At 47.0% G+C, this 57,671-nt stretch carries 40 protein-coding genes (2 of these 40 cut by a window edge); 4 read left to right on the forward strand and 36 right to left on the reverse strand.

The window, feature by feature from the left end:
• From AC6H3C_RS21635 to AC6H3C_RS21680, 10 genes are all read right to left on the reverse strand, one after another.
• Positions 1-31: the 5' portion of a glycoside hydrolase family 27 protein gene (locus tag AC6H3C_RS21635; RefSeq protein WP_497517629.1), read on the reverse strand. 1,340 nt of this gene lie to the left of the window's left edge; 31 of the gene's 1,371 nt are visible here — the first part of the coding sequence; it begins with the start codon at positions 29-31; the stop codon falls past the left edge of the window.
• Positions 32-218: 187 nt separating this feature from the next.
• Positions 219-1,871: a glycoside hydrolase family 43 protein gene (locus tag AC6H3C_RS21640; RefSeq protein ID WP_497517630.1), complete on the reverse strand. Its 1,653-nt coding sequence runs from the start codon at positions 1,869-1,871 to the stop codon at positions 219-221.
• On the reverse strand, positions 1,856-3,253 hold the full coding sequence (locus AC6H3C_RS21645; RefSeq protein WP_497517631.1) for a family 43 glycosylhydrolase: 1,398 nt from the start codon (positions 3,251-3,253) through the stop codon (positions 1,856-1,858). Before AC6H3C_RS21645 ends, AC6H3C_RS21640 begins: the two co-directional genes overlap by 16 nt.
• 98 nt (positions 3,254-3,351) lie before the next feature.
• Entirely contained in the window at positions 3,352-4,902 is a 1,551-nt protein-coding gene (locus AC6H3C_RS21650) for a RagB/SusD family nutrient uptake outer membrane protein (protein WP_497517632.1), read from the reverse strand.
• A gap of 12 nt (positions 4,903-4,914) precedes the next feature.
• Positions 4,915-8,286: a TonB-dependent receptor gene (locus tag AC6H3C_RS21655; RefSeq protein ID WP_497517633.1), complete on the reverse strand. Its 3,372-nt coding sequence runs from the start codon at positions 8,284-8,286 to the stop codon at positions 4,915-4,917.
• A gap of 98 nt (positions 8,287-8,384) precedes the next feature.
• Positions 8,385-9,380, reverse strand: a complete 996-nt coding sequence (locus AC6H3C_RS21660) for a FecR family protein (RefSeq protein ID WP_497517634.1) — start codon at positions 9,378-9,380, stop codon at positions 8,385-8,387.
• A 77-nt stretch (positions 9,381-9,457) separates the two neighbouring features.
• Positions 9,458-10,018, reverse strand: a complete 561-nt coding sequence (locus tag AC6H3C_RS21665) for an RNA polymerase sigma-70 factor (RefSeq protein WP_497517635.1) — start codon at positions 10,016-10,018, stop codon at positions 9,458-9,460.
• Positions 10,019-10,138: 120 nt separating this feature from the next.
• A complete protein-coding gene (gene mtaB, locus AC6H3C_RS21670) occupies positions 10,139-11,521 on the reverse strand; it encodes a tRNA (N(6)-L-threonylcarbamoyladenosine(37)-C(2))-methylthiotransferase MtaB (RefSeq protein WP_497517636.1) in 1,383 nt (460 codons plus the stop codon).
• Between the two features lie 7 nt (positions 11,522-11,528).
• Entirely contained in the window at positions 11,529-12,905 is a 1,377-nt protein-coding gene (gene miaB, locus AC6H3C_RS21675; protein ID WP_497517637.1) for a tRNA (N6-isopentenyl adenosine(37)-C2)-methylthiotransferase MiaB, read from the reverse strand.
• 105 nt (positions 12,906-13,010) lie between these two features.
• Positions 13,011-13,691, reverse strand: a complete 681-nt coding sequence (locus tag AC6H3C_RS21680; protein ID WP_497517638.1) for a ferredoxin--NADP reductase — start codon at positions 13,689-13,691, stop codon at positions 13,011-13,013.
• A gap of 155 nt (positions 13,692-13,846) precedes the next feature.
• On the opposite strand from AC6H3C_RS21680, the gene AC6H3C_RS21685 reads away from it, so the two are divergent.
• Positions 13,847-14,350, forward strand: coding sequence for a flavodoxin domain-containing protein (locus AC6H3C_RS21685; protein ID WP_497517639.1), 504 nt, complete (start codon positions 13,847-13,849; stop codon positions 14,348-14,350).
• 39 nt (positions 14,351-14,389) lie between these two features.
• Here AC6H3C_RS21685 and AC6H3C_RS21690 read toward each other — a convergent pair whose 3' ends face one another.
• Positions 14,390-15,100 (reverse strand): tRNA1(Val) (adenine(37)-N6)-methyltransferase, encoded by a 711-nt coding sequence (locus AC6H3C_RS21690; RefSeq protein WP_497517640.1) that lies wholly within the window; start codon positions 15,098-15,100, stop codon positions 14,390-14,392.
• A 192-nt stretch (positions 15,101-15,292) separates the two neighbouring features.
• Here AC6H3C_RS21690 and AC6H3C_RS21695 point away from each other — a divergent pair, with 192 nt between their 5' ends.
• Entirely contained in the window at positions 15,293-15,493 is a 201-nt protein-coding gene (locus AC6H3C_RS21695; protein WP_497517641.1) for a hypothetical protein, read from the forward strand.
• Positions 15,494-15,631: 138 nt separating this feature from the next.
• Here AC6H3C_RS21695 and AC6H3C_RS21700 read toward each other — a convergent pair whose 3' ends face one another.
• The 7 genes from AC6H3C_RS21700 to AC6H3C_RS21730 all read right to left on the reverse strand — a co-directional run bounded on the left by AC6H3C_RS21700 (position 15,632) and on the right by AC6H3C_RS21730 (position 27,003).
• Positions 15,632-17,335, reverse strand: a complete 1,704-nt coding sequence (locus tag AC6H3C_RS21700) for a pectate lyase family protein (RefSeq protein WP_497517642.1) — start codon at positions 17,333-17,335, stop codon at positions 15,632-15,634.
• Positions 17,336-17,414: 79 nt separating this feature from the next.
• Positions 17,415-18,971 (reverse strand): DUF4957 domain-containing protein, encoded by a 1,557-nt coding sequence (locus tag AC6H3C_RS21705; RefSeq protein ID WP_497517643.1) that lies wholly within the window; start codon positions 18,969-18,971, stop codon positions 17,415-17,417.
• A gap of 29 nt (positions 18,972-19,000) precedes the next feature.
• Positions 19,001-20,785, reverse strand: a complete 1,785-nt coding sequence (locus AC6H3C_RS21710; protein WP_497517644.1) for a RagB/SusD family nutrient uptake outer membrane protein — start codon at positions 20,783-20,785, stop codon at positions 19,001-19,003.
• 20 nt (positions 20,786-20,805) lie between these two features.
• Positions 20,806-24,333 (reverse strand): TonB-dependent receptor, encoded by a 3,528-nt coding sequence (locus tag AC6H3C_RS21715; RefSeq protein WP_497517645.1) that lies wholly within the window; start codon positions 24,331-24,333, stop codon positions 20,806-20,808.
• A 126-nt stretch (positions 24,334-24,459) separates the two neighbouring features.
• Entirely contained in the window at positions 24,460-25,431 is a 972-nt protein-coding gene (locus AC6H3C_RS21720; protein WP_497517646.1) for a FecR family protein, read from the reverse strand.
• Between the two features lie 81 nt (positions 25,432-25,512).
• Positions 25,513-26,091 carry an RNA polymerase sigma-70 factor gene (locus AC6H3C_RS21725; RefSeq protein WP_497521288.1) on the reverse strand — a complete coding sequence of 193 codons (579 nt, stop codon included), beginning with the start codon at positions 26,089-26,091 and terminating at the stop codon, positions 25,513-25,515.
• A gap of 135 nt (positions 26,092-26,226) precedes the next feature.
• Positions 26,227-27,003 carry an NIPSNAP family protein gene (locus AC6H3C_RS21730; RefSeq protein ID WP_497517647.1) on the reverse strand — a complete coding sequence of 259 codons (777 nt, stop codon included), beginning with the start codon at positions 27,001-27,003 and terminating at the stop codon, positions 26,227-26,229.
• Positions 27,004-27,086: 83 nt separating this feature from the next.
• On the opposite strand from AC6H3C_RS21730, the gene AC6H3C_RS21735 reads away from it, so the two are divergent.
• Complete coding sequence (locus tag AC6H3C_RS21735; RefSeq protein WP_497517648.1) at positions 27,087-27,857, forward strand: TIGR02757 family protein; 771 nt, start codon at positions 27,087-27,089, stop codon at positions 27,855-27,857.
• A gap of 33 nt (positions 27,858-27,890) precedes the next feature.
• On the opposite strand, the gene AC6H3C_RS21740 is transcribed toward AC6H3C_RS21735, so the two are convergent.
• The 15 genes from AC6H3C_RS21740 to ald all read right to left on the reverse strand — a co-directional run bounded on the left by AC6H3C_RS21740 (position 27,891) and on the right by ald (position 49,249).
• Positions 27,891-28,544: an ABC transporter ATP-binding protein gene (locus AC6H3C_RS21740; RefSeq protein WP_497517649.1), complete on the reverse strand. Its 654-nt coding sequence runs from the start codon at positions 28,542-28,544 to the stop codon at positions 27,891-27,893.
• Between the two features lie 38 nt (positions 28,545-28,582).
• Positions 28,583-28,852, reverse strand: a complete 270-nt coding sequence (locus AC6H3C_RS21745) for a Sec-independent protein translocase subunit TatA/TatB (protein ID WP_497517650.1) — start codon at positions 28,850-28,852, stop codon at positions 28,583-28,585.
• Positions 28,853-28,969: 117 nt separating this feature from the next.
• Entirely contained in the window at positions 28,970-31,975 is a 3,006-nt protein-coding gene (gene secDF, locus AC6H3C_RS21750) for a protein translocase subunit SecDF (RefSeq protein WP_497517651.1), read from the reverse strand.
• Between the two features lie 112 nt (positions 31,976-32,087).
• Positions 32,088-32,495 carry a hypothetical protein gene (locus tag AC6H3C_RS21755; RefSeq protein ID WP_497517652.1) on the reverse strand — a complete coding sequence of 136 codons (408 nt, stop codon included), beginning with the start codon at positions 32,493-32,495 and terminating at the stop codon, positions 32,088-32,090.
• A gap of 127 nt (positions 32,496-32,622) precedes the next feature.
• Positions 32,623-33,075, reverse strand: coding sequence for a retropepsin-like aspartic protease (locus tag AC6H3C_RS21760; protein WP_497517653.1), 453 nt, complete (start codon positions 33,073-33,075; stop codon positions 32,623-32,625).
• A 143-nt stretch (positions 33,076-33,218) separates the two neighbouring features.
• Positions 33,219-34,154, reverse strand: a complete 936-nt coding sequence (mdh, locus tag AC6H3C_RS21765; protein WP_497517654.1) for a malate dehydrogenase — start codon at positions 34,152-34,154, stop codon at positions 33,219-33,221.
• Between the two features lie 213 nt (positions 34,155-34,367).
• Positions 34,368-36,554: a DUF5916 domain-containing protein gene (locus AC6H3C_RS21770; protein ID WP_497517655.1), complete on the reverse strand. Its 2,187-nt coding sequence runs from the start codon at positions 36,552-36,554 to the stop codon at positions 34,368-34,370.
• Between the two features lie 49 nt (positions 36,555-36,603).
• Positions 36,604-37,842: an efflux RND transporter periplasmic adaptor subunit gene (locus AC6H3C_RS21775; protein ID WP_497517656.1), complete on the reverse strand. Its 1,239-nt coding sequence runs from the start codon at positions 37,840-37,842 to the stop codon at positions 36,604-36,606.
• A 5-nt stretch (positions 37,843-37,847) separates the two neighbouring features.
• On the reverse strand, positions 37,848-39,329 hold the full coding sequence (locus AC6H3C_RS21780; protein ID WP_497517657.1) for a TolC family protein: 1,482 nt from the start codon (positions 39,327-39,329) through the stop codon (positions 37,848-37,850).
• Positions 39,330-39,346: 17 nt separating this feature from the next.
• On the reverse strand, positions 39,347-40,726 hold the full coding sequence (locus AC6H3C_RS21785; protein ID WP_497517658.1) for an ABC transporter permease: 1,380 nt from the start codon (positions 40,724-40,726) through the stop codon (positions 39,347-39,349).
• Between the two features lie 25 nt (positions 40,727-40,751).
• Positions 40,752-42,131: an efflux RND transporter periplasmic adaptor subunit gene (locus tag AC6H3C_RS21790; RefSeq protein WP_497517659.1), complete on the reverse strand. Its 1,380-nt coding sequence runs from the start codon at positions 42,129-42,131 to the stop codon at positions 40,752-40,754.
• Between the two features lie 225 nt (positions 42,132-42,356).
• On the reverse strand, positions 42,357-43,739 hold the full coding sequence (gene glmM / locus AC6H3C_RS21795) for a phosphoglucosamine mutase (RefSeq protein WP_497517660.1): 1,383 nt from the start codon (positions 43,737-43,739) through the stop codon (positions 42,357-42,359).
• An 18-nt stretch (positions 43,740-43,757) separates the two neighbouring features.
• Positions 43,758-45,251, reverse strand: coding sequence for a glutamine synthetase beta-grasp domain-containing protein (locus AC6H3C_RS21800; protein WP_497517661.1), 1,494 nt, complete (start codon positions 45,249-45,251; stop codon positions 43,758-43,760).
• 59 nt (positions 45,252-45,310) lie between these two features.
• On the reverse strand, positions 45,311-47,953 hold the full coding sequence (locus AC6H3C_RS21805) for a valine--tRNA ligase (protein ID WP_497517662.1): 2,643 nt from the start codon (positions 47,951-47,953) through the stop codon (positions 45,311-45,313).
• A gap of 183 nt (positions 47,954-48,136) precedes the next feature.
• On the reverse strand, positions 48,137-49,249 hold the full coding sequence (ald, locus tag AC6H3C_RS21810; protein WP_497517663.1) for an alanine dehydrogenase: 1,113 nt from the start codon (positions 49,247-49,249) through the stop codon (positions 48,137-48,139).
• A gap of 252 nt (positions 49,250-49,501) precedes the next feature.
• Here ald and AC6H3C_RS21815 point away from each other — a divergent pair, with 252 nt between their 5' ends.
• Positions 49,502-50,713: a pyridoxal phosphate-dependent aminotransferase gene (locus tag AC6H3C_RS21815; RefSeq protein ID WP_497517664.1), complete on the forward strand. Its 1,212-nt coding sequence runs from the start codon at positions 49,502-49,504 to the stop codon at positions 50,711-50,713.
• Positions 50,714-50,844: 131 nt separating this feature from the next.
• Here the strand turns inward: AC6H3C_RS21815 and AC6H3C_RS21820 are convergent, their stop codons facing one another.
• The 3 genes from AC6H3C_RS21820 to AC6H3C_RS21830 form a co-directional block, all read right to left on the reverse strand.
• Positions 50,845-51,450 (reverse strand): hypothetical protein, encoded by a 606-nt coding sequence (locus AC6H3C_RS21820; RefSeq protein WP_497517665.1) that lies wholly within the window; start codon positions 51,448-51,450, stop codon positions 50,845-50,847.
• 163 nt (positions 51,451-51,613) lie between these two features.
• Complete coding sequence (locus AC6H3C_RS21825; protein WP_497517666.1) at positions 51,614-52,579, reverse strand: PorP/SprF family type IX secretion system membrane protein; 966 nt, start codon at positions 52,577-52,579, stop codon at positions 51,614-51,616.
• A gap of 24 nt (positions 52,580-52,603) precedes the next feature.
• Positions 52,604-57,671, reverse strand: partial view of an HYR-like domain-containing protein gene (locus AC6H3C_RS21830; protein ID WP_497517667.1) — the final stretch only. Its footprint extends 8,741 nt past the window's final position; only the last 5,068 of its 13,809 coding nucleotides appear in the window; the start codon falls outside the window, past its right edge; its stop codon occupies positions 52,604-52,606.

Consider the following 57,671-nt stretch of genomic DNA (forward strand, 5'->3'; position numbering starts at 1 on the left):
TGACAAATAAGATTAAATTCAGAAGTTTCATTTTATTCGATCGTTTATGTTTAGTTTTTGAGCTTGAAATTTTAAAAGTACAAAATACATTTGTTTTTTACAACCAAGCAATTCTATATTGAATACAAATACTGAAAAACCTCAGAGACAATTAATTTATCGAGAACATCCTAACTGTTACAACAAAAAAACTCGTTACAAAAACATAAGGCCATAGCCTATTTCAAATAATCATACCTAAACCAGTCAACATCTACATAACCTTTTTCTCCTTTGATATTGTAGTTAAAGATTCCGATTCGGTCGCCCCGGTAGCTTCCCCAGGTTAGCTGTGAGCTGTTGCCAAAAAATACATAAGATTTTCCGTTGGTACTGACAAAATATTGATTAATGCCGTTGTAGTCCCATATCGATTTGAACCAAACACATTTTCCGGTGAGTTTGATCCCCCGGCTGGCTTCCCCGTTGTATTCATAAACCAAGCGCTGTTCGCCGTTTTCCTGTTTTACGCCAAAAGTACTGTAACTTCCGGTCGAAAGGTGAGTGATTCCGGCGTACTGCCCATCCTCCATGTTGCTGATATCCATCTTTACGGTAACCACACTCTCCTTCGTGCGCAGGACGCGTTGCGTTAGGGTATTTCCGGCCCTGAGGATGATCCGGTTACTTTCATCCGGCCTAATCGGTTTAAAAGCGTAGAGGCGCAGAAACCCTTTGCGGTCGGTTAATGACCATTTATCTGCACGGGGTTGATAGTTCCATTCCCATTGAACGTTCAGTTCAGATGAACTAAATTCATCGCTGGTTTGAATTGCAAGTTTGCTTTTCTTCTCTATTGGTTTCGGGACAGACCATACCATACGGCCGATTGTGTCTTCGCCAACCTCTCCGATAATGGGCCACCCGTGAACCCAATTCACCGGCAACAGGCTCACAACCCGCCCTTCCCAGCTACCTGTGCCATGATGGGTCAGAAAATGCCACTCGCCGGGGGCAACTTCCAACAACCCGCCCTGGTTAGGTTCCTTGTCTTTTTTCGGTTCAACATGGTTTAACTGTTTGGTTTTCCACGGGCCATAAAGACTTTTCGAGCGTCTCATCATAACCACCCTGCCTTCGTCCTTCACTTCACTGAAATAGTGATAGTACAACCCGTTTATTTTATATAATTTGTTTGCTTCGCTACCAGGTGCCTGATGGAATGTAGTGTCGGATTCCATAATCAGGCTTTTCCCGTCAGGCGTCATTTTGAACAGGTGAATGTTGTACTTTTTATTGTTTTTCGGGTCGAGAGCAAAGTTGGTGGCGATGAAATACAATTGTCCATCGTCGTCGCAGAACGAACAACAATCGTCCCACCCTGAAACATTCCAAACCTGGTGGAGCGGCTCCCAGGGGCCGGCAGGGTCGGTTGCCGAACTCATAAAAAAGCCATCGTCGGGCGTTCCGAAATAAACCCAGAACCTATTTTTATAATACCGGATTGAACCGGCCCAAATACCCCTGCCATAACAATTCATCCGGTCCCAGTTTAGTTCGGGGCTTATGCGGGTAAGATCATCAACCACATGCCCGATGATTTCCCAATTAACCAGGTCTTGAGAATGCAATATCACCATTCCCGGGGAATATTGCATGGTAGATGAAATGGCATAATAGTCATCACCGACACGAATGGCATCGAGATCGCTAAAGTCAGCCGGAATGATAGAATTAACATAGGTTCCGTTTCTTTGGTCGCCCCATTTTTCGAAAGGTTGGGCTTGCAGGACGAAAGTTATTGCCTGAAAAAGAGCAAGTAACAAGGTGAGTTTCATTTTATCCATATTGCTGAGACTTTCTGATTCGCTTCCCTTTAGTAAATATTCCACTCCCAGACACCTTTAACACCTTCCTGAATATTCACTCGCAAATACCGGGCTTTTATATTTAGGTTATCAACATGCGGCGATTGAACTTTAATATCGGGATGTCCACCACACGAATTCCACGTTTCTCCATCAACAGAATGCTCAAGTACATAAGCATGACCGGCAGTTGGGCGCACAAAAAAGAGCTCGTTGCGTTTTATTTTCCTGAGTTTGCCCAGGTCAGCAACAATCCAACAATCGTTATCGTCAGGCGAAGCCATCCAGCGCGAACCATTGGCACCGTCGAAAGCGAATTGTGAAACGAAGGACTCAGTCCGCCGGAACAACGAATCCTTCATGAATTTTATATCCAAATCGGGACAAATGCTCGAAGCCTGCGAACTAACCACTGTTATTTTTTTCTCCTGAGGGATTGGATAAAGGGCGCCGACCCCGTCAAGCGTCAAATCCACCGGGCGAACGGTTCCATCATCATTGAACTCTAGTTTATTGACATAGGTTTGCCGGTTCGTGCTGCGCCTCCCAAATTCCAGATACGCAAAATAGTACTCGTCTGTCCCCGGTAAATTAAACACGCACCCGTGACCGGGGCCATAAACCCCACGCTCATAATTTGTCGTGGAAATAATGTCATTTTCAGGGAACTCGAATGGCCCCAGCGGCGACAGCCGGCTTATGATATAGGCATACTGGTACCTTTCGTCTCCTCCCAGCGTGTACAAATAATAGTATATACCATTTCGCTTAAAGAATCCCGGTCCTTCAGAATACCCCTGACGTGGCGTTGGGATAACGGTGTACGAAGTGTCAACAGTAACCATATCGGCGCCCAGTCTGGCTGCATGCCTGCCTTGCCAGAAAACATACGCCTGGTTGTCGTCGTCGATAAAAATCTCTGCATCGATTCCGTACGGGGGCTTTGAGCCTTTCGGTTTCAGAAATGTTGCCGGGGTGTATGGCAGATAAAACGTATCAGGTTCCTGAATAAGTTTGAAAGGCCCGTCAGGCGAATCGGCAACAGCAGGGTACATAAATTCGTTGATCGTCGGGTAAATGTAGTATTTGCCATTGGCTGCCACCGCTTTGCTGGGAGCCCAGTATTTCTGCCCCACTGCCGAAGGGAAGAAATACCCCGAAAAACTCCAGTTTACAAAATCCTTTGACTTCCAAACAACAGGCGGACCGGAAGTTTCCAATCCTTGATCGTACCCGTCGGTGGTAGCATAGCAATAAAAGACGCTGTCAAATACCTGTATGCTGGCATCGGCAATCATATCAGGAACAAGCGAATGGCCGAACGGATTTTTGGGTTGGGCATTCGTCAAGCCAACAGCAATAAAAAAAGAAAACAAAAGCCAGTTGAACCTAAGCGGACAAGCCATAAATTTCAGTTTTAAAATGTGTTAGTCAGGCAACAGAAATAGAAAAGGTGAAGTCCTTTCTTTTTAATTGGGCTTCACCTCCTTTCAAATCACAGATATTAATAACCCGTATTCTGGGTCAGGTTATCGTTATTTTGAATATCCGTTTGTGGGATGGGCCACAACCATCCTTTAGCCGGATCGAAAACGCGGGTGCCCACTTTCACCTGCTCAAACACCCATAAAGAAGGGGTATTTGGGTTCGATAATTTTGAGGTATTGTACCCGTACACATCGTGTACCAGGCTTTGATCTTTCCAGCGATACATATCCTCGTAACGAAGTCCTTCTATCGGAAATTCAACCCTCCTCTCATGCCTGAGAATATTCCGCAGTTCAGCTTTCGACAGGCCTGTTCCCTCAACATCTTCAACACGGGGCATATTCACCCGGTCCCGGACATCATCGATCAGATCATACACTTCCTGCGTAATGTTATCTGACTCAATCAATGCTTCGGCTCGGATCAACAGAATGTCGGCATAACGCAGTTTGATCGTGTTGATTGCACAATTGTTCCTGTCGGTTGTGTATAAATCGGCATATTTTCTTGGGCGGGCGCCGGTTAACACCTCATCATTCGCAGGGATAAATGTCCGGGGCCCCATCGCTGAACCAGGCAACACCACGGTAGCTGCCAAACGCAGATCGCGATTGGCAAACGGATTTTGAGCATTGTAGCCGGAACCGGGAGTATTAATAGGCAAACCGTTTGTCATGTAATACGAATCGATCAGGCTGGTTGCAATGTTCGGGGTAGGCCACTCGCCAAATGAAAGCGCCGAACTTGGCCAAGGTTGCGGACTAAGGTCTTTCATGTATTGAATATCGAAAATGACTTCCACATTGTTTTCATTTTCTTCCAGAAAAATGCCTTCGTAATTGGGGAACAGATCGTAAACATCCAAATCCATTACCGCTTTGGCAGCAACAGCAGCTTCGACCCATTTCTCATTGTACAGAAGTGTGCGGGCTTTATAGGCCAGCGCTGCTCCTTTGGTTGCCCGGCCGACATCTGAACCTGAATAAGTTAGCGGCAGATTTTGAGCGGCAAAATCGAGGTCTTCAAGTACTTTGGTCAATACCTCGCTTTTGGGACTTCGGCTTACTTTCGATTCGTCCAGGCTTTGGACCGCCATAATCAGTGGAACATCACCGTAAAAATGAATCAAATCGGCATAAATAAAAGCCCTGAGGAAGCGAGTTTCGGCTTCCATTTGCCTTTTAACATCATCGCCTACCGGTGCGTTTTCCAAATTCGCCAGAAAGGTGTTTGCACGAACAATCAACGTATAGGCCCGTGCCCATTTTGCACCTGTTGCCCAACTACTCGAATTATGGGTCCAGGATCCAAATTCCATGGAACCTTGCCATGCATGATGACAAAACGCGTCATCCGACATAAAATCGAACTGAAACCAGTGGATCGGTGTATCGTTTTCACGAAGTCCGTTATAAACCCCCATTAAGCCCATCTTTAATTCATTTTCGTTTTGGTAGAAGGTATCGGGAGACAATCGGTCCAGCGGGGTTTTATCCAGGATACCTTCCTGGCAACCGCCCAGCAATCCAAATAATACAATTAATGTAATGATATGTAGTTTTTTCATTGCCTATCAATTTTAGAAATTAACGTTTAAGCCAAGGGTAATAATACGAACCTGGGGATACGCCTGAGCCCGGGTTTCGTCGGTTGTTTGTTCCGGGTCGAATCCCTTGTAGTTTGTAATGGTGAACGCATTTTGTACGTTTCCGTAAATGCGGACCTTACTGATGCCAAGCTTTGATATATGCCGCTGGTCCAGGGTATATCCCAATTCTATATTTTTCAACCTCAGGTAAGAGGCATCTTCCATATATAATTCCGAATGAATATTGTTTCTTACACCATCCAGGGTCAGTTTAGGCAGTTCGTTGGTCGGATTTTCAGGAGTCCAGCGATTTACCCACCAGGCGCCGTTATTGGATGCTGCTCCGCTATACGGCACTGCAATCTCATAATAGGTGTAACCATCAATACCAGCCAGTCCCTGGAAGAACAAGCCTAAATCGAACTGTTTCCAATCCAGGTTCAGTTGCAGTGAATAAGCCAGATCGGGATATTGTTTTCCGATCACCGTCCGGTCTTTATCCATCGACACCACCCCGTCGCCGCTAATATCGCGGTACTTGACGTCGCCGGGGGTAGCCGTAAAGTTAGCCACGGAAACGACCCCGTCTTTGAGTACATAATTCCGGTCGGCATGAGCAATAGAAGGGTCGCTGTTGTTTTGCCATGTGAAATCGGAGATCTGGTAAATACCATCCATTTTATATCCGTAAAATGAATGAATGGCTGACCCTTCGACCAGTGCCGTTGCACCGTTAATGATCGGGCTGCGGCCATACAGATCGGTGATTTCGTTTTTGATATGGGAGAGACTGAGGGTTGAGTTGAATTTCAGCCCATTCGTGAATGTTTTCCGGTACGTAGCAGACAATTCGAGTCCTCTGTTTTTTACCTCCCCAACGTTTTGATAAGGCGGTGTAAGGTTACCCATCGTTACCGGTATTGGAACCTGAATGAGGATATCACTTGTCTTTTTATAGAAGTAGTCAAGTGTGACATCAAAGCTTCTGTTAAAGCTAAAGTCGATACCGATGTTTGTCTGTTCGGATGTTTCCCAGGTCGTTTGTTTGTTCGACATGCCAGTGACGGCAACGCCCGAGTTCAAACCACCCCCTGTTGTATAGTTTATGCCCGTATTCAGGATATCGCTTGCAGCATAATAGGTGTTGATATTTTGATTACCCAACTGTCCCCACGACCCCCTGACTTTCAGAACATCCAACCAGTCCTGGTTCTTCAAAAAGCTTTCTTCAGAAAGGATCCAGCCTAAAGAGAAGGAAGGGAAAGTTCCCCATTTAAAATCTTCTCCAAAACGGGAGGAACCATCCCGGCGTACATTGGCTTCAAAAAGATATTTGTCTGCAAAAATGTAGTTGATCCTTCCAAAAACAGATTGAAGACCCAGATCATATGCCCCTGCATTGTTCTGCATTGTTGACGGGTCTCCCAAATTAAGAATCCGCTGGGTATTGTTAATAAACTTCGACCGGTAGCCACTACTCCATTTCCAGTTAAATTCTTCCTCGGAATAACCGGCAAGAACACTCAGCTCATGCTTTCCAAATTTCTTCTCATAACGAAGCAACGAAGTCAGCAATGTCTGTGTGTTCAGATCATTACGTTCGGTCAGGTCAGAAGTCAGGTAGCGGGTACTGCCGTCCAAATTGGCCAGAAGTACGTTGGCGTGAAATGAGTTTGAATTTGAGTGAATGACATTATATCCATAAGTGACCTGAGCGCTTAGTCCTTCAGCAATTTTGTATTCACCTTCAATTTGAGAGTTGAAAGCGTAACGATCAATTTTACGGGTACTCCCCTCCATAATCTCACCATAAAAGTTACGTTCTCCGATGACGGCAATCCATTGATCACTGGTATTTTTCAAAGGCCAGTTGGGAGCTGTTGCAGCATACCATTTCGCATTCCATTCATCAGTGGGTTCATTGGTGTTTCCTTTGTTACCCGCCAGGCGGGCAGACAACCTGAGCTTTTTATCTTTCAGAAAATAGGAGTCAAAGTTCGACCTGAAATCGACTTTTTCGTAATTCGTCCCTACCAGAATCCCTTCCTGGTCTAAGTATCCCAGCATAAAGGCATATTGCAAGGTTTCAGTCCCTCCATTGATATTCACGCGGTGGTTCTGTATTTTCGCTTTATCATAATAAACATCAAAATAGTTGATATCCGGATACATGGGATCGGTTCCGGAAGCATATTTCTGGATGTCTTCGGCTGAATACCTGGGCTGCATGCCGCTATTAACAGCTGCTTCGTTGTATAAAGTAGTATATTCTACCGAATTAAACACATCCGGCAATGAAGTAGCTGCCTGAACGCCGTAATATCCGTTGTACGAAACGGTCATTTTACCGACTGATCCTCTTTTGGTGGTAATCAGGATGACACCGTTTGCTGCCCGGTTACCGTAAATAGCAGCCGAAGACGCATCTTTCAATACCGAAATGGATTTGATGTCGCTGGCGCTTACATCATTCATATTTCCGGGAAAACCATCAATCAACACCAACGGATCACTGTTATTCAGGGTCCCTACACCGCGAATATTAATCACGGCATCGTCGCCGCCCGGTTTCCCGGATTTTTGCAGGGCATAAACCCCGGAAACTTTTCCCTGAAGAGCAACACTGGAATTGGTCAACGGACGGCTCTCCAAGTCATCCATCTGAACATTTCCCACAGCACCGGTCAGGTTCGCTTTCTTTTGTGTACCATAACCAACGGCTATCACTTCTTCCAAACCGATTGTTTCTTCCTGCAAAGAAATATTGATTACTGATTGCGTTCCAACAAAAACCTCCTGCGACCTCATTCCAACAAAAGAAAAAATAAGCGTGCCATCAGCGGGAATATTAACAAGAGAATAATTTCCGTCTAAATCGGTAATCGCCCCATTGGTTGTACCTTTCAGAAGAACAGTTACGCCAGGTAACGGAAGACGCGCTGAATCGGTTACTTTCCCGGTAACCGGTTTTTGTTGATTGACAAATACGGAGTTTTCCGCAGCTTCTTTCCGTTTAATCACAATATACCGGTCGATCATTTTGTAGTCGAGTCCGGTATTTTGAAGCAATTGGTTCAATACTTCGTCGATATTTTTGGATTTGGCATCAACCGAAATATCCCGGATTCCGAGCACATCATCGTTGTTGTAGTAGAAATAAAATTCTGATTGGTCTTCAATTTGCTTGAGCGCTTCGACCAGCGATTCGTTTTTCAGGCTGAGATTGAGCTTGGTGGCCTGTGAATAACCGGTGGCATGGACACTCATAATAAGTGTCAGGATTAGTAAAGTAGTCAGCTTCATAATACGCACGATCTTTTTTCGCAACCTGAGGTTGCAGTGAAACTCTCGATGTTTTTTCATAAATTTGGTTGTTTTTAATATGAAACACTTGTGTTTTAATTAAACCGGCGGTGGAATGTTCGCAGCATTTCACCGCCTTTCGTTTTAGAGCATAGGCATTACTTTTTTCGGATGTTTATGATGTCTTTCTGATTGGTTTGCGGAAGATATTCGGCCTGAATAGGGGCCAGCAGTTCAAAAGCCTGAAGCGTTTGATGGACCGGCTTATTTCGCAGGATGGTCCCGGTAATTTTATACTGCTCCAAGCCGGGCGATATAAACCGGACCTCCACATTGTACCAGCGTTCCAGCTTACCGGCAATCTCGGCGAGGGTTTCGGACTGGAATACGATGATCCCGTTTTTCCAGCCGGTGAAATCTTCGGTCCGTACACGTTCCACCACAAATTTTTCAGAAGGGGCATTCCGCCCGGCCCGTTGCCCTGGAAAAAGTTCGAGTAGTTTTTCCCCGTTCGTCCGGTTAATCTGTACTTTCCCTTCTTCCAAAACCACCGATTGGTTAGCTTCGTCGCGATAGGCTGAGATATTGAACGAGGTTCCCAATACCTCCACCTCCATTTGGTTGGTTTTTACTTTAAACGGGAGTTTTTTATTTGGCGTCACCCTGAAATAGCCTTCGCCGTCGAGAAACACATCACGCTGATCGCGGTTAAACTGGTTGGGATACCTGAACCGGCTTCCCGAGTTTAGCCACACCTCCGTCCCGTCAAACAAGGTCATATGGCTCATTTGCCCGTCGGCGACTTCGATTTCGGCATATTGAACCGGCATTTGATGGTCGCCGACTGGACGCAGGAGATGACCAACAAGCAGTGTGATCAAAATCACAGCAGCATACTTCATTGCCATGAGACTATGACTTTTTAGTTTGCCGATCCAAATTTGCCGTTGAATTGATTTCCACGAAGATTCGCTGTTTATTCCACGCACCGTCTTCATTTCATTCAGCCCAAGGCGGATATTCCTGGCTTTTTGAAATAAATTGCGGCTTTCATCGTCCTTCAATTCCGGCAAATCGGGCTGTTCTTTTTCATCCGGTTCATGATGAAGCGCCGATGCAGCTAATTGCCAGAATGATTGATCTTTTTTGTCCATTACTCACGATTTCTGTTTATAAGACGTAAAAAACGAAAAGCGAGGGTGACAGCAAAAGAATCTTTTTTGAAAAATTTTTAATGCCTCGGCTTAAACAGAAAATACAACAGAAAGTTCCGAGGTTCCAACTCGTCTTTCAGGAACTGGTAGGCGCGCCCCATTTGTGTTTTTACCGTGTTGACCGAGATGTCGAGACGCGAGGCGATTTCTTTATAACTAAGTCCGTCGAAAGCTGCCATCTCCAGGATTTTCTTTCGTTGTTCCGGCAGCCGGTTTACTGTCCGGTACAAATCGGCATAAAAATCCTGCTTGTCCATCAGCTCCTCATCCGGAAAATCGGGCAATGCTTCGGTTAGCTGAATCAGGTTCTGTTGTTTTTTCCGGGAATAATCAATGAGCTGATTCTTCACCATAAAATACAAATAGGCTTTTACCGATTTCTGAATAAAAATCCGTTCTTTTTGCGACCACAGTTTCAAAAAACAATCGGACACCAACTCTTCTGAAACGGCTAAATTCTGCAGGTACCGGTTGGCAAAATAACAAAGTTGAAGGTAATAACGATCATGGAGAATCCGCAGCGAATCGACATTCCCGCGATAAATATTCTCCCAAATAACCAGATCGCTGTCCTGCATACTAAATGGCTTTACCGATTCAAAAGTACGTATTACTTTTATATAAGATTCGTCAAGCCGGATGTTATAAAGCGACTATCCCGAAACGCCGACAAGCTCCGCTTTTATCCAGGAAGTTCATTACGAACTGATTAACTCACCGGTTAGCCGGGCCTGTTCGCTTTTTCCTTCGAGTTTTTTCAGGCTTACCTTGTGGAAGGAGTTCTTCTGTAGACCGCTGGCTTTAAACCGAACCGGCACATAATGTTCGCCATAGCCGGTGGCGTATCCGCGCGAATCGATGGTTTCGATCAGCACGGTTTGCTGTTTCCCGATAAAGGAGGAAAGATATTTCTCGCGATTCATTTCCGACGCCAGACGGACATGGGCTGATCGCTCGTTTTTAAGTTTCTCCGGAATTTGATCGTCCATCCGCTCGGCGCGGGTACCTTTGCGTACGGAATATTTGAAGGTATGCACATGCCCGAACCCAAAGTTGTTCACCGCATCGATGCTTTCCTGCAAATCGTCTTCGGTTTCGCCCGGAAAGCCCACAATCAGGTCGGTGGTAAAATTGAAGCCCGGATACATGTCCCGGAAACGCTCAACAATGGTTCTGAAACGGTTGAAATCGTACATCCGGCGCATACGAAGCAGTACCTTGTCGGAGCCGCTCTGCAAACACAGGTGCAGGTGGGGCGCCAGTTTCGGATGGCCGAACAAATCGTAAAAACGATCGCCAAAACCATCGGGTTCGAGTGAGGAAATTCGAATACGAAAATCGCCGGGGACATCGAGAATCGCCTCCAATACATCTTCAATAGATTTACCTTCCCACTCGTAACGACCAATATTTACCCCGGTAATCACCAACTCTTTAAAACCGTTTGCCAGGGTTTGCTCCACGTTTTCAATAATTTGCGGCAACGGACGGCTGACCGCTCTTCCGCGAACGGTTGGTATGATGCAGAATGTGCAGAAATTGTCACAGCCATCCTGGATTTTAATGGCGCTGCGGGTGTGCAGGCTTTTATCGACGGTGTTATAATGAAACACATCGGCTTCCAGTTTTTCGGGATGAAGAATTTCGCCGCTGAAATGGGCGTCCACCAGGTTCAGGATGGAGCCTTTGCGGTTATTTTCGACCACGTAGGTGATTTTATTCTCGCCTTCGAGCTTTTCTTTGTAATGATTGGCCATACAACCGGTAACCACCACCACCGAGCCGCTGTTGTTACGCGCCGCCTGACTGATGATGTTCCGCGATTTCTGGTCGCTCTGATTGGTTACCGTGCAGGTATTTACCACCACCACATCGGCCTGTTCTTTAAAATCGACCACCTCGTACCCGGCTTTATCAAAGTCGGACACCAGCGCATCGGTTTCGTATTGATTCAGGCGGCAGCCCAGTGTTTTGAACGCAATCCGGCGGCCTCCCCCTGGCTCTCCAACCTGAACAGCCTGCCCCCGTCCCTCCAAAGGAGGGTAGGAAAAACCGGTATCCGAATATTTATTTTCAGTCATAACGATCTCATATCTTTTCATTTAATAAAGTCTCCTCTTCGGGGATAGGTTGGAGAGTGGCTAACGCTCCGCTCAACGAAAAATCGGCTGCCGAGGTAATTTTCACGTCAATAATCTTTCCCATCAACTCAGGCGTCTGACGATCCAGGCGAACGGTCAGTTTACCTTCGGTCAAGCCGGTTGAGAAGCCCGTTTTCCGGTCGGTTCCGTTCACCAGCAAACGAAGGGTTTTACCCACCATCTCTTCGTTGTAGGCGCGGGTATGTATCCTCATCACTTCAGACAGACGGTGATAGCGGTCTTTTTTGTCTTCCTGCGATACTTCATCCTCCCAACGGTAACTGGCTGCGCCTGGCCGTGGCGAATACATGGCAATGTAGGCCATATTGAATTTGAACTCGTGAAAAGCCGCCACGGTATTCTGGAATTCGGCTTCGCTTTCGCCCGTAAAACCAACAATGATATCGGTAAACAAGGTGCCCTGAGGAATGAGTTCCCGGATATCGGCCACAATCTTCCGGTATTTATCCATCGAGTGGCGGCGGTTCATTTTAATCAGCACTTTCTCATCGCCACTTTGCATGGGCAGGTGGATTTGTTTGGCCAGACAAGGATATTCTGCAATCACTTCGATCACTTCGCGGGTCATATCCTGCGGGTGCGGCGAGGTAAAATATACCCAAAACTCTTCGCCCGACACCTTGCCGTACTCGCCAATCCGGCGCAGTAACCCGGCAAAACTGATTTCTTCATCGTTTTTATCCAACCCGTACGAGTTCACATTTTGCCCCAACAGGGTGATGGATTTATAACCCTGGCTGACAAGATGCTTCACCTCATCCAAAATATCTCCCGAGGGGCGCGACACTTCGCGTCCTCGGGTGTATGGCACCGCGCAAAAAGTGCAAAACTTATCGCAGCCGTTCTGGATGGGCACAAACGCTTCGTAAGTGGACTGGTATTTGGGTTTGATGTGCCACAGGTCGGCAATGTGTTCATTTTTCGGCATGACCGGTTTGGAAACTTGCAGCGAGGCCGCATTCACCACACCGTAATTGCGGATCATATCCGGGAACTGGCTCAGCTCACTCATCTGGAAAATGAGGTCAAATTGTTTGAGCAATTTTTCCTTATCAGCCGCCAGCACACAACCCGAAAGAAAGGTAATCAGGTTTCGCTTGTTTTTCCACCGGTTCCATTGGGCAATTTTGTTATACACCTTATCGATTGGTTTTTGCCGCACCGAACAGGCCAACATGCCCAGCAGATTTGCTTCTTCTTCATTTTCGGTACGCATATACCCCATCTGTTCCAACACGGCGGCTACCCGCTCGCTGTCAGACAGATTCATCTGGCAACCCAATGTAATTAAGTGGTATTTCATTCAAAAAGTTTCAAATTTCAAGCTCATGAACAACTAAGTACCTGACTACCAAAGCTTCTACGTAAAACTACGACCATCTTTTGTCTTACTACTTACTACTCACTACTAAAAATACACTTCGCACTGAATCTGGTCGCGCTCAAATCCTTTGTTTTTGAGAATTTCAAGCGCATCAAAGATCATGTTGCTGTTTCCGCAAAGGTAAAACTGCGTTTGCTTGTCAAAGTTTGTTTTTTTCAGGTATACGGTCAGCCGGCCGTGCACATGTCCGGTTTTATCGCCCGAAGTACACAGGACATAGCGGTCGGGGGCATATTCATGCCGGTCGTAAGCTTCGTTCCCGTAGCGTACGCCGTGAATCAGCCGATAATCCAGCCCGGGATAAGTTCGCACCATGCTTCTAAAAGGCGCAATGCCGGTGCCGCTGGCAATAAACACAAATTTATGGTCAGCTGCTTTTTTCTCATCCATGCGGAATTTGCCAAAGGGCCCGTTCACTTCAACCAGGTCGCCTGGTTTCAGTTTGCTGAGCTTCGGCGTGAAGTACCCATCTTTCACTTCTTTCACCAGCACTTCCAGGTACTCGTCATTTTCGCCGCTGTAAATGGAATATTCCCTGCTTTGGTAATCGCCCAGGATACCCAGTGAAATGTGTTGCCCGGCCCGGTATTTGAACCGGCTTTTCGGCAAACGCAACGAAAAAGTTTCATCGGTTAGTCTCCTGAGTTCTTTTACCTTGTAAAAGCTTTCATCAATTCTGATTTCCTGTTTCAATTCTATGGACATTGTTCTTGTTTTGGGTTGCAAAGATAATCATTTCTATTTAAAAGATAATTTCATCTTTATTTATCTGATCTTGCCGATTATTTTCCATCCTTAACCGATAAAAAGACCATTTGTTCTGTCACGAGTCTTTAATTTTGATCGAAAATCTCCATGCCATGAAAACGATGATCATCTTTATGTCAACTCACGGATGTACCGAACAGGTTGTTCATGAATTGGCAGGCAAGCTAAGCGGCGAAGTGGTCCTTCATCATCTAAAAGAAGACAAACACCCTGATTTCAGCCGATTCGACCGGGTGATTATCGGCGGCTCTATCCATGCAGGGCAAATACAACGGCGTGTTCGCGAATTTTGTCTGAATAATCTCGAGCAGCTGACGCAAAAAGAAATCGGGCTGTTTATTTGCTGTATGCACGAAGGAGAAGAAGCCATCAGCCAATTGAGTGATGCTTTCCCCGAAAAACTGCATCAATACGCCAAGGCCGAAGCCATCCTGGGAGGTGAGTTCAATTTTGAAAAAATGGGATTCCTGGAAAAAATGGTCGTAAAAAAAATAGCCAAAGTGGATCACACGGTCAATAAAGTGGATCACACGGCCATTGAACGGTTTGCCAAACGCATGGAAAAAACATTTGCCCCGTTTATGCTTTTGATTTGACAGGTCGTGCCAAGTCAACAGTAAACAGTCAGAAGTTTATCAAAAAGCCAGGTAAAAATCCCTGGTCAGTTCGCGGTACTGATCGGTATATTCAGCCGATTCCGAATTTCGGATAGTCACCCGGTGTTCATCCGTTTGCCCCGGCGAGCAGGATAATTCGACCAGAATCCGGTGCGGTTCGCGGGTCTCATCGGGCAAAACCAGACAAAAGCGATGGATATACAGGCCCAGGTCATAGGCTAAAAAACGCAGCCTGCCTTCCTGATCTGCCGAAAGGATCAGGCTGATTTTTCCGTTTTCAGCAAGTATCTTTTGGGCTTTCATCAGTAAATCAGACAGGCTCAGGCTGTCGGAATGACGGGCCTGAGCACGCTTACTGTTTGCTGATTTCGGCGAATTTTCGAAGAACGGCGGATTTGAAATGATGTGGTCGTACTTCTCCTGAGTCTCAAAATTCTGGAATGCGCAAACAACCAGCTTGATCCGGGATTTCCAGGCTGAGTTGTTAAAATTTGCCAGCGCCTCGGCCGCCGCTTCAGGCTCCAACTCAACCGCATCAATTGAGCCGCTGCAACGCTGGGCCGCCATCAGAGCCAGCAAACCGGTGCCTGTACCAACATCGAGCACGCGTTTTTCTCCGTCAAAATTAGCCCAGGCGCCCAATAAAACGCCGTCGATCCCAACTTTCATCGCTGCTCTCTCCTGAACAATCTGAAACTGTTTAAACCGGAAAAAATTATTTCGCCCCATTCTTTCAGTCAATTTTACTGCAAAATAAATGGAAAATCAATAACACGGCCCGGATTGCCATATTAGTTTTGTGTTAAGAAGATGATCTTTCACCCCTCTTCCCGTAAAAAAGCAAAGATGATTCATTGAATTTTATACATTTGCACCGCTTTAAAAAAGTAGAATATACTTTAGTGGAATAAAGAAACAGACATGAAGAAGAGAGATTATTACATTTTGGGTCTGTTGGCCTGCCTGGTGGTTTATGCCTCACTCAACCGAAACGGACGAGTCAACGCGAAACCGGAACCGGCAGGTTCAAAATGGGAACAAAGTGTAAACACACAGGAAAATGCAGCCAAACCCGATTCAATCAGGGAAAACGCAGCACCCGTAATAAAGGCAGGAGTTTAACAAGAACCTCTGCCTTTGTTTTTTACGGATGTTTCTACGCCCGGAATCTGTCATTCAAAAACATAAAAAAGTTCCGGGGACTCTTCCCCGGAACACACCTAAACCAAATTAGCCACCTATACTGGCTGCTTCTTTGTATTAGTTCTCAAGCCGGTTATTCAAATAAACTTCAACGTTGGTATAATCCGGGTGCAAGGTATTCCCGCTATGATCTTCCGGATCATTCGGATCGAGTCCATTGGCCCGTTCCCAGTCATCATCCATTCCGTCGTGATCAAAATCGGTCATTTGCCCGTAAGTTGCCAGTACCGGAAATCCGCCTACCTCGTTCTCCGAATCGATAATGCCGCTGCCTGCCCCGTAAATGCCGCCGTAAGCCGCCGTACCTGTCCGCACTTCGTTGATGATTCGGGCATCGAGCGGATCGCGTTTTTTGCTGGCTCCGGCCCAGTTTAATACATCGTCGAATGCAAGCTGTGCCGAGGTGGTCGTTATCCCGCCCGTCGAAAAAGGGCTGCTTGCCCGCACCGAAGCATCGACCAACCCCTGAACGCCGCCGGCCCAGTTATCGGCGGTAATGGCCGGATAACCTTCCACATAATTACCCTCAATATACCATTTACTGTCGGGGACAGCGCTCAGACTGTAAATTTCAACAATCCGGTTCTTTTTACCCGATTGCGTGGCCGGACCCGATTTAAAATAGTTGTTCACCAGGTTGTGTTGCCCCAGTTCTCCGCCATATGTACTGTTCGCCCCCCAGTTGTAGATTACGTTGTTCCTGAAATCAACAATTTCCCGATCGCTGGTATCCGGATGATACCGGGCACCGGAAAACCGCGGGTTCCGGCTGGTATGGTGGGCAATCAGGTTGTGATGAAAACTGGCTCCCATCCCACCACAGATACCGCCATACCCGTGATCGCCTTTGGGGTGCGTAGAATGGTAAAAACTTTCGCTGATGATGGACCATTGCATCGTAAAATTTTCGTTATCGTAAAAACTGGCCACTTCATCATTGGCCCAGCTGAATGAACAATGATCAATCAGGATATTGGAGCAGTTACGCCCCCAGGCGGCATCGTACTCTCCCGAACCTTTAGCCGACCGGAAACGCAGATAGCGAATGATCACATTATTCAGGCTATCCTTTAACTGCATATAATCTTTTGAAATACAAATCCCGTCGCCGGGTGCCGAATGACCGGCTATGGTCAGGTTACCCTGTACAATAATCAGCGGCGATTTCAGTTCGACGGTGCCGGATACCCGGAACAAAATGGTACGGGCGCCGGATTGATTAATTGCCCAGCGCAAACTACCCGGTTTGCCATCGTCGCTCAGGTTCTCAACAAAAAGAATTTTACCTCCCCTGCCACCCGTGGTATAACGGCCAAAACCCTCAGCTCCGGGGAAAGCGTCTTTGTTTGAGATTGGCTGCGGATTGGCTGCCGGCAGGTTTTTCACCGAAATGGGTAAAACGACCGATTTCTGATTGTTTTGCTGATCCACAACCTCGACACGCAAACCGGTTGTTGTTAAAGCATAAGGAAGTTCCAGTTCAAACCGGTAAACTAATCGTCCTTCCAGCGAAAAATCCCGGACGAGCGTTGATTCATTCGTTTGATTGACCAGAATTGCCGAATAACTTTTCAACGGAACTTCACCGGTAATTTCGCCTGTAACCAAGGGTCTGTAAGCCGACAAATCCACCGTCAACGGGTTTGCATTGTCGAAATTGACTTCAATGGCAGAAGCCCGATCCGGATCGTCGTCCTTACAGGCATTGACGGCAATCAACAAAAACAGCATGCCCGCGAATGTGCATAACTTTATCTTCATCTCTTTTGCGGTTATTGTGATCGAAAGGAGGCTGTACATCAAACGATACAGCCTCCCTGATTATCAATGGTGACATCTCCTATTGTCTCCAGCGCGGATCACCCACCGCGTTGTCGAGCAAGGTTTGGTTTGTCACGGTAAAATTGCCTCCGGCCGCATTGGTAAAGCCCGGATTCAACGTGGTAAAGTTACTGGTGTCGTATTTAAAATTGGTCGTTGACTGGCCTTCCAGAAATTGGTAAAACCACGGCGCTTCGTAATAATTATTGTTCAAAAATGCTGGCTGCGAGGTATTGGCCTGGTTGGAATAGAATCCTATCGTACTGGCAATTATCGTATTGCGAACCGTCAGCGAGTTATTCAGAAAACGCACATACAGGAGCCTACGGGTAGAGGCTTCGGTATTGCAGGCACCCACAATCGTGCAATGATCAATCAATACGGTAGACGTAAGTCCGGTTCCGGAATACCCGGCTGCAGCATCCATCCGGATAAAGTCCCTGGCCGACGAGCATTTATTGAAAGTGCTGTTGGTTATACTGAGGTTAGCCAGGTAGGTCGTCCTGAAATCAATAAAATCGCCGCCATTAGTCAAAATATTGGTCATCACGGAATTATCAATCGAAACCGAAGTCACTTTAGAAGCTACATTTCCCGCCACAGACGAACGGTCATAGTCATGGATGTTACAACCGCTGATGACCAAAGAACCATATACCAAACCCGCGGTATTAAAACGGAAGACATCGATCAGCGTGCCGTTGCCGTCCAGTTCCAGGTCACTGATGGTCACATCCTGTGCACCTGCTTCGAGTGAGAACTGAATGTGCACAACAGGTTTATTATACGGATACAAGCCCCTGATGGAGATCGACTTGTTAAGCACCACTGCTCCGGTATATTCAAGGTATTCGCCCGGATACAAAACCAGCATATCGCCGGGTGCGGCAGCAGCAATCACAGCGCTCAGATCATCTTCCGGATATACACGGGTAGCATTTCCCACATCGATCAGTGTGGTGAAAATAATCGTCCCTCTTTTTTTGGAATCCCAAAATAAATTAACTGTATACGTTGTTTCGCCCGTTAATCCCTCAATAAGGGCAACACCGGCTTCCTTTTCGTCTGCGGTGATGACGCGTTGGGTTTGTCCGTTTATCAGCAGGTGAGTTACTTCGCTACCGGCAGGCCACCTGAGGATAGCATATAATGCATCAACATCCCCATTCTGCATAAGCAGAAATATATTTTCAGGACTGGTCATAAAACTAACCTCTGCCCATTTTGAATCGTTCACCCCGGATTCGCTGACCCCTTTCACCCTGGCCGAATAAGCTGTTTCTCCATCCAACTGGATGCTAACAGGCACTTCAGACGGATTAACATTTTTTGTTACAACAGTCGACGCAAACGTATTTTCACTGATTTCAACCACATAATAGTCGGCATCATCGCGAAGGCTCCAGGTTAGTTCGGCGGTGGTCATATTCCGGATTCGCACAGTCAGATCGAGCGGTGTAAACACCCGTTCAAACTGCAATTCTTCCACGAGCGGGTCAATTTTGTCCTCGCACGACACGACGGTCAGAGAGAACAGCCCTAATATCAATAGTATATTTTTGAATCTGTTTTTCATACCTAATTTTTTTCACGTTTGTCTGAAATTTAATACCCGTAATCGTTTACCAACTGGTTGTTGCTGGCATCAATAAAAACCTGCCAGATAGGCCAGAATTGCCATTCGTTGGGGTTCCGGACGTAGATGGTTTCAATTTTGGTATCATTTAACTGCGATGCGCTGACCCATGTTGTATTAAAATCATATTCGGTCGCTTTATCCTCGTTCTCACCCCGGTTAAGCCCGTAAATAATGAGCGATTCGTCGTCGTCGGCATATTTGTAATAGATTTTTTCAGGCACATCGGCATATTCGCCCGACCGTCCACGGAGCGCATACATTTTGGTTTTGGCTTCATCCATCTTGACTTTCAGCAGGTTCCAGCGGATTAAGGCTTCCTTGCGGATCATTTCACCCGTAAATTCCAATTTATGTTCCTCTACAATCGCGTTAAACATCGCATCTTTGGTGGTCAACGCGTTGACATAAGCGTCTACCTTGGTTGCCCATTGCGAAGAAGGGAACGCACGTTGTCGGATCATCTTCAAATATGGCGCGGCGGCAGTTGGTCCTTGCAGTTCGTTGGCTGTTTCGGCGGCCATTAAAATGACTTCGGCATACCGCATGTACAGTTTGTTCACTCCGTCGTCGTTGGTAGAAGTTACGCGGCGGTCCATCCATTCATACCGGTATTTGCCAAAATACCAGGTGTTAAGGCTGGTAGGTTCCTGCCGGGCCCATCCGTCCACGGCAGTTCCGTAACGGTAAGGTACGCAGGTCACATCGCGGCGGGTATCGGCCAAATCGTAATCATAAAACAGGTTGGGAAGCGGCCCGGCCTGTCCGCCACGGTTTGCGCCGTTGGCATGGTGCTGGTCGTTGGAGTTGTGCCGTACCGCAAAAGTGAATAGTACACGGCCACGTCCGTCTGCAAAGGGCAGTTCCCAAAGCGACTCGGCCCCGGCGGCAACAATGTCCCGGCAATTCTTTCTGAAAATCGTTTCGAATGAAGACTCCAGGTGCGCCGTACCGCTGTTGATCACATCCATACATTCATTATACGCCGTGGTGTACATGATATTAGCAGCCAAATCCGGATCAGCACTTTTCCTGATCCCGTCGGGATATTGGGAATAGCCCCCGGCATTCAGACAAAGCCTCGCACGTAAACCTTTAACAAACGCTTTATTGACACGTTCGACCGTACTGGTGGCGCTGGTTTCATTTGGCCAGGGCACCAGGGCAGCAGCTTCTTCCAGATCGGCGATCAACTGTTTATAAATCACATCGCGGCTGGATTTTGGCAGATAAATGGTTTCGGTTGTAATGGGTTCAAAGCGTGCCGGCACATCGCCCCAGGCTTTTACCAGGTCGGAATAATAGATAGCCCGTAAGGTCAACGCTTCGCCAAGCAGATAGCCCAACTCGGTCCCCGGTTGCGGGTTGCCGTATGTTCTCAGCCCCTTGATACAAATATTGGCCCGTTCAATCCCTGAATACATCATCGCCCAGGCATTGTTGGTTGTATTCATATTTGAATTGGTCGGGGTCGCGCTGTATGTAGCCAACTCGGAATTGGCTCCTGCTGTTTGCGACGAGTTGTACCATTCGCAATCGGTGTTCATTCCGTACCAGGGTAAAAAGCGTCCGCGATAAGAATTGGTCTCCGCGAAAGGAATTTTAATCCCGTCCACCGCGCCTTTAGCCAGGTCGGGGGTTGAAAAGATCACCGATTCATCCAGTGACGACTTGGTAGGCGCCTCGAGGTAGTCGTCGCACGATATTGCCAATCCTGCAACAACCAAACCGATTATATATGCTAGTTTTTTCATATTCAAATTCATAAGTCAGGTTAAAAATTAAGATTTAAACCAAAAACAATTTGCCGGCTCCTGGGATAAGCCGAATAGTCAACACCCGGGGTCAAAGCCGTTTTTCTTCTGGTCGAGACTTCGGGATCAAAGCCCGAATAATTGGTGATCAAAAACACATTATACCCGGTGGCATAAAACCTCAGGTTCTGTATTTTCATTTTTTCCGTTACCGACGAAGGCAAGGTATAACCAAGGGTGAGAGTACTCAAACGGAGAAAAGAACCGTCTTCAACCGCCCAATCGCTGAATACGAACCGGGCCATGTAAGGCGACCACATGGTGGTACCGGTATTTACGGCGCCCAAAGTTGCCAGATCGGTTACCAAATCGCCGGTGGTTGGATCAATATTGGTCCACCGTTTACCTTCAGCCATGATGTCAATAAGATTCCGGTACTGATATCTTGGTGTAGACGAAGTATATTCAATCTTATTGGCATTGTAAACATCGTTGCCATAACTCCAGTTAAACACAGCAGTCAGATCGAAACCATAAGCCCGTCCGTTAATTGTAAAACCGCCGGTATGCAAAGGATTGGCATCGCCAATAATCTCCCGGTCATTTACCGTAACCAGGTTATCATCGCCCGAAATATTTTTGAGTTTCATCAATCCGGGGGCCGGATTCCCGACAATAGCAGTCGCGTCGACCACGCCTTCTTTCAATATCCACCGTTCTGTCGTAGCATTATATCCTTCAAAATCGGACACTTCATAACGGCCATCGGAGCGAAACCCGTACATTTTCCCTACTGAGCCGCCTTTGGCTATCCAAAAATCATCGCCAATTTCGGTCGATGCCCAGCCTGTTGCAGAGCCAAAGTCTTCCATGATACCCAGCGACTTAATTTTATTTTTATTGAAACCGATGTTGAAATTGAAATTCAGGCCATAGTCCTTTTTCTCAATCGCCGACCAGTTTAACGACACCTCCAATCCCTTGTTCCTGGTTTCTCCCATATTCCGGTATTGGGTATTGTAACCGGTACCGGCAACGGGGAATTCGATCAACAGGTCTTTGGTATTATTCAAATAAGTTTCAATCGTACCGCTTAAGCGGCTGTTAAACATTGCAAAGTCGAGCCCTACATTCCGGGTATAGGTTGTCTCCCATTTCAGGTCGGGGTTGGCCATCGTTTTTGATGCCGACCAGAAGTTCCCGATGCCGTTGATCCAAGCGCTGGTGCCGGATTCAAAAGATTGGGTCATCTGTCCTGAAGGAATGTTGTTATTTCCGGCGGTACCATAACTGAGCCTCAGTTTCAGATCGTCGAGCCAGGATGAGCTTTGCTGCATAAAACCTTCTTCGGAAACCCGCCATGCCACGGCAGCCGATGGGAAGTACCCCCACCCTTCCCTGAACTTACTTGAGCCGTCAGCGCGGAACGTTGCTGAAAGGAGGTATTTGCTTTTGAAATCATAATTTAAACGCCCGAAGAATGAGAGCAGTTTATCGTCAGGGCTGTAATTGTTGTCGGTTGAAAAAGGTTTTCCCTGCGTGGTAAGTTTTAATGCTTCACGAAAGGTAAATAGTTCCGGATAACCGTGAACAACAGAAGTGAGTTCGTTGGTGTTGGTTTCTACCATCTCGTGTCCCAACAAAAGCTTCATGCTATGGTTTTCATCAAGAAGTTTTTTGAAGTCATACGACAAGGTGTTCGTGTTCCTGAATCGTTCCTGCTTGCGGTCCCGAAGGATCAATGCAGGATGGCCCTGATTTTCAGACGTGGGAGCATTTTTGATGTAATAGGTAGTCAATCCGTAAAACCGGTTGTCATTACTATTATAATTATCCAGACCAATTTCGGTTTTCAATTGCAGGTTCTCGGCCAAATCCCATGAAAAGCTGGCTGCCATGTTATAATTCTTCCTTAATTGCTCCCGGTCGTTGTCAGCAGCAGCTACAATTGGATTGACCAAATAGCTGGCAATTGCTTCGTCGGTATCATCGGTGGTTAAACCGCCCAATGGGATTGGCGAATAGGTCACACTGTGCTTCAATCTGGAATCAGCAGAGGATGCCTCGTTTTGTTCATTGGCCCCACCTCCGTTGATCTTGGTGTCGGAATAACGGAAGGAAAATGCCAATTGCACCTTGCTATTCGGGTTGTGGTTCAGTTTAAACGACAGGTTGTCGCGTTTGAAATCTGAGCCGATCATAATTGCCTTTTCATCGATGTGTGCGTAATTAAAGGAATAGCTCATTTTATCGCTTCCCCCCCTGATGCTCAGATCGTGATTAAACACTTCGCCGGTCCGGCCGTAAACCTGTTTTTGCCAGTTGTTTCCTTTTTGCCCAACATACAAGTCCTTGTCCTGCCAGGTACCATAATATTTCTCATACGAACTGAGGTTATCTATCCCATCGTCCAGCACCGCGTGTTCGTACTGCCAGTTGACGTAATCTTCCACGCCGAGAACATCCAATGTTTTTGCAATCCGTTTAAACCCAAAATAGGAATTGTAGCTCACCGAAACTTTGCCGGCTATCCCGCTTTTGGTCGTCACAATAATAACCCCGTTAGCGCCCCGCGACCCGTAAATGGCCGTCGATGAGGCATCTTTCAGCACATCGATGGATTGAATGTCGGACATGGCGACATCGGAGATGCTGTTTACCGGAAATCCGTCGACAATAAACAAGGGCGAATTGTCCTGGGTGATGGAGCCCCCGCCACGTACGCGAATTCTCATCTCGGCATCGGGCGAACCTTCGGTTGACAAAACCTGAACCCCGGCCAGCTTACCGGTAATGGCTTCGGCCGCACTGGCCACCGGAATGGCCGCCAAATCCTCACCCTTCACCGAGGCAACCGAACCAGTGATATCTTTTCTCTTCATGGTACCGTAACCAATGGCGACCACTTCCTCCAGCCCGATGGTTTCCTCCTGAAGAACTACATTCACAACCGACTGGCTTACCACCACTTCCACTCGTTTCATCCCGACAAAAGAAAACACGAGCACAGCACCATCCGGCAGGTTATTCAGGCTGTAATTACCGTCAAAATCAGACAGTGTTCCGGTGGTAGTGCCTTTTATAACAATACTCACACCCGGCAGCGGACCGCCGTTGGTATCAGTTACTTTTCCGGTAACGGTTCTAACTTGCTGATTGATCAGCTTATTCCCGGGTTTTTCATCGTTTGAATAAAGGACAATCTGACGGTCTTTAATCAGGTATTTGGTCGTTGTACCATCAAACAGCGCATTCAATACCTCATCAACTTTCTTATTCTGCAACTCCAGATTTACCAGACGGTTCACATCTACCTCGCGGTCGTTGTACATGAAAAAGAATTCACTTTGATCTTCAATCGCCCGAAGTACATCTTTTACCGTTGTATTCTGAACTTTGAGGTTCAACTCAGTGCTTTGCGAATAAACCTTCGCCTGAAGACTGATAAATGTGACCAGCAAAAGTAAGGTTGTCAGTTTCATAATGCGAATTAATCTCGACAGGTGATATATTATCCTGTCATCGTTACACAACAATTTTTTTTTCATAAGTTTGTCTTACAAAGTTAAACATACCCCCAACCAGGGTTTTAATTTTTTGTAGTAAGAGGGAGGTGTTACAGCACTTTCCTCTTCATCATTTAACAGCATGGTTTTAAATTCAATAAGTCTGTTTCATTTTTTACGAATGGTTACTTTATTTCCGTTTATTTCATAGGTAATCGGGGTGGTAATGGACAGCAATCCCAGCATTTCCCTCAAACTTTCGGTGCGCAGCGCCAGGGTGTAGCCCTCTTTATCCTTCAGCTCCGGGTCCAGTTCGATTTTTACCCCGTACCACCGTTCCATTTTTTTCACTACCTCGGAGAAGGTCGCATCATCGAAGCGAAGCATTTCTTCTTTCCAGGAAGTAAACAAACGGGTATTAACTTTTTCGCTCACCATTTGTCCCGAAAGGGTATTGATGCGGTTTTGTTCCCCGGGATTCAACAGCGTTTTTGTGCGATTCGCTTTATTCATAATTTCTATACTTCCCTCCTCGAGTGTTGTAACAACTTCATTATCTTCAATATACGCAGAAACATCAAATTTAGTTCCCAACACTTTGATCTCGGCATGAGGGGTTTGAACTGTAAACGGATGGTTTTGGTCTTTAGCCACATCAAAATAGCCTTCACCCGACAAAGTTACATTCCGGTTATGCTTAAAGTTAACCGGATACACCAGGCTTGAGCCACCGTTGAGAAATCCGGTTGAACCATCGGGTAAGGTAAAATGCACCCTTGAACCGGATGGGGCGCCAATTTGAGCATAGGAATCTGTCACGGGCGAAGTTTGAGAGGCCAGGTAAATCCCGCCCAATAATAGCGGAATTAACAGAAAAGCGGCAACCCGGTAGTAAATCAGCAAGGCTGTTGATTTGAGGGAACGTTTTTGCGAACGGGTGTTGATGTAAAAATGAACCCGATTGAGAACATGCTGCAGTTCAACCCGGTCCGATGACGATTTTTCCCAGTGTTCACGGGCAATCTCTGCCAACTCAGGCTCATTTGCTGCATGAAGGTAGGCATCAAATATTTCCGGATCGTCAACAGCCTGCGGCGACTGAAAATTTTGTCTGATCCGGTTTTTTAAGTTCTGATCCATACATCACAATATTAGGTTGTGCTTATTAGGAATATCCGCAACGGCGCCTTTGCACCCAACCCAGTTGTGATTTTTTTTTATTTATTGAAGAAAAAGACAAAAGAAAAGTGACACGCCGATGGTTTCGCGCTCCAGATTATTCTTTAAATACCTCAAAGCCAAATTCATATGATTCTCGACTGTACTTTTGCTGATTTTCATTTCTTCAGCAATATCCGTCGTACTTTTACCTTCAAAACGACTTTTCATAAATACCGTCTTACGTTTCTCAGGCATTTTGTCGATCAACGAATCAATCAGATCTTTCAGAGAGGCATAATTAATATCGATTTGCTCGTACGCCTGGCCATCCGGCGCCTTGGCAGTATATTCAACATACTTTTGAAGCAGGGCTTTCGATCGAAAGTGTTTCCTGATATCATTAAAAGCGATGGTAAACAGGTAAGAACGGAATTCGTATTCCGCTTTAATCTCTTTGCGCTTTTCCCAAATCCGGCAAAAGGTTTCCTGAACCAATTCTTCAGCATCTTCCTTCGATTTCAGGTAACCGTACGCAAAATGATAAAGCTTTGAACTGTAAAACTCAAAAAGTTGATTAAAGGCAAGAATATTGTCTTTATTCAACTTTTTGATCAATTGTTTTTCTGTATTTAAACTCACCTTCTTCAAGCTTCTTTCCCTTTAAAAACCTTTCGCTTCGTTCAAACTGCTACGACTATCCGTAAAATTAACGACAATTACGGCAATTACAAAAATCGCCGGCTACCGAAAGAACAGTTGGAAGCCGGCAATCGATCAGATTTGTGAATAATCGAGCGGAAGCAAAAATATTTTATTGACTACACTTACTGTGTTGACATACTCGGGCCGGTTTTTCATTTCGTCCCAGTCGGGGCTGCCAATAAACTTCTGCCAGTTTTCGGCACGTTCGTCCAGGTTGCGAAACCAAAGCATATACATCAGCGCCGGCATTTGCGGCCCGGCCAGTATCTCGCCGAAGAAGGTGGTATGCAGGCCTACCTGATCGAACAAGGCCAATTCTTCCCGGTTGAACATCCCGATTTTTCGCTGTCCGGCTTCTTCATTGTGGCTTTCGTATGTCCGCAGTTCAAAGATTCCACGCTGTTTGTCGGGCATCCGCAGTTGCGGAATCGCGTCGAAAGCCTCCATCAAATAGGTTTCGAAGCGAATATAGGTTCCATTTTCTGCCGTTTCGTCAAAATAGCTTTTCGATTTTTGCAGAAATGCTTCATTCTTCCAAATGGCTTTTTTTATTTCGTGATAAGCCGTCATCGACGGGAAAACCAGCAGGTAATAAACAACAGGCGGGTCTGCCTGACTGTATTCGCCAAAAGCGCCCACCGTAACGCCATATTCATTTAATGTCGGGATCAGGGTTTCGCGGTAAAACCGGTCGACCCGGCTTTTTTGCCCGCCGTTTTTAAACCGGTACACGCGCCATTCATAAATTTGTTTTTCGCCCCCGGGAGCAGGAACCGCGGCAATCGCAGAACCAGCCACAGCTGCCCCGGCCATCATGGCCGAACCTTTTATAAAGTTTCTTCTTTTCATGGATTAAGTTTAATGGGTTAAAACAATGAAATTACATAAAATTCACACAATAACTTATCTTTATCCCAAAAGCTTTACGACAATTGAAAACAATCAGTCCCGAAATAAAAGAGTTCCTGGAAGAAAGGGCAAACAGATACAATCAGCCAGCTTTTATCGAAACCGACCCGATTTGCATTCCGCACCGGTTTGAGCGAAAAGAAGACATTGAAATTGCCGGTTTTCTGACGGCCACCATTGCCTGGGGCAGCCGAGCCACGATTATCAAAAATGCCTTAAAGCTGATGGAACTGATGGGAAACGCTCCTTTTGATTTCGTCATGAGCCACCGGGAACATCAACTGGAACGTTTCGGCGGCTTTGCCCACCGGACCTTCAATCAGACTGATCTGCTGTATTTTATAAAAGCCCTGAAATACCTCTATCAGAAGCACGGAGGTCTGGAGCCGGTATTTTCGGAGTACGCGACACCCCTATCAACCCAACCGGCCATTCACGAGTTCAGGAAGATTTTCTTTTCACAGGCGGATCCGGGCAGAACATCCAAACATCTGTCCGATCCCGCCAAAGGGTCGGCTGCCAAACGTGTAAACATGTTTCTGAGATGGATGGTCAGGGACGACCGGCGTGGGGTTGACTTTGGTCTGTGGAAGCATATAAAACCGGGCCAATTATCTTGTCCGCTGGATATTCACTCGGGCAATGCCGCCCGAAAATTAGAACTGCTTACCCGAGAACAAAATGATGCCCGGGCATTGGAAGAGCTGGACAAAAACCTGCGTTTGATGGATCCGCTTGATCCGGTGAAATTTGATTTTGCCTTGTTTGGACTGGGAGTATCTGAGAAATTTTGAAAATGAATCGCTATTTTCACGGACAATGTTCATCTAATCTTCGATTCGCCCGTCGCGCATGCGGATAATCTTATCCGACTGACGTGCAAAATTCTCGTCATGGGTGACGATCACCAGGGTTTGGTTAAAGCGGTCGCGCAAACTGAAAAACAAATCATGCAAATCTTCGCGGTTTTTGGCATCGAGGTTTCCCGAAGGCTCGTCGGCCATAATCACCGCCGGATCGTTAATCAAGGCGCGGGCCACCGCAACCCGTTGACGTTCTCCTCCTGACAATTCGGCCGGTTTATGCGTCAGACGGTTGCCCAAGCCTAAAAATTCAAGCAATTCCCTGGCTTTCTGTTCCGCTTCTTTTTTCGATTTTTTAGCTATGAATGCCGGGATACAAACATTTTCAAGCGCATTAAACTCGGGCAGGAGGTAATGAAACTGGAAAACAAAACCGATTTCCTGGTTACGAAAGGCGGCCAATTGTTTTTCGCTTAACGAAAAAACCTGCTTTTGTTTGATCTGAACCGTTCCGGTATCGGGCAGGCTTAAGGTTCCCAGGATTTGGAGCAAGGTGGTTTTCCCGGCGCCGCTGGGACCCACGACCGAATAGAGTTTCCCTCTGGGAATCTCCAGATCAATGCCTTTCAGCACCTGCAAATCGCCAAACGATTTTGTTATATTTTCTGCTTTAATCAAGGGGATTCTGCTTTCTTTTTCAATTGCCGTTTCCCGGATTAATCTTTCAATCCTTCGTTGATATCTTTTGTCAGCTGATTTGTTCCTTCTTTCACCGAAGAAGAAATATCGTTAATATCCCGCTTAAAATCACCGGTATTCTCATTGATTTCCCGCTTGATTTCATTGGTGGCTTTTTTAAATTCCCGGACTCCTTTTCCAAGTACGCGGGCTATATCGGGTATCGATTTCGACCCAAAAAAGAGCAGGGCAAGCAACATGACCATCACAATTTCGCCACCACTGATAAATAATACAGATGCAGTCATTTTTAAAATTTTCAACAAATATACAAACAAGTTCAGTACATCCTTATCCGAAGTCAACCTTAAGCTCATAAAAAAACCCCGGCGAAAACCGGGGTTTAAATTGATCATCGATCTGATTTATTTTTTCCTTTCGGCAATTTTGATCACCTGGCGTTGCGTATCGTACACAATCGGGCTGGCAACAAAAACCGAAGAGTAAGTACCAACCAACACACCAACCAGCAAGGCAAAGGTAAATCCCTGAATGGAAGTACCGCCAAACAGGAAGATGGCAAGCAATACCACAAAGGTAGAAAGCGATGTACTGAATGTACGGCGAAGCGTTGAGTTCAGCGCTTCATCGACATTTTGTTCGCGGTTGCGTTTCGGGTGAATCTGCAGGTACTCGCGAATCCGGTCGTAAACAACCACCGTATCGTTAATGGAATAACCCAATACCGTTAAGATGGCGGCAATAAAAGCCTGGTCGATTTCCAACGAGAACGGTAATAAGTTATGGAAAAGGGAGAAGATCCCCAATACAATGATGGAGTCGTGTGCAAGAGCAGCTACCGCTCCCAGGCCATACTGCCAGTTACGGAAGCGCAACAAAATATAAAGGAAGATGATAATCAGCGAGAAAACAATCGCGATCAGGGCATCTTTCTTGATATCATCCGAAATGGTTGGCCCCACCTTTTGCGAACTCATCCGGTAGTTCGAGTCAAACTCTTTCAAATCGACACTGCTGTCGATAAAACCACCTTTTTTCAATCCCTGGAGTAACAGGTTCTCCACTTCAGCATCAACCACGTCGTTCAGTTCTTCAATCTTATATTTGGTAGTTACTTTTACCTGGTTGTTCCCGCCAAATGTTTTCACTTCAGGCGCATGTCCGTAAACCTCAGCCAGTGCGTTGCCCACTTCAGCCACTTTTACTTCCTGATCGAAACGAACCACATAAGTACGTCCTCCCTGGAAGTCGATTCCATAGTTAAAGCCACGGGTAAAAATCGACAACAACGAAATGATCAGCAAAGCGCCTGAGATCATATAAAAGACCTTACGTTTTTCGAGGAATTTGATCCGGGTATTTCTCAACCAGTTATCGGTAAACTTCGAAGTAAAGGTGATGTTTTTGTTTTTACTCAGCTGACGTTCAAACATTAAACGGGTCAGGAATATCGCAGAAAACAACGAAGTGAAAATACCAATGATTAAGGTGGTTGCAAAACCTCTGATCGGGCCTGAACCAAATAAATAAAGCACAACACCCGTCAGCAAGGTAGTCACCTGGCCGTCGATGATGGCAGAATACGCATTTTTATAACCATCGGCAATGGCAAGTTTTAAGCCTTTCCCGGCTTTAATTTCCTCCTGCACCCGTTCATAGATCAACACGTTGGCATCAACCGACATACCGATTGTTAACACGATACCGGCAATACCCGGCAAGGTAAGCACGGCGCCAATCGAAGCCAAAACTCCGACTACGAAGAAGAGGTTGGCAACAAGCGCTACGTTCGACGTAAAACCGGCGCGCTTGCTGTAAAAGAACAACATGTAACCAAGTACAAGCATGAAAGCCACCGCAAACGACCACATCCCGCTGCTGATCGCTTCTTTACCCAGCGACGGACCAACCACTTCTTCCTGGATGATGTGGGCCGGGGCCGGCATCTTTCCTGATTTCAGAATGTTGGCAAGGTCTTTCGCTTCTTCAACCGATTCGAGACCGGTGATACTGGAGCGTCCGCCGGTAATTTCAGAATTGACGGTTGGATACGAACGGACATAACCATCGAGGATGATGGCGATGGACTTTCCGATATTATCTTTGGTAAGACGCGCCCAAACCTTCGCGCCTTCAGCGTTCATGGTCATCGATACTTCAGGACGGCTTCCAAATTGTTCGTAATCCTGACGGGCATCCACAATCACGCCGCCATCAAGCGGCGCACGACCGTCGCGGCTGGTCACTTTCACGGCAATTAAGCGGTAGAAGTTTCCGGCATCGTCAACCGGTTTTGATGTCCATTTCAACGAAAGGTTGCGCGGCATGATAGCCTTCACCTGCGGCATATTGAAATAACTGCCCACAGTCGCTGTATCTTTAAAATGTGCCGTACCTACCACCGGACCGGGGTATAACTGTCCTTCCATCGTTGTACTTGGCGTCAGCACGGCAAATAACGGATATTGTTTTTTGAAATCGCCAAATTCGTCTACCTCGGTTGAGTCGGTCGTACCGCTTTGCAATTCGTCGAGCAAACTGCCTGCTTCGGTTTGCACGGCTTCGGCGGCCTCTTCTCCGGCTGTTTCCGTTTCAGCTTCGGTTCCAGGTTCAACTTTCGCCACCGAAAGATCCTGCACCTCTTTTATTTTCTGGTTAACCTGCATCAACACCGGGTAAACCTCGCTGTTTTCGTATGTTTCCCAGAATTCGAGCGACGCGGTTCCCTGTAATAACTTACGCACACGTTCCGGGTTATCAACGCCGGGCAATTCAACCAGGATCCGACCACGGGTCTGCAAGGGCTGAATATTTGGCTGGGCCACCCCGAAACGGTCGATCCGGGTACGGATAATATTAAACGAGTTATCGATAGCGGCATCCGTTTCTTCGCGGATAACGCGAAGCACTTCGCTATTGGGCGAATTGTACTTCACTTTATCTTTCAACTCGAGCGTGTTGAAAATAGCAGCCATCTGGGCGTTCGGATCAACTTCTTCAAACGCGCGTCCAAACAGGGTGACAAAATCGTCCTGGCTGTTACGCTGCATTTGAACGGCCCGGTTAATGGCGGCATTAAAGGTGCTGTCGGTGCTGTAATTGGCCAGCGACTTGATGAGGTCGGCCACCGACACTTCAAGGGTAACGTTCATCCCGCCTTTCAGATCAAGGCCCAGGTTCATCTCCAGTGCTTTTACATCCTTGTAGGTGTATTTTTTCAAGCCAAGAAAATTGTAAACGGTTTCTCCCGAAATCGAATCGAGGTACACCAGCTCCTTCATTTTGTCTCCTTGTGCATACGCACGCGCATCTCTTTCCACTTTGCGCGAAACGTATGAAAAGATTAACTGGTAAGCACAAACCAATGCCAGCAAAATGGCAAAAGTTCTGATTAATCCTTTGTTTTGCATTTGTATAAAATTTTAGATTGTAGGTATTTGTTTTTTAAAGCATTCATTGCTGAGACGCAGATCATGCCGATCATCCGGCCATCAGATCCCGTTATTTCAGTCTGAAAATCAATCAGGCTACCGACGGATAATCGTCGGGATTGGCATGATGACAGAAATTGAATTTCATGAAATGAGCCATGAACAGAAACGAAGGATGCTCATTTACTGATTCGGCTTTAAGCAGGTAGAAGGTCCTGCAATTATGATATTGGGTGAGAAAATCGTTTTGGCTGGCGTCAAAAATCAGCCCAGTGAACAGTTTATCGGCGCCGGAAAGCAGCTTGAATGTATTGACCGGATTACAAAAAAACACTTGCGCATTCTGCAAATTCACGGTTTCTGAGCGGTTTTCCAGTTCGTTGATCAACTTACCGGAACCTTCGTGATACACGTCAAACAGAACAGCCAGGCCAATTGCCGCAAAAAACAGCAATAAGCGGCAACGCAGTGTTTTTGATATGTATTTTTTCAGTTCCATTTTGAATAGCCCGCAAATATATCGATTTTTAAAAGAAGATGAATGCCTGTATTTCTTTTTTAAAGCAGATTTTAATACATCAACGCCAAGGCTTGCTATAAAATATGCCGGCACCGATATTCCGGGCTTAACGCTTCAGCGGCTTCTTATAAAACGAGATGGTTTCGGTCTGGTAATCAATGCGGCAGCCGTAAGCTTTCAGCACATCGCTTCCCAGCAAACCCGAAATCCGGATATCGCGGTATTTTTGATAAATGCTGTTGACATGTGAAAGATCGATCAGGGCCACTTTTAAGTCCTTCATCTTCACCTGACCAAACTTCAGCTTTTTCAGGCGTCCAACCTGGGTTTCAACCATACCAACACTGATCCCGGCGCTCTGATATTCTTCATTGCCGGTATTCTCAACCAGTTCGTAACAATCTTCGAGGTTCCGGTCAAACACCGTTTTGGAAGCGCCGGTATCTACAATCCAGAAAGCCGTTTTCTTCCCGGGTAGTTTGCCTTCCAATACCAGGTGAAAGTTATTTTCCTCGAGTTCAATCAGAATCAGCGGAAGTTCAGTTATTCGTCCAGCCATCAGTAAATTTTGATTCGTTTTCACCGCTGTTTTGCCAATCTATTTCCTGACAAAGCAAACAATTTCATAAAATTGAAAAAAAAGCCTCTGCACTTGCAGAGGCACTAAATATAGCTTATAAAATGATTTTCTGAAGACCTGAATTAAAGAATGTTCATTCCGTCAAGAATATCCATGATGCCTTTTACTGCCTTGGCCGACTCGAACAACAAGCCTTTTTCTTCTTCATTCAACTGAACTTCGATGATTTCTTCAACCCCGTTTTTGCCCAGTTTTACCGGAACGCCAACGAACATATTATCCAGTCCGTATTCGCCTTCGAGCTTTACGCAGCAGGGGAAAATCCGTTTTTGGTTCATCACGATGGCTTCAACCATTTGGGCAGCGGCAGCTCCCGGCGCATACCAGGCTGAGGTGCCCATCAGGTTTACCAATTCGCCGCCGCCGTTTTTCGTGCGGGTGATAATTTTATCCAGCTTCTCCGCATCAATCATTTCTGTTACAGGAATCCCGGAAACAGTGGTATACCGAGGCAGGGGAACCATGGTGTCGCCATGTCCTCCCATCAGCAGGGCCTGAATATCGCGCGGCGAAACGTCGAGCGCTTCGGCCAAAAATGCCCGGTAACGGGCTGTATCCAACACGCCGGCCATACCCATAATCCGGTTCTTTGGAAATTTCGCCGTCACGTAAGCCGCATAGGTCATGACATCCAGTGGGTTTGAAACGATGATAATCTTCGCTTCAGGAGAATACCTGATCACGTTTTCGGTGACGCTCTTAACAATCCCGGCGTTGATTGAAATCAAATCGTCACGGCTCATTCCGGGTTTGCGCGGAACGCCGGAGGTGATCACGACAACCTCGGAACCGGCTGTTTTTGAGAAATCGTTTGTAGATCCTGAGAGGCGGGTATCATAGTAATTAATGGGTGCGGTTTGCCACAAATCCAATGATTTTCCTTCTGACAATCCTTCTTTAATGTCAACCAGCACAACTTCCTGCACAATGTTCCTTTCGGCAACAATCTGAGCACAAGTTGCGCCAACATTTCCGGCCCCAACTACTGTTACTTTCATAATATTCTGTTTTTGGTTTCTAAGAATTTTTTTTGCGCTGACAAAGATAAAAGGTATTTTGAAATACCCTAAAAAACAGCTATCCGTATTAACAATTTAATAACTGGTTAATAAAGCGTTTAGGCATCAACACCGCCTGAAATTTGCACCCTGAGAAATCGTCCGTCCAGCCGCTTTCGTCCGGATGAAAATACAACCTGAAAAATCGCGCTGTCAGTTAAACCAATAGGACAATTTCATGACCAACGCCCTGTTGCGCGAACTCCAGTCGCCGGTAAAATAATTATCGGTATACACTACGAAAAAGTCTGAAACAGGTTTATACCGCCACTGAAAGCGCATATTGACGTTCATGTTGTCGATTTGCTCATTGTACTGAACAAAGGTTGACAAAAAAAGTTTATCGGAGAAAGTCAAATCGAGTTTCGGGCCAATCAGCAGAAAATCAGTTGCACTGAAGGGCTCAGGAAGACGAATTCCGTTATAGCTAAAATTCAAGGAGAAATTCACATAGGGCTGAAAACGGTAACCCACCATACCTTCTACCAAATCGATATGCCCGTTAAAGAAACTTCCTTTCGAACAGGAGCCGCTCCATTTAAATGCGTTGCGGTTATCCGACATGAATTCGATCCAGCCTCGCCAATTGCTATACTCCGAGCCTGCCGGTAAAAATACATTGCTTTTATGTGTCGGATCAAAATCGTCGAGCAGGCGCACAAAAAAATCTTTCACACCGATCTTCGCGACAGCCCGGCTCTGAAATTCAAACTGGTAACTGAGGGTTTGTTCATGATCAATTTTACGGTATTCCGTATCATAAAAATTCTCAATATTAATCGTAAAGCCGTGAGAAACAATCCGTTTATTTGGCACCCAGGTATATCCCAAAGAAGGGCCTAAAAAATTATAAGCCTTCCGTCGCACATAACCAACTTCGGCGTTATAGTCGCTGCCTACACTTGTCTGCGCAAACGAAAGCCTGATCTTTCGGGTACTATAAACCAAATAAGCGCCCTGGGCGTACTGACCTGCTTTGTGTTCTTCCTCGTCAAACGACTGATGATAAAAAAATTTACCTGTCCAGGTGTTGTCGCCCGAAGCCAGGTTATAATCCATCCCGGCCACCCGGTTGAAATCCCTGATTCCGCCAGTCAATCCGATATTCTCCTTGTTCACGAAAATGAAACCGGCGCTTGAACGGGCAAACATTTTTCGTTGCACGGCCAGCACCGAGTAATTTCGGGTTGGTAAATCCGAAGTTTTATCGGTTTGCATATTCATTAAGCCCAAACGCCAGTCATTTCCTAGCTTTCCGCTCATCCGGGCGCCAAACAACACGGGGGCGTCCAATCCGATCCTCCGTGAAAAAAAGGGAGTAGCCACATCATACCCGTAGCCGCCAAACAGATCGGAATTTTCGAGGAAAAACTGTCTTTTCTCCGGGAAGAACAACTCAAAACGGTCGAGATTGGTCACCTGCTGATCAACTTCAGCCTGCGCAAAGTCCGGGTTAACGGTTAAATCGAGGTTCATGGAACTGGACAAGCCGAGCTTGGCGTCAAAACCAAAGTCTTTGTGGTATGATTCCGGTGTTCCGGCTTCGTAATCCTTCACGACACTCCCAAACACGTACGGAATAACCGAAAACATCATGTTCGACCCGCGCAAGGGTTCTTCCCATTTCAACACCCCGGCATAGGCCAGCGACGAAGTCGGGAACTGGCGGGGCATGGGCGCCCAGGATGATTTCTCGTTCAACTTCAAATCCAGCCGGCTAAAATTGATATGCCATTGATCGCTGCCCCTTTTAAACCGGACGGAACGGAAGGGGATGCGCATCTCTCCCACCCATCGGTCGTCGAAATGTTTCACTTTTGAATCCCATTTGCAGTCCCATATAAGATTACTCTTCGAGCCGTCGTACATCATGCCGTCCCACTTGGCGCCCGATGCCGACAAACCAAAGGTAAACCCGTTGGTCTGATCGAGAAACGGATCGATGAAAAACAAAAAATTATCGTTGTTATTAAAGATGAAATCTTTTCGGAAGGACTCCATGATCCGTTTGCCGGGGAGAGAATCGAAAAATGTAAACGCCAGGTAAAATGCTTTCTCATCATAGGTCATGCGCACCTCGCTCAAGGCTTTGGCAAAACCGCTGTCAAGCGGCAAAATCTGGTAAAAACGGTCTGCTTTTTCGGCCGACTGCCAGTCCGACTCATCCAGAATTCCGTCAAGACGGATCGCTCCGGTTGATTTCTTTACGTGTAATACAAAATCTTTATTGAAAGTCCCCTTCAGGCTGTCGGGCTGCGATTGAAGCTGATTAAACGGGCTGGCAAAGAGTGTCGTACACCACACGCACAGACCGGTTGCAAGGAGAACTGCTTTTTTCATATCAGGATCAGGTCGGTTTAGTCAGGTGGGTAAAAATAGGAAAAATACCCTAACTCTCAACCTGTTCCGACTCCGGTTTATACAACAATACCCGGTCGCCCTCTTCCAGGCCTTTCACCACTACAATATGCTGCTCATCTTCGGCACCAAAATCAACCTTCTGTCGCACAATCTGCGTTCCTTTCTTCAGGTATACAAATTTTGACTTTTCGTCGGAAAAAACGGCCTTTAGGGGGACAAGCAAGGCATTCTCACTGCTTTGAATGATAATATCATTATTGCAGGTCATTCCCGGTTTTAGCTCGGAATCGGCATGGTTAAAACGAATGATTACCTTGAATACCTTCATGTCGAACCCGCTTTTATCTTCTCCCATGTTGGCAATTTGAATGACCTTCCCGGTGAAAACCTGTTCGGGCAAAGCGTCAACCACAATCCGCACCGGATGATCCAAACCGATTTTGGTGATATCAATTTCCTTGATGTATGTTTCGACAATGGCCGACGACATATCGGGCAAATTAGCCAGTTCGCCCCGCCATGTACTGATGTTGCTGTCTTTCGTCAGTTTTTTTCCCAGAAAGTCCTGCCCAATCATCACGATCCCGTCGCCCGGCGAGGTAATTCTTACAGCCCCTATGGCTTTTTGGTATTTATCCAGAATATCCTGAAGGCGTTGCGCGTTGTCCTCGTATCGTCCGATCTGAACTTTCAGCCTGTTTTGTTCCAACCGGAAATCCCGTTTCTTTTTGTCCAGGTCGATCTTCGCCTTCTGCCAGGCCATCTGGGCCTTTCGTTGCTGAGTGCCCGATTCGTATTTCGACATGTCCAGGTCAATTTGCTTGTACTCCAGTTCAAGCAGGGCATTGGTAATCTCTTCCCGTTTTGCAGTTAGTCTTACCGTACTGTCGATCACCGCATTTTTTAAGTCGGCATCCACGCGCTCTTTTTCGGTCACCCGTTCACGCATATTATTCATCAGGTTACTCTGATCGAGTTGGGCGATAAAATCTCCTTTCCTGACAATCTTTCCTTCCTGGATCAGATCGTTAATTTTATAGCTCCACACCCGTAACTGATCATCCTTCAATGCTTCAGGCAGATCGATTTTAATCGATTTTTCACCGTTTACCTCGCCCCTGCCGGCTACCAGCGCTTCGAGCTTTCCGCGCTTTACAACGGCAGTTTTTCCGTCGCTCCCGCCGCGGGGAAAAAACAGCCATCCGGCTACAGCGACTACAACGACCATTGTTCCAGCGAGCAGCAAACTTTGTTTATATTGTTTCATGACTGTTACTTTTCAAGGAGTTTATCGTACTCAACCGAAAGACTCTCGTTTTTGACAAAGTCAAACAAGGTTTTCATCCGCAGGGTGTAATAATAGTTCCAGTAACGACGAACCGCATTGATATAGGATCGGCGTGCCGTTTCCAGGTCGTTCCGGGCAATATTGAGGGTGGTCACATCTCCTTTCCCGATTAAAAACCGTTGCAGGGTCACCTCGTAACCTTTCCGGGCTACGGTATCGGCCAACCCGGCATTCTTCACCTGCTCGGCCTGCAGGTTAAATTCGATCACATCCTGAAAAAGCTCCTGCTCAAAGTCGATCCGGCCCTGTTCAATGGTCGCTTTTACCACTTCCCGGTTATATTCGGTCATTTGATATCGTCCCTTGCGGCTCCCCCAGTCAACAATCGGAACACTCACGCCCAAACGAAACCGCTGGCTGTTATCCGGGTTTTTGTACACATCCGAAAACTCGGGAGCCGACTGATCCAATCCGTAAAGTGCAAAAATGCTGGTATTTAACCCGGCCTCCGACTTGGCTCTCGCCACATTTTCATCCTGTTCCAAAAGTTGCTGCCGGTGCCCGATAACGATGGGGTTATTCTCCAGCGCTTTGTCGATGGCCACTCCGGCTTTAACTTCTACCTCAGGAATATCGGCCGGAACAATACAATCGACAGTCGTGGTTTTTTCAAGGCCTAAAAAGGAGTTCAAATCGGCTTGCGTACGCTGCACCTCCGATTTCGCAGCATTTAACGACTGTTTGGAATTCAGCAGGTTTAACTCCATGTTCAGCAGTTCGCCCTGGGTAATGGTTCCTACCTGAAAGCGTCCCTGCCCAAGCCGGTAAAGCGTATCGGCGCTCGCTAAATTATTCTCGGCAATGTTTAACTGGATCTGGGCGTCGACCAGGTTGAAAAATTTACCCACTGCTTTGATCGACAAAGCCTCGCGCGATTCAATCAGGTTTTTTTTGGCCTTTTCAAATTTGAGCGGTTCAATTCTTGACTTCCATTTCAGCTGATTGTAACCATTCAAACTCTGCGTATACCCGATACTGATCGGAGTCGACTGGTAGGAATTATTCCGGCTGTTGCCCAAATTTTTCACCATCCCCAACTGCGATTGCAAAAACAGGCTGCCGCCTGTTAGGGCTACGTTCTGGTTCAGCGACAAACTGAAGTCAGAGTTCAAATATTCCCGCTGTACATATTCTTCTTCGTTGGTTTGAAAATTGTATTCGCGGGTACGGTAGCGGTTAAACACCACCGGGGTTGCATCCAGGTTCAGGCTCGGGAGCTTATCAGCCTTGTAGTAACGGAATTCCCAGTAGCTGGCGCGGTACATATTGTCGATACGAAAGGCATCAATTGAACTTTCCGATGCCATTTCAATCACATCTTCAAGGGTAAGTTTCAGTTTTTCGGATTGAGAATAGCTGCTCACCGAAAGTAAAACAGCCAGTATCAGTAGTAACAGGTATTTCATTTGCATAGCTTTATGGTTTATTGACGAAGGGATTCTACGGGATCTTTTTCAGCCGCCTGTTTTGCCGGAAGGTATCCAAACGAGATTCCCACGAGGGCCGACACCCCAAAGGCAATCAGGATACTGAAAAACGACACAATTGTTTTGATATCGAAGATCATGGTAATGGCTTTCGACAAAGCCACCCCAAGCAAAATCCCGATAAGGCCCCCGGTGACGCTGATCAGGGTCGATTCGGCCAGAAACTGCGCCACAATATCCTTCCGGGAAGCGCCGATGGATTGGCGCAGGCCGATTTCGCGGATACGTTCCAACACCGAGGCCAGCATGATATTCATGATCCCGATTCCGCCAACAATCAGCGAAATCCCTGCAATCGCCCCCAACACAATATTGAAAACGTTTTTGGTTCGCTGCTGCTGTTTCAACAGCAGTTCGGGAATGGTGACCTCAAAATCGTAAAGTCCCGAATGCCGGCGAAGTAACATCCGTTTCACCACGTTGGCCGTCGCACTCAATTGTTCGGTTTCTTTAACCTGTATAATAATTTTGCTGAGCTGGTTGATATTGGGATCTTCGTCAATCGCGTCTTCATTTTGGACCATGCCGCCAATAATGATGACCCCTCCTCCGCTTCCGCCTTTATTGGAGTTCGCTTTTTCCACCTCGTCGCCCCTAACCAGCGAACGGTCTTTAAAACGAAGCAACAGTGTTTGTACCGGGATAAAAATTTTGTTGTCGGAACTGCTGATGCCCATTTCGTCGGAGGCCGAAGCAGTAAAGTCGCGCCGTTCAACCACGCCGATAATCTTCAACCAGATTTTCCCGCATTTGATGTATTTGCCAATGGGATTCTCCTGGTTGAAAAAAACATTCCTGATGTTATCGCCGATGATGCAAACCGGTTGTCCGGTTTTATTCTGGTAATCATTAAAAACAGTTCCCTCCTTCAAATTAATATTAAAGAGGTCAAAATAATCACGGGTAGTCCCTTCCAGCACTACCGGCTTACTTTTCCCGTCGACAACCGCCGAGTAGTTGAACGAAACAACCGGACAAACCTTATCAACCGAAGGGATCACTTGTTCAATGGCTTCTACATCAAGTAAAGTTAACCCCTTGGAGAATTTTTTGCTTCCGCCCTTATTGTCGTCGTCGCTGTTGCTGTCTGAATTGCCTACAACCAGGTTTGTCGGAGTTACAATGATATTGTTTACCCCTACCATTTTAATCTGTTCCAGAATTTCATGTTCGGCACCGTTGCCGATAGCCATCATGCTGATTACCGCTGCCACGCCAAAAATGATCCCCAATGCTGTTAATAAGGATTTGACCTTATTGGCAAAAATGGCCTCCACGGCAATAATGATATCGTGTAAATATTTCGTTATAAACATATTACTTCCTGCTAAATTATGTCGATTACCTGATTATCACATTAGCAGGCATTCCGGCCGGCATCCCCTGTTGTGGCAAAGCTTTGTTTTTTTCATATTCCAGCCGGGCTTGGTCGGCCTTCTTTCGTTGTTCTTCCTGTTCCTGTTTGATCTCGGCGTAAATATCAAGGCCGCTAAATGAAAAATTTTCCGCGCCCTCAGGTTCGTTCAGGCAGATTTCGTCGCCTTCCTGAAGCCCTTTGGCGACCATCACAAAGTTTTCGTTCTCGCCTGAAAGTTTGACAACTTGTTTCAGATAACCTTTTCGGTTCAGGTACACGTAACGCATACTGTCGTTTTCAAAAACAGCTTCTGCCGGTATAAATAAGGTATCGGCAAAGGTATTGGTAACAATCACATTGCTGGTGGTCATAGCCGGTTTCAGGTCATTGTCTTCTCCGTAAATTTTAATTTTTACTTCAAAGACTTTGGCATCGCTGTTTGGCATGTTTTGCCCGATGTTGGCAATCGACACGACTTCGCCGCTCATGGTTTTATTCGGAAAAGCGTCGATCCCGATTTCAACCGGTTGCCCTTCTTTTACCCTGGAGATATCAATCTCGTTGATGTAAGTCCGTGAAATCAGGTTGGTCATATCGGGAATAGTGGCCACCGAACCGTTTCCTCCCACTTCGGACCCAACTTTGGTAATTCCCCAGGGATTTTTAATGTAGGTGATAATACCCGATTTCGGCGAAGTAATGGTTAGCGAACCATACAGTTCTTCCAGACCCCCGTAGCGTTCATTTAACTGCCGGTAAGTGATGAACCGTCGGTTTACTTTATTTTCTTCCTGCTGTACTTTCAGTACATACGCTTGTTTCTCCTGTTCATACTTTCGTTGGGCTTTGTCGAAATCCATTTCCGCTTTTTTCTGAATGGAAGGAGACTCATAAACGGACTCCTTCACCGCGATTTCTTTTTCCTCCATTTCGAGCATGGCATTGGTAATGGCATCGCGCTGATTGGAAAGATTCAGGTTCGAGTCAATTTTCGCATCCTGATACTCCGAATAAGCTTTATCCAATTCATCCTGAGCATTTTTCAGCTGCTCCTGCACTGCGTCAGGATCGAGGCGGGCCACAAAATCACCCGAATCCACATAAGTTCCTTCATCCACCAGTTCGGTGATTTTCAGACTCCAGATCCGCAAACTGCGGTCGTTTAGTTTGGCTGGAACCGGAATACTTTCTTTGTTCTCCGACTCGATCTGGCCCGACGCATAAACTTTCACATCAAAACTCCCTCTCTGAACTTTCGTGGTGAGGATCAAATCTCCCGGTTCGGCAGACCTGAAAAACAAAAATACAACCAGTAAAAGAACGGGGATAAGAAGTGCGAACAGTAATTTCTTCCTGCTTTTCATGAACTTAGTTAGTTATTAGTATTATTGGATCAATCGTGAATTAAAGTTAAGACGATTTGTTAACCGCTATGTTGTATTCTGCATCATCCGGAAAGGTTTAACATGTTATAAAAGTTCAACCGCTTTATATCGAATCAACAAAGAAATTGTTCGAAAAATTCTTTTGTTAAACGCAATTATCATGCCAAAAAAAACCCGGCTCTTGCCGGATTCTGTTATTATTTGTTAAATGTGCTTTTCAATATCCCTGATTAGTTGCCGGGCCAGTATATCTGCCGTTTCCGGATCTTTTGCTTCGGAGTAAATCCGGATAATTGGTTCGGTATTTGATTTCCGAAGATGCACCCATTTTTCGGCAAAATCAATCTTTACCCCGTCAATTGTGCTGACCTGCTCGTTCCGGTACTGCTTTTCGATCTTCTCCAGAATCAGGTCGACATCAATCCCAGGTCGCAATTCAATTTTATTTTTTGAAATGAAATAATCCGGATAGGTCTTTCTAAGTTCAGAACACTTCAGTCGCGATTGGGCCAGTTGGGTAAGGAACAAGGCGATTCCGACCAGGGCATCACGTCCGTAGTGCAATTCCGGGTATATAATCCCCCCGTTGCCTTCTCCTCCTATTATGGCATTGGTTTCTTTCATTTTAGCAACCACATTCACTTCGCCAACAGCCGAAGCTGCATAACTGCATCCGTGTTTCTCGGTGACTACGAGCAGCACCCGCGAAGAAGATAAATTTGAAACGGTATTCCCCGGCGTATTGGCCAAAATGTAATCGGCCACGGCCACCAGGGTATATTCTTCGTTAAACATACTGCCGTCTTCGCTGATGATGGACAAACGGTCCACGTCGGGGTCAACCACGAAGCACACATCAACCTGTTCTTTTTTTACCAGCGCGCAGGTCTCGGTCAGGTTTTCAGGCAGGGGTTCGGGAACGTGGGCAAATTCGCCGCTTGGCTCGTCGTTGATGGGAACAATGTGTTTTACTCCCAGAGCCCGGAGCAGTGCCGGAATGGCAATCCCGCCAACCGAATTAACCGAGTCGAATGCTACCGAAAAACCGGCTGCACGGACCAGCCCTGCATCAACCAGTTTCAAGGCGAGAATTTGCCGGATATGCTCATCCAGGTAATCTTTTTCGCTGATCTTTCCCAAATCGTCGACACCTGCAAAACTGAAACTTTCTTCTTCAGCATATTTCAGGATGCTTTCTCCTTCGGCTCCCGAAATAAATTCGCCTTTATTATTCAGTAACTTAAGCGCGTTCCACTGTTTGGGGTTATGGCTGGCAGTTAATATAATGCCACCGTCGGCTTGTTCGCCGGTAACTGCGATCTCGGTGGTTGGCGTGCTGGCCAGTCCGAGGTTTACCACATCGCAGCCCATACCCGATAAGGTGGCGCAAACCAGGGCATTCACCATTTCGCCCGAGATACGGGCATCGCGGCCTACCACTACTTTTACTTTTTTTGACGAAGATACTCCTTTCAGCCATTTGGCATAAGCCGCTGTAAATTTAACCACGTCGAGCGGCGACAAGCCTTCGCCGGGTAATCCGCCAATCGTTCCGCGAATTCCGGAAATTGATTTTATTAATGTCATATTTGATCTTTTAACAAACTACATATAATTCAGGTATTTCTCAACCAGTTTTTTAAAATCCCGGTTTTCGCCGCTGGTCCTGAAGTTATCGCACCAGTCTTTATCGTTAAATGAGCGAAGTTTCAACAGGGTATAATTGATGATTGATTTCGGAAAAATCTGGCCCGATTCAAATAGATCCCGGGCATTTTCAAGCGCCCCGGCCGATTCATAACAGGAAACAGGTAATCTTCCCGACAGGTTTCTGTCCGGATCATCACCAGACACGAACCAGTTTTCATCCGTTTGATATTCACCGGCTTTCTTCAGGGCCTCGTTGTCTGAAAAACCATGAAGCATCGCCACGATCAGGGCAGCAGAAAACAAATACGGATTTGCTGATCCGTCAGATCCGCGGTATTCAATGGTTTGCCGGCTCGAATGATCGGGCAACTTAGCTTCCTTTTGCTGGTTGGCATGGGCGGCCAAAGCTTTCGGTTCGGTAAAGACCAGCGGTACCCGCACCAGGCTTGAGCGGTTACTATATCCCCAACCAATGTGCTGCGCAGCCTTCTCTCCGCGCATCAGTCGCAGGTACGACACCGGATTGGTATTGGCAAAAGCCGTTAATGCCGGCGAAAGATCCAGAATTCCGGCAATCATTTTCAAACTGGTTGAAGTCAGTTCGCCGTTTTCGAGCAAGGTATTGTGCCCGTTTTGTTCAGTCAGAAAATGGAAGTGCATCCCGCTGCCGGGTTCATTCAAGGCAATTTTGGGAATAAAGGTCACGTTAACGCCATATTTTTGTCCCAGCATCCGCAAAATCCATTTGGCAATCACCAGCTGGTCTGAAGCATCATCCGGATCAACCGGCGAAAATTCCAACTCGTGCTGTTCGTGCATTTTTCCATCGCGGGTAAAACGGCCCGTTTCCGTATGCCCGAACCGCACCCGTCCGCCGCAACGGGCAATCAACTTCAGCGCTTCAATCCGAAGTTGTTCATTTTCGGAGAAAGGTTCGGCGCAATGATAGCCGTTCTCCGAATCAAAACCTTCACGCGAGGTATTGCTGATGACATAGTATTTCAACTCGGCCATCATCTTCACCTGCATCCCAGTTGTTTTAAAAAACTGATGCTGCGCTTTTCTCAGGATATATTCGGGCGAACTTTCCAGTGGCTGCCCATCGGCGCCATAAAACGAACAGAGGATATCGACAGCCGGAATTTTCGAGAACGGGTTTAAAAAGGCTGTTTTATACCGTGGCGCCAGGTATAAGTCGCTTGAATTAGGTTCCAAATGCGAAAAGATGCTGCTCCCGTCAACCCGTTCGCCAAACGATAAGACCAGCTCCAGGTCTTTTCGCCCGTTTACCATGAAATTGACGGTTTTTAATTTACCGTCCTCAGCCACATAACGAAAATTCAGCAACTGAATCTCCCGCTCCTCGATGTAGCGGATGATATCGTCGCGCGTGAATTCCGCCGCCGGCTTTTGCAGGTATTGTACCAACAGATTAGGCTGAAAAAGCATACATTCATCAACTGGTTTATCACCCAAAATTACGTATGTAGGCTGGATTAAAAAATAGTTTACTTCAATTTGGCAATTTGTTCTTCCAAAACTCTGATTTTTGCTTCCGCATCGGCTTTCTTCGCTTTCTCGGTATTCACCACGGCTTCGGGGGCGCTGTTTACAAAACGTTCGTTGCCGAGTTTCTTCATGACTGAATTCAGAAAGCCTTGCGTGTAGGCCAGTTCAGCATCCAGCTTCTTCAATTCTTCTTCCACATCAACGAGGCCGCCCATCGGCACAAAGTAGGTGGTTGATTTCACCAGGAATGACGCTGCACCAGGTACTTCTTCGCGTACCTGTTTCAGTGATGAAAGGTTTCCCAGTTTTACAAGAACCGGATCAAAGGCTGCGGCGTAACCTTTGTCACCGGGCATCACCGCCAGTTCGAGCTGGTCTTTGTTCGGAATATTATTTTTCGTGCGAATATTACGGATACCTGAAACTGCTTCTTTGGCATCTTCAAACTGCTGGATCAGGTTTTCATCGAAACCGGTTGACACCGGCCATTCACTGATCATGATGCTTTCGCTCGCTTCACGTTCTTTCAGTAATTGCCAAATTTCCTCGCTCACAAAAGGCATAAACGGATGTATAAACCGAAGCACAGCATCAAAGATCTCAATCAGTTCGGCATAGGTTTTCCCGTCAACCGGTTGCTGGTAGGCCGGTTTTACCAGCTCGAGCAACCAACCCGAAAACTCGTCGCGTACGGTGGTGTATACCGACATCAGCGCATCAGACATACGGAACTTATCGAAATGATCGTTGGTTTGTTCAACCACCTGGTTGAACTTTTGGCGAAACCAGTCAATGGCCAGTTTCGAGTGTTCGGGTTGAGGGATGTTATGGTCCACTTCCCAGCCCTTAACCAGGCGGAACGAGTTCCAGATTTTGGTCACAAAACCGGCGCCTTGTTGCGGAAGGCTCTCGTCGAACAATAAATCACCGCCGGCAGGCGAACAAAGCAGCATACCCACGCGCACCCCGTCGGCGCCATAATTGGCAATCAGGTCGAGCGGATCGGGCGAATTACCCAGCGATTTCGACATTTTGCGACGCAGTTTGTCGCGCACCATGCCGGTAAAATAGACATTTTTGAAGGGAAACTGTTGACGGTATTCGTAACCGGTAATGATCATCCGGGCTACCCAAAAGAAAATAATATCGGGAGCCGTTACCAGGTCGTTGGTCGGATAATAATATTGTATTTCCTTGTTTTCAGGATCGCGTATGCCATCGAACACCGAAATGGGCCACAGCCAGCTCGAAAACCAGGTATCCAATACATCTTCGTCCTGTTTCAGGTCGGCCATCGTGAGGGTTGAATTTCCGGTTTTTTCTTTTGCCAACGCCAGCGCTTTGTCGTCGGTATCAGCCACCACGAAGGAACCGTCGGCCAGATAATACACCGGAATGCGGTGGCCCCACCACAACTGGCGGCTAATGCACCAGTCTTTGATGTTTTCCATCCAGTGGCGGTAAATATTTTTGAATTTTGGCGGGTGAAACTGAATTTCATCATTCATTACATTCTCCAAAGCCGGAATCACCAGGTCTTCCATCTTCAGAAACCACTGGGCCGACAATTTGGGTTCAATCGCCACATGGGTACGCTCCGAATAACCTACTTTATTCGTATAATCTTCCACTTTGGCGACATTTCCTGCTTTTTCGAGCTCAACCATAATTTTTTCGCGAACAGCAAAGCGGTCTTCGCCGACAAACAAACCGGCAGCTTCGCTCAAGGTGCCGTCATCGTTAAAAATATCGATAGCGGGCAAACTAAAACGTAAGCCGATTTCATAGTCATTGATGTCGTGAGCCGGAGTAATCTTCAGGCAGCCCGTACCAAATTCCATATCCACGTACTCATCTTCGATAATCGGGACAGAACGGTTAATCAGCGGAACCAGTACCCGTTTCCCTTTCAGGTGCCGGAAGCGTTCGTCGTTCGGGTTCACGCATACTGCCGTATCGCCCAGTATGGTTTCGGGACGGGTGGTGGCAATAGTTACGAAAGAGGAATCGGGGGAGGACGGATCTTCGTCTATTTTATATTTCAGATAATATAATTTCGACTGAACTTCTTTATAGATGACTTCTTCATCCGACAGAGCCGTTTGTGCCGCGGGGTCCCAGTTGACCATGCGTACGCCGCGGTAAATCAGGCCTTTATTGTGCAAGTCGACGAAAGTTTTGATGACCGATTCGCTGCGGGGCTCGTCCATGGTAAAGCAAGTGCGGTCCCAGTCGCACGAAGCGCCCAGTTTTTTTAACTGTTCCAGGATGATCCCGCCGTGTTTGTGGGTCCAGTCCCATGCATGCTTTAGAAACTCGTCTCTGCTCAAATCGGTTTTGGAAATTCCTTCTTCCTTCAGTTTTCCAACCACTTTGGCTTCGGTAGCAATCGACGCATGATCGGTACCCGGCACCCAGCAGGCATTTTTTCCTAACATACGCGCCCGGCGGGTCAAAATATCCTGAATGGTATTATTGAGCATGTGCCCCATGTGCAGGACTCCGGTCACGTTTGGCGGCGGGATCACAATCGTGTATGGTTCACGCTCGTCGGGAAGCGAACGAAAAAAACCTTTTTCTATCCAATACCGGTACCATTTATCTTCAACTTCGGCCGGGTTGTACTTGCTGGGAATCTCCATGAGTGTGTGATTTTAACAATTCTGAATTGAGCCACAAAAATATAAAAAATACCTGACAGCCCGTTTATTTTCCGGTCATCAATCCGAAAGCAGATTCAGTTAACCTAAAAAGAAATTGCAGGTTGGCACAAAAAATAAAACCCCGCCTTTTCGGGCAGGGTTCTTTTATCATTAAACGATCGTTTACAAAACAGTATCAACCGGAACATAAGGCAGGCCGAATGCTTCGGCAACACCTTCGTATACCACCTTTCCGTCAACAACGTTCAAACCCTTCCTGAGGGGCAGATTATCTTTGCAGGCTTGTTTCCACCCTTTGGCCGCAAGCTGCATGGCATAGGGCAAGGTAGCGTTTGTCAATGCAATGGTTGAGGTACGCGGCACCGCGCCCGGCATGTTGGCCACGCAGTAATGAATCACCTCGTCGATCACAAAAGTCGGATGTTCATGCGTGGTTGCCTGGGTGGTTTCAAAACAACCTCCCTGATCCACTGCCACATCCACCAACACGGTTCCCGGGCGCATGGTCGAAACCATGTCGCGGGTAACCAGTTTCGGCGCTTTGGCTCCCGGAATCAGCACCGCCCCAACAATTACATCGTGGGTTTTCACCATTTCACGGATGTTATACTCGTTGCTCATCATGGTTTTCACATTGGCCGGCATGATGTCGTCGAGGTAACGCAGGCGTTTCAGGTTCACATCCATAATCGTCGTATCGGCCCCAAGCCCGGCTGCCATTTTCGCGGCTTCGGTACCCACAATACCCCCGCCGATAATCAGCACCTTTGCCGGCGGAACTCCCGGAACTCCTCCCAGAAGCACTCCGTACCCGCCGTAGGTTTTCTCCAGGTATTTGGCGCCTTCCTGAATCGACATCCGTCCGGCTACTTCAGACATGGGCACCAGCAAAGGCAGCGAACGGTCGTCCAACTCCACGGTTTCGTAAGCCAGGCAAACTGCGCCCTTTTCAATCATGGCATTGGTTAACTCTTCCGACGAAGCAAAGTGAAAATAGGTGTACAGGATTTGTCCCTTTTTAATTAACGGATATTCCCGGGCAATCGGTTCCTTCACTTTTATAATCATTTCAGCCACCGCATACACATCGTCAATAGTTGGAAGCAGTTTGGCGCCGGCAGCCCGGTAATCTTCATCGGTAAAACCGCTTCCGTGCCCGGCGGTCGTCTGTACATACACTTCATGCCCGCGTTTGGTTAGCTCGGCTGCCCCGGCCGGCGTTAAGGCCACCCGGTTTTCATTATTTTTTATTTCTTTCGGAACTCCAATGATCATACGTCTAAGTTTTTAAATCTTCTGTTTCAAAAATAGCAGAAGCAGTTTTCGAAAAACATGATTAAAGTACACTAATCAGCGCTACCAGGGTGATAGTAACCATTTAACCGGGGAACCGCCACCCGGCAAAGGGGTAATATTGCAAATCAAAACTTCAGCCAGATTAAATATTTCAATTTTAACGCCATAGGATGATTCTAATTTAGAATTGTTAGTTGTATATTTGCCGCCTAGCAGAAAATTTTTTATAACATGCCTACGACATCGAAACGGGGAAACAAAATGCCTGATTCGCCAATCAGGAAACTTGTTCCTTTAGCAAACAAAGCAAAGGAGATGGGCCGTAAAGTGTACCATTTAAACATTGGTCAGCCCGACTTGCCAACACCTCAGAAAGCACTCGATGCAATCCGGAGTATTGACAGAAAGATACTGGAATATAGTCCAAGTGAAGGAATTTTGTCGTTCCGCCAGAAACTGGCGAAATACTATCACAAGTTTAAAATTGATGTCGGGGTAGAAGATATCATCATTACGGCGGGTGGCAGCGAGGCGGTAACTTTTGCGTTTATGTCGTGCCTCGATCCGGGCGATGAAATCATCGTTCCCGAACCGGCTTATGCCAATTACGAAGCATTTGCCATTGTTGCCGGCGCGGTGATCAAATCGATCCCATCCAAAATTGAAGAAGGTTTTGCCCTTCCTCCGCTTGAGGAGTTCGAAAAACTGATCACCCCGAAAACCAAGGGGATTATGATTTGCAACCCGAACAATCCGACGGGTTATTTGTATACCCAGTCGGAAATGAACGAAATCCGCGACCTGGTGAAAAAGTACGACTTGTACCTGTTCTCCGACGAAGTATACCGCGAATTTTGTTACACCGGCGCCCCCTACATTTCGGCGTTTCACCTCGATGGAATTGAGCAAAATGTAATCCTGATCGATTCGGTTTCGAAACGGTACAGCGAATGCGGCATCCGCGTGGGAGCCCTGATTACCAAAAACAAGGAAGTCCGGCGCAACGTGATGAAATTTTGCCAGGCCCGCCTGAGTCCGCCCCTGATCGGACAAATTGCAGCCGAAGCATCGCTCGAAGATACCGAATCGTACCTGATGGATTCGTACAATGAGTATGTTGAACGCCGCAAGTTCCTGATTGACGGTCTAAACCGCATCGACGGCGTTTACTCGCCAATACCTATGGGCGCTTTTTACACTGTTGCCCGCCTGCCGGTAGACGATTCGGATAAATTTTGTGCCTGGCTGCTCGATGAGTTTGAGTACGAAAACGAAACTATTTTTATGGCGCCGGCATCCGGGTTTTACACCACCCCGGGTTACGGAAAAGATGAAGTAAGGATCGCTTACGTGCTTAAGAAGAAGGACCTGGCCAAGGCGTTAAAAATTCTTGAAGAAGCGTTGAAAGTTTATCCGGGAAGGAAATACAAAAATCACGAATAATCAGCATACCTGAAACGAAAGCGGCTGACTGGAAAATCTCAGTGAAATTCAAATTTTTCCGGTCAGCCGCTTTCTTTTAGAAATATCACCGTACGAAACCGGTCCCTTTCCTGAAGAATTTTCTGCCCGCATTACCGGATAAAGGTAAGAACCGTCACAAAAATACTCCAGATACTGATCCCGTTGATAAAAAGTATCTCCGCGAAACCATTAACTCCATTTCTGATGATGGATATAAGAGTCAGGAGAACGACAACTCCGATAATGATCAGTCCCGAGATCCCCAGAAACCACAAATTTTGAAGAATGGCCACCTGAAACGTGACAATCAGGGACGGAATTAATATAAAAACATTTACGGCCAGTAAGTTATGAAGTATCCGCTGGAGTGAAGTCTTCGGATTCCTGATCGTGTAAGGATACATATTGTGCGGTACAAAGGCAAGCAGGGTCAAGAAGGCAAAACTGTAATCGATGTATTTCATAAACTTCTCATGCTCTCCCAGATCGTAAAACTCAGCCAGCAGCCAAAAAAAACAATAAGTCAGAATAGCCGAAGCAAACAAAAGACCTTTATAGCCTTTGCTGTATTTTTCGCCGTATAAATGCTTATTGCTGAGGAAACTAAGCGTTTGCGTTGCCGGATCAAAAACACCATGTTTTAAGGCTCTTTTAATCGTGTAAGGTAAGAGGCCTGCATACAGAAATCCGGTTAATAAAAGTCCAAGTTTAATCATATCCGCTTAGCTGCCGGCAGCCGCTCACCAAATTGCTTTTCTGCCTTTGAAAGATCTGAAGATAGCTAAAAATTGGTCCGAAACTGCAATTAAAGGCTAAAATTCAGAAGAAATGCCCGGCAGATGATTGGTCATTCTGCCATTAAAAAATTCACCCCACTTTTTAGAAATATTGTTTTCTCACGTACGGACGTTTATAAAAGTCGACTTCGTAAACCACCCTGAACTCGTGCGTCCCCGCCTGGTACTTCCAAATTTCACGCCCAAAAGGAAATTCGGCGGCATAACCAAAGCGAATATTCGGAAGCATCACAAACTGCGTAATCACAGCAACCGTATTGTTCGACCGGTACATTCCGCCGACCCAGAATTTATCGAAAAACAGGAAGTTTGCAGAAACGTCGGCCTGGATAGGCTGGTTAAACGCCGCCTTGATCATGCCCGTCGGCTTAAACCGGACTTGCCGTTGGCGTCCAAAAAAGTAGCCGCCTAACAGGTAGGCATACCGGACATTGGCTAAGGAAGAAAAGTTATTCCGGTTGGCCTGAAAATCATTATTGATGATCTGGGGAATGGAGAGCCCGACATAATAATCCCGGGTATACACCAGGGCTCCCACCCCCCAGGCTGGCATAAAGTACATGTGCACATCTTTCTGGAATGCATCATCAGGGGTGTAGTCCGGGTCGAGCCGGTATTTCGTCAACAGGTTGGCATAGTTTACAAAGCCGGCTTTCACCCCCAACCGGAGGTAAGTATGCCAGTCCAGCTTTACCTGGTAGGCATAATTAGCCGTAATTGTCAGCTTCTCCTCGTAACCCAGCCGTTCATCCACAATATCAAGGCCCAAACCATTATTCTCATTCTTGACCGGTTTATACGCCGATACCGACGAAACAAGTGGGGCCTTGTCATGCCCCACATAGTATTGTCGTGTAAACACCTGAATCCCGATCTTATCCCACATACCCGAATAAGACGGGTTAATTGTCTGCATACTGTTCATGTACTGGGTGAAGATGGGATCGGTAAGTTGAGCCATTGATTGAATCGCAAACAAAAGCAGCATAATGGCCAATAACTTCTTACAACCCTGTTCCAACACCCTTATTTTCATCCATTTTTGCATATTGTTTTTTATTCTCTTCCCTATTTAGTAAGAAACCATGACAAAACCTTTGTCCAATTCGCCATTGCCCCTGTCAAGTACATACAGGTATACCCCCGGTTCAACCCTGCGCCGTGAATTCTGATGATGTTTGGTTGATTCGCCGTTCCAATGAGCTTCTTCGTAGCTTCCCCAAACAATCTGGTTGCCGTAATTTTTCTTTTCATACAACAGGTTACCCTGCCGGTCGAAAATCATCAACTTGGCCTCCGGATATTTTTGGATGCAGTAGATCTGGAAGTAGTCGTGTAGTCCGTCGCCGTTTGGCGAGAAACCATCCGGGATGAAGAATTCACACTCTTTATCCTGTCCCGGAGGCAATATATCAATATTTACACGAGCCTGCCCACAATATACATTACATGGATCGCCGTCATCACAAACCGAGTAGGTAAACTGGTCTTTGCCCATAAAGTTTGAATTCGGAGTATAAACCAATTCATACCTTTGGTTAACGCTAACCATGCCGTGTCTCGCGTTGTCTACAATTCTGATCGTGGTTGGATCAATCACTCCGTTTGGATCAGAATCGTTTTCCAATACCGGCATTGATCTGGTGGTATTGACTTCAACAACATAACTGTCGTCAACCACCTCAGGCGCTAGATTATCCGGGATAACCTCCAGATGCAGGATCGCCAGGTCATAACAACCGTCCGGTGTTTCGATCTTACTTTCATACGTACCGCCCCGTTGAATGGTATGTTCGTACCAACTGTACGGGAGGTCTTGTTCGCAGAGTACTTCACTAGTCACATACTGTGCCTTATCCTGTCCGATGATGAATAGCTCCATAACCGACGAAGCTGAATCACAATTACTTGACATATTTTCAGCAGTCAGCGTCAACAGGACAGCGCCGGTCGCAATATCCTCCGGACCGGGCAGGTACCTCGGGTTCAGCATGTCAGGCCGTACAAAACTACCGTCGCCGTTGGTGGTCCACAATATACCGGAGTAATTGCCGGCGGTTGCGTCGCTCATAAAAATGTCGTCGCCCAGGCAAATAATTTGCCGGTTACCGGCAAAGGCTGTTGGCTCGGGCGCCGGTTCCACTGTAATGACGTGCGATATGCTTAATTCAAATCCGCATTCATCTGTCGCGGTGTAATCAACGGTAATGATACCTCCGTTACAATCATCCCAGTTTGCCGTCAGGACAGCCGGGATGGACCCGCTTACCAGGCAAGCGCCTGATTCGTAGTTTGAATAGGTGGCGTTTGGAGCCGAGGTATAGGTTTCGGCCTGTTTCCAGGTTAATGAGGCCGGCAGTGAGCCCGGCAAGCTCACGCTTGGTTCAGGTGCCGGTAAAACGGTGATCACATGTGAAACGGTCATTTCATACCCGCAGTCATCTGTTTTAGCGTATTCAACCGTTATGAAACCGCCGTCGCATTTATTCCATTCCTGAATAAGTTTCGCATGAATGGCGCCACCAATCATACAGGTACCGGATTCGTTATTGGTGTAGCTTGCATTCGGTGCAGAGGTATAGGCTCTTGCCTGATCACAACTTAAGGTATCCGGCAGGGCAGGTAATGTCACAACCGGCGCCGGCGCCTGCAAAACAGTGATCACATACGATTCTGTCAAAACAAATCCGCATTTGTCAGTCGCTGTATATTCGACGGTAATTATCCCTCCCGAACATTTATCCCAAGCCGGGATCACTTTCGCCGGGACGGTGCCGCTCAGCAGGCAAGCCCCGGTTTCACCGTTGGTGTAGGTCGCATTCGGAGCTACCCGGTAGGCATCTGCTTCTGAACAGCTTAAGGTATCGGGAAGAGCAGCCGACAAACTTATGACAGGCTGCGTTGGCGGATTAATGGTAAACACGGCGCTCACAGACGCGGTTTCACACAGATCCGCGATCTGGTAGGTGACCGTTACACTTCCACCGCATATATCCGGCGCTGCCGGCGTTCCGTAATTACCTGCCGGATTGCATCCACCGTTGTGTCCAAAGCGGCTCAACCATTGAGCAAAGGCCGTATTAAGTTCCGCCTGCGATACAAAATCGCATGCGTTTATGCTGGTATCTGCGGGCTGAACGACCACCAGCGCCGGAGCCGGACTCAATTCAAAGGTGGCATTCACCGAAATGGTGTCGCAAAGATCAGCCACGTCCAGCGTAACGTTCACTGTTCCCCCGGTACATAGTTCAGGCGCATTTGCCTGGCTGAGTGAAACAACCGGACGACAGCCGCCGCTAACCCTGAACTCATTCATCCACTGGGTGAACGTGCGATCAAGATCTTGCTGCGAAGCAAAGTTGCAGGACGAAAGCGCCTGATCTGCCGGTTTAGCTACTGAAAGCGCGGGCGCCGGGTTGACCGTATAACGCGATTGGAATGTCGCCGTATCACACAGGTCCGTAAGCATCCAGTTCACAATAGCTGTACCGCCGGTGCAAAGATCCGGAACCTGAACGGATACCAAATCATTTGTCAGTTTCCTGTCACATCCGCCTGACAGGTTAATTTGATTTTCAATACCGGTTATCCATGCGGCAAACCCGTTGTCCAGACTCTCTTGTCCGGCATAATCACAGGCATTAACCGTGGTATTGATATCGGATACCTGTGGCAAAGATGAAGGCGGATTAACGGTATAACTTGCTGATACCGATTCACTCCGGCACACATCAGTCACTGACATGGTCACCGTAACGCTGCCGCCACAAAGCTCAGGAGCAATGGTCGAACTAAGCGTTTCAACCGGAGCACATCCGCCTGAAACTGTAAATCCGTTCATCCACTCCGCAAAAGCAGCGTCAAGTTCTGCCTGGCTGGCAAAAGCACAGGTATTAACCGTGGTATTTAATGGTTTTGAAACCGCCAGCTCAGCCGGAGTCGCCAAAATGAAGCTTGCCTGCACCGAAGTGCTTACACAAAGATCAGTCACATTCATCACAACCGTTACGGTACCTCCTGCGCATAAGTCAGGCGCTGTTGTTGTGCTGAACTGTGAATTCGGGCTGCAACCTCCGGCTACAGCAAATCCGGTCAGCCATTGCGTAAACAGGGCATCCACTTCTGACTGCGACGTGAAGTTACATGCGCTTACCGTCATATCTGAGGGTTGACTCAATGTCAATCCGGGGGCAGGAATCAGTTCAAATGTCGCGTTAACCGAAGTATTCACACAGAGATCGGTCACATCCATCACCACCGTTACTGTTCCGCCTGTACATAAGTCGGGCGCTGTTGTTGTGCTGAACTGTGAATTGGGGCTGCAACCTCCGCCAAACGAAAATCCGGATAACCACTGGGCAAATGCGGTATTCAGCTCTGCCTGCGAGGAGAAGTTGCAGGCATCTGCGGTCATATTTTCCGGTCTTTCCACGGTCAATTCAGGAGACGGAATCAATTCGAATGTCGCCTGAACAGACAGGTTATCACAAAGGTCTGTTACATCCATCACCACAGTCACCAAGCCTCCGGCACACAGTTGCGGCGCCGTGGTTGTACTGAACACGGTATTCGGGCTGCATCCTCCGGAAACCGTGAATGAGGCCAGCCACTGTGCAAAAGCCTGATCCAGGTCAGCTTGTGTAGCAAAATTACAAGCGTCAACGACTGTATTTTCCGGGATGGCATGTGTTAATACGGATAACCGTGGATCAACCGTAATTGTTTGCTCACAGCTTACTGTATTTCCACAGTTATCAGCCAGCTCATAAGTACGGACCACTGTTTCGGGGCAAGTCTGATGATCGCTGATCTCGCTGATTAGTTTAAATGATGCCGGATTAACCGCGCAGTTATCGGAAGCAAAGCCTCCTGCTGCCGTAAATTGAGCAAAGTTTGCATAAGCCGGTTGCTCGCTTAGGTCGCAAACAGCAGTCAAAGCTGCCGGACAAGTCATCACCGGATTCGTTCTGTCTCCACCCGAGTAAGTAATCCGGATATCCTCAGCAGCATTGCCGCAACCATCGGTAATATGATAAATATAAGTTACAGTCCAACTGCAATCGCTGCCGCTTGGCGTACCCGACTTGGTCACAACAATATCGTTACTGCAATTATCGGTGTACAGAAGAGCAATCTCATCCACTGCAGGTCCTTCAGGAATAGCGCCAAAGCAAAGATCCATGTCTGTTTCTCCCTCCGGAATAATCGCCGAAGGATCTATTACCGGAGCCTGGGTATCGCGTACCGTGATGGTTTGCGTATGTACGGTCACATTCCCGCAGTTATCATCCGCTGTCCAGCTGCGGATCAGCGTGTAACTTCCTTCACAGTCGGCATCTTCATTGGTCTTTGTTTCCGAGTAGCTCACCGTCACAGTACCCTCGCAGTTGTCCGTGGCCGTGATGTTGGCAGGGGCTGCAGGTACTTCGCTGCACTCCACCGTGATGTCTGACGGCATGGCTACCGTCCAGACCGGGGCCTGGGTATCGCGTACCGTGATGGTTTGCGTATGTACGGTCACATTCCCGCAGTTATCATCCGCTGTCCAGCTGCGGATCAGCGTGTAACTTCCTTCACAGTCGGCGTCCTCGTTGGTCTTTGTTTCCGAGTAGCTCACCGTCACAGTACCCTCGCAGTTGTCCGTGGCCGTGATGTTGGCAGGCGCTTCGGGTACCTCGTCACACTCCACCGTGATGTCCGACGGCATGGCTACCGTCCAGACCGGGGCCTGGGTATCGCGTACCGTGATGGTTTGCGTATGTACGGTCACATTCCCGCAGTTATCATCCGCTGTCCAGCTGCGGATCAGCGTGTAACTTCCTTCACAGTCGGCGTCTTCATTGGTCTTTGTTTCCGAGTAGCTCACCGTCACAGTACCCTCGCAGTTGTCCGTGGCCGTGATGTTGGCAGGCGCTTCGGGTACCTCGTCACACTCCACCGTGATGTCCGACGGCATGGCTACCGTCCAGACCGGGGCCTGGGTATCGCGTACCGTGATGGTTTGCGTATGTACGGTCACATTCCCGCAGTTATCATCCGCTGTCCAGCTGCGGATCAGCGTGTAACTTCCTTCACAGTCGGCGTCCTCGTTGGTCTTTGTTTCCGAGTAACTCACCGTCACAGTACCCTCGCAGTTGTCC

This window comes from Gaoshiqia sp. US2, from assembly GCF_059705485.1.

What these genes read in the sequence shown, in the direction of transcription:
- AC6H3C_RS21645 (WP_497517631.1), bottom strand. Translation starts at nt 3,253, where the DNA reads ATGGCTTGTCCGCTTAGGTTCAACTGGCTTTTGTTTTCTTTTTTTATT.
- AC6H3C_RS21650 (WP_497517632.1), bottom strand. Translation starts at nt 4,902, where the DNA reads ATGAAAAAACTACATATCATTACATTAATTGTATTATTTGGATTGCTG.
- AC6H3C_RS21655 (WP_497517633.1), bottom strand. Translation starts at nt 8,286, where the DNA reads ATGAAAAAACATCGAGAGTTTCACTGCAACCTCAGGTTGCGAAAAAAG.
- AC6H3C_RS21660 (WP_497517634.1), bottom strand. Translation starts at nt 9,380, where the DNA reads ATGGACAAAAAAGATCAATCATTCTGGCAATTAGCTGCATCGGCGCTT.
- AC6H3C_RS21665 (WP_497517635.1), bottom strand. Translation starts at nt 10,018, where the DNA reads ATGCAGGACAGCGATCTGGTTATTTGGGAGAATATTTATCGCGGGAAT.
- mtaB (WP_497517636.1), bottom strand. Translation starts at nt 11,521, where the DNA reads ATGACTGAAAATAAATATTCGGATACCGGTTTTTCCTACCCTCCTTTG.
- miaB (WP_497517637.1), bottom strand. Translation starts at nt 12,905, where the DNA reads ATGAAATACCACTTAATTACATTGGGTTGCCAGATGAATCTGTCTGAC.
- AC6H3C_RS21680 (WP_497517638.1), bottom strand. Translation starts at nt 13,691, where the DNA reads ATGTCCATAGAATTGAAACAGGAAATCAGAATTGATGAAAGCTTTTAC.
- AC6H3C_RS21685 (WP_497517639.1), top strand. Translation starts at nt 13,847, where the DNA reads ATGAAAACGATGATCATCTTTATGTCAACTCACGGATGTACCGAACAG.
- AC6H3C_RS21690 (WP_497517640.1), bottom strand. Translation starts at nt 15,100, where the DNA reads ATGGGGCGAAATAATTTTTTCCGGTTTAAACAGTTTCAGATTGTTCAG.
- AC6H3C_RS21695 (WP_497517641.1), top strand. Translation starts at nt 15,293, where the DNA reads ATGAAGAAGAGAGATTATTACATTTTGGGTCTGTTGGCCTGCCTGGTG.
- AC6H3C_RS21700 (WP_497517642.1), bottom strand. Translation starts at nt 17,335, where the DNA reads ATGAAGATAAAGTTATGCACATTCGCGGGCATGCTGTTTTTGTTGATT.
- AC6H3C_RS21705 (WP_497517643.1), bottom strand. Translation starts at nt 18,971, where the DNA reads ATGAAAAACAGATTCAAAAATATACTATTGATATTAGGGCTGTTCTCT.
- AC6H3C_RS21710 (WP_497517644.1), bottom strand. Translation starts at nt 20,785, where the DNA reads ATGAAAAAACTAGCATATATAATCGGTTTGGTTGTTGCAGGATTGGCA.
- AC6H3C_RS21715 (WP_497517645.1), bottom strand. Translation starts at nt 24,333, where the DNA reads ATGAAAAAAAAATTGTTGTGTAACGATGACAGGATAATATATCACCTG.
- AC6H3C_RS21720 (WP_497517646.1), bottom strand. Translation starts at nt 25,431, where the DNA reads ATGGATCAGAACTTAAAAAACCGGATCAGACAAAATTTTCAGTCGCCG.
- AC6H3C_RS21730 (WP_497517647.1), bottom strand. Translation starts at nt 27,003, where the DNA reads ATGAAAAGAAGAAACTTTATAAAAGGTTCGGCCATGATGGCCGGGGCA.
- AC6H3C_RS21745 (WP_497517650.1), bottom strand. Translation starts at nt 28,852, where the DNA reads ATGACTGCATCTGTATTATTTATCAGTGGTGGCGAAATTGTGATGGTC.
- secDF (WP_497517651.1), bottom strand. Translation starts at nt 31,975, where the DNA reads ATGCAAAACAAAGGATTAATCAGAACTTTTGCCATTTTGCTGGCATTG.
- AC6H3C_RS21755 (WP_497517652.1), bottom strand. Translation starts at nt 32,495, where the DNA reads ATGGAACTGAAAAAATACATATCAAAAACACTGCGTTGCCGCTTATTG.
- AC6H3C_RS21760 (WP_497517653.1), bottom strand. Translation starts at nt 33,075, where the DNA reads ATGGCTGGACGAATAACTGAACTTCCGCTGATTCTGATTGAACTCGAG.
- mdh (WP_497517654.1), bottom strand. Translation starts at nt 34,154, where the DNA reads ATGAAAGTAACAGTAGTTGGGGCCGGAAATGTTGGCGCAACTTGTGCT.
- AC6H3C_RS21770 (WP_497517655.1), bottom strand. Translation starts at nt 36,554, where the DNA reads ATGAAAAAAGCAGTTCTCCTTGCAACCGGTCTGTGCGTGTGGTGTACG.
- AC6H3C_RS21775 (WP_497517656.1), bottom strand. Translation starts at nt 37,842, where the DNA reads ATGAAACAATATAAACAAAGTTTGCTGCTCGCTGGAACAATGGTCGTT.
- AC6H3C_RS21780 (WP_497517657.1), bottom strand. Translation starts at nt 39,329, where the DNA reads ATGAAATACCTGTTACTACTGATACTGGCTGTTTTACTTTCGGTGAGC.
- AC6H3C_RS21785 (WP_497517658.1), bottom strand. Translation starts at nt 40,726, where the DNA reads ATGTTTATAACGAAATATTTACACGATATCATTATTGCCGTGGAGGCC.
- AC6H3C_RS21790 (WP_497517659.1), bottom strand. Translation starts at nt 42,131, where the DNA reads ATGAAAAGCAGGAAGAAATTACTGTTCGCACTTCTTATCCCCGTTCTT.
- glmM (WP_497517660.1), bottom strand. Translation starts at nt 43,739, where the DNA reads ATGACATTAATAAAATCAATTTCCGGAATTCGCGGAACGATTGGCGGA.
- AC6H3C_RS21800 (WP_497517661.1), bottom strand. Translation starts at nt 45,251, where the DNA reads ATGCTTTTTCAGCCTAATCTGTTGGTACAATACCTGCAAAAGCCGGCG.
- AC6H3C_RS21805 (WP_497517662.1), bottom strand. Translation starts at nt 47,953, where the DNA reads ATGGAGATTCCCAGCAAGTACAACCCGGCCGAAGTTGAAGATAAATGG.
- ald (WP_497517663.1), bottom strand. Translation starts at nt 49,249, where the DNA reads ATGATCATTGGAGTTCCGAAAGAAATAAAAAATAATGAAAACCGGGTG.
- AC6H3C_RS21815 (WP_497517664.1), top strand. Translation starts at nt 49,502, where the DNA reads ATGCCTACGACATCGAAACGGGGAAACAAAATGCCTGATTCGCCAATC.
- AC6H3C_RS21820 (WP_497517665.1), bottom strand. Translation starts at nt 51,450, where the DNA reads ATGATTAAACTTGGACTTTTATTAACCGGATTTCTGTATGCAGGCCTC.
- AC6H3C_RS21825 (WP_497517666.1), bottom strand. Translation starts at nt 52,579, where the DNA reads ATGCAAAAATGGATGAAAATAAGGGTGTTGGAACAGGGTTGTAAGAAG.